The sequence below is a fragment of the Buchnera aphidicola (Chaitophorus viminalis) genome (assembly GCF_026122795.1).
GTDB lineage: Bacteria > Pseudomonadota > Gammaproteobacteria > Enterobacterales > Enterobacteriaceae > Buchnera_J > Buchnera_J aphidicola_BK.
Map to the genome: position 1 here is coordinate 1 of NZ_JAIWQV010000003.1, position 57,671 is coordinate 57,671.

Here is a 57,671-nt window from a genome sequence, read left to right on the forward strand (position 1 = left end):
ATAATTTTTACATAATTTAAATATTTTTTTTTATAACTATTTAAATATATTAATTATTTTTTATTTATCTAAAATAAAATTTAAATATATAAAATATATAAACTTATTTAAATAAAACAAATTTTATATAGAAAAATAAATACATATAATAAATTTATTTATAAATAATATTTATATTTATAAAAACTTTTATTTCAATAATAAATTATTTAATTACAATTAATTTAATTTATTATAAATAAATTTATTCATCGAGAGGTTTTCTTTTAAGAAAATTTATAATAATATGAAAATAAAAAAATTTTTTTTATTATTTTTATTAATTTTTAGTATAAATATAGGATATGCAAGTAATAAAATATCGTTTACAGAAATTTCTTTTGAAGGGTTAGAAAGAATATCTCAAAAATTAGCTTTAAGTTATATTACTTTTCATACAAATGAATTGATATCGAATAATGAAATAGAAAATAGTGTTAAAAAATTGTTATCAAGTCAAAAATTTCAAAGTGTAAAATTTTTTCAATTAAATAATAAAATTATTTTTAAAGTTAAAGAATTTCCTATTCTATCAAAAATTTCTATTCAAGGAAATTATAAAATTGATGAGAATATTATTAGAAATTTATTAAATAAATCTCATATTTTTAAAGAACAATTTTTTAATAAAAAAAATTTATTAATTTTAAAAAAAGAAATATTAAATTATTGTTCTCAAATTTTAAGAAATCATGTATTAGTAAATTTAGAGCTTTTAGATAAAGAAAAAAATACTAAAGAATTAAAGATATCTATATTAGATCAAGGGCTGACTTATATTAATAAATTAACTTTTTTAGATAATAAAAATTTTGATACAGATAAGTTATTAAATTTATTTAATTTTTATGAACAATCATTTTTTTTTAAAAAAAAAAGTTCAGATCATTTTAGTTATGAAAATTTTCAGACAGGATTAGAGAAATTATATCATTTTTATAATAGTCAAGGTTATTTAAATTTTCATATAGTAAATACAGAATTAAAATATTTTAATAACAAGAATAATGTTAATATTATATTAAAACTTCATGAAGGTAGTCGTTATGTTGTTTCTTCTATTTTAATTCATGAAATTAAACCTTATATTATTAAAAATTCTAATGTTTTATCATGTATAAAATTAAATAAATTATATAATATTGATGATTTTTTTCTTTTAAAAAATAAAATTCAAGATATTTTATTAAGAAATGGTTATCTTTATTCTAATATTTCTATTATTCCTACAATAAATAAATTTAAGAAAACAGTAATTTTTAATATTAACATTGATAAAAAAGATGCATGTAAATTAAATACTATTAGAATTAAAGGAAATGATTTTATTACAGAACAAGATTTAATTAATATAGTGTATCAAAAAAAAAATAGTATTTTAAATATAGATTTAATTAAAAGAGATTTAAAAGCATTACAAGATACAAATTTTTTTGATCAAATTTCTTTTGAATTTAAACCTGCATTGTTTCAAAAGTCATCTTGTTTGGATTTAATATATTTGGTACATGAAAAAAAATCGAATACCTTTAATTTTGGTTTTGGATATAATACTTTAAATCAGTTAAATTATAATTTTCAGTTTAAAAAGAATCATTTTTTTGGAATGGGTAAGTCGTTTTCGATTGATTTAGATAAATCTTTTAATAAAAGTAATATGGAGATATGTTATCAAGATCCATATTTCACTATTAATAAATTTTTTTTAGTGGAAAAAATTTTTGCTAATATTGATGAATCTAGTTCAATAAATAATTTATATAATAATGTTAACTTTTCAAATAAAAAATTAGAAAAAATATGCAATACTTTTATGGATTTAGTTAAAAATTATAAATTAAGTTTTAAAAATAAAATTTTAAATTATGGTATAGAGCAATCTTTGGGTATTTCAATTTTTTCAAAATTTATTATAAATACATCTATTGGTTATAAACATAATGAAGTAAGAAGTATATTTAACGATAAAATTATTAATACTAATATTGATTTAAATCAAAATACATTTAATATAATTAATACAAATCAAATTTTTCATATAAAAAAAAATTTTTATATAAATAATTCTATTTATTTCAATCAATTAAATGATTCATTTTTTCCAAATTTTGGTAATGAATTAGAATTTTCTATTAAATATTTTTTTCCTATAGTGGAAAAAAGTTCTATACAATTTATGTATAATAGTAAACAATATTTTCCTATTATAAAAAAAAATAATTTATTAACATTGTTTATTCATTCTTATTTTGGTTGTGAAATATCTTCAGTAGATAATTTATTATTTAGTAATTTTACTAATCTTTATAATAATAATAACAATTCTATTAGAGGATATATTTCAGATAAAATTGGTCCCAAAATTTTAAAAAAAGATACTATTTTTAATAATGAAATTGATGATTTTGATCTTAATCAAAGTTCTAAAGAATTGATATATAAAAAAAATGATTTTTTTAATCATACCGTAGGAGGAAATGTAATATCTATCAATAGTATAGAATTAATTTCTTCTATTCCAATAATTGAAAATAAATATTCTCGAGATTTCAGAATATCTTTATTTTTAGATTTTGGAAACATATATAAAAATAATTTTTTTGTAAAAAAAGATTTTAATAAAAATTTTATTTATTTTAATCCTAAAAGTATTTATTCTTCATATGGGTGTTCTTTAAGATGGAAATCTCCTTTTGGTTTAATATCTGTATCTTATGCTTTTCCTATAGGAAAACATAATTTTGAAGATTTAGAACGTTTTCAAATTCGTTTTGGTTCTTAATTTTAAACTTTAATTATTTATTTAAATATAAAATTTAATATTCATCTTATTTTTTACTATTTAGTTATTATAAGATGAATTTTTAATTTTATATAAATTATTCAAATTTTTTGGTTTATAATATGTCTTTTTTAAAAAAAAACACTTTTTTAAATTTTATTCCTCATAGATATCCTTTTTTATTTGTTGATCAAGTAATAGATTTTAAAAAAAAAAAATATTTAATTTCAAAAGTTAAATTAAATTCTAATAAATTTTTTTCTGGACATTTTCCTGACAATCCTATTTTTCCAGGAGTATATATATTAGAGTCTATGATGCAATCTGCTGGAATTTTAGTTGGAATCAGTAATATAAATTTTTATTTTAAAAAAAAAATATATTATTTAACATGTATTAAAGAAGCTAAATTTAAAAAAATTGTTTTTCCAAATGAAACACTTTGTATTAAAATATTTTTTCTTAATAGTTTGAATAATTTTATTAAATTTCAAGGATATGCTTTTGTAAAAAATTTTTTAGTGTGTGAAGCAATTTTTACCCTTTATATAAAAAAATAATTTTTAAGTATAATTTAAATTTATTATATTAATTTATACATTTTTATAGGATCAATTTTAAATTTATGTTCAATCCTTCTTTTATTCATTTACGTGTACATAGTGATTATTCTATTATAGATGGTTTATCTAAACCAGAAAAAATAGTTGATCGTGCTATATTATTTAATATGCCAGCTGTAGGAATTACTGATTTTACAAATTTATATGGAGTAATAAAATTTTATAAATATTCACATGCAAATGGAGTTAAACCAATTATTGGAGTAGATTTTAATATTTTATCTGATGATTTTAGTATAAAGGAAATAACTATTTTAGCATGTAACAATTTTGGTTATGAAAATTTAAAATTATTAATTTCAAAAGCATATAGAAGAAATTATTCTACTTTAAAAGATATTTATATTAAAAAGAAATGGTTAATAAAATATAGAGAGGGATTAATTATATTATCTAGTGGAATAGATGGAGAAATTGGTTCATTTCTTTTAAATAATAAAAAATATTTTTTAAATCAATCATTAGATTTTTATCAAAAATATTTTAAAGATCATTATTATTTAGAAATTTCTAGAATAGGGCGTATTGAAGAAACTAAATATATAAAAAAAATTTTGGAATTATCTATTTTAAAAAAAATTCCTATTGTAGCAACAAATAATGTGAGATTTTTAAAAAAAAAAGATTTTCTCTCTCATATTATTCGAGTATCTATTCATTATGGAATATCTATAAATCAAGCAAAAAAATTATTTTTTAAATATACTAAACATCAATTTTTTAAATCTGAAATTGAAATGAAAAAATTATTTTCAGATCTTTCTTCTTCTTTAATTAATTCTGTAGAAATTTCTAAAAGATGTAACGTTATTATAGAATTTAAAAAATATTTTTTACCGAAATTTTATACTGGATGCGTTAGTACAAAAGATTTTTTAATTAAAAAATCTTTTGTAGGATTGAAAAAAAAATTAAAAAAAATATATTCTCATAATTTAGAAAAATTTTCAATTAAAAAAATATATAAAAATAGATTAAAACATGAATTACAAGTTATTAATAAAATGAATTTTCCAGGATATTTTTTAGTAGTTATGGAGTTTATTAAATGGGCTAAAAAAAATAATATACCAGTAGGTCCTGGAAGAGGATCTGGAGCTGGTTCTTTAGTAGCGTATGCTTTAAATATTACAGATATTGATCCGATTAAATTTGATTTATTATTTGAAAGATTTTTAAATCCAGAAAGAATATCTATGCCTGATTTTGATATAGATTTTTGTATGAATAATCGTGATTTAGTTATAGATCATGTTTCTCAGGTTTATGGAAAAGATTCAGTATCTCAAATTATTACATTTGGTACTATGACTGCTAAAGCTGTTATACGTGATGTAGGTCGTTCTTTAGGATATCCTTATGGATTTTTAAATCGACTTTCTAAATTAATTCCTTTAGATCCAGGAATAACTTTAAAAAAAGCAATTTTATCTTCAAGTGATTTAAGTTCTTTATATAAATATGATTATGATGTTAGAGATTTAATTAATACTTCTAAAAAATTAGAAGGAGTGATACGAAATGTAGGAAAACATGCTGGTGGAATAGTAATTTCTCCAACTAAAATTACTGATTTTTCACCTTTATATTATGATAATTTAGAAAAAAAAAATTCAGTAACACAATTTGATAAAGATGATATTGAAGATATTGGTTTAGTTAAATTTGATTTTTTAGGTTTAAAAACTTTAACAATTATTCAATCTACTATTAATATGATTAATCAAAACAATATAAAAGAAAATAAAGATAAAATTGTGCTTAATAAAATTCCTTTAAATGATAAAAAAAGTTTTCAACTATTAAAGAATGTTCAAACTACTGCTATTTTTCAATTAGAATCTAATGGAATAAAAGATTTAATTTTTCGATTAAAACCTGATTCATTTAATGAAATTGTAGCTCTCGTAGCGTTATTTAGACCAGGTCCATTACAATCTGGAATGGTAGATAATTTCATTAATAGAAAACATGGAAGAGAGAAAATTTATTATCCTGATAAAACTTGGCAGCATAAATTATTAAAACCAATTTTAAAATCTACTTATGGAATTATTTTATATCAAGAACAAGTAATGAAAATTGTTCAAAAACTTTCTAATTATACTTTAGGTGAAGCAGATTTATTAAGAAGAGATATTAGTAAAAAAAGTTCTAAATATATGTCTGATCATCGTATAAAATTTATTTTAGGTGCAAAAAAAAATGGTATTAAAAAAAATCTTGCAAATAAAATTTTTGATTTATTAGAGAAATTTGCTGGATATGGATTCAATAAATCACATTCTGTTGCATATGCTTTAATTTCTTATCAAACACTTTGGTTAAAATCTAATTATTCATCTGAATTTCTTGCATCTGCTATGACAATGGATATGCGTTATTCTAATAAAATTATGATTTTAATAGATGAAGCAAAAAAAATGAATATAAGAGTTTTAGGTTTAAATATCAATTTAAGTAAAAAAAATTTTTTTGTTAACAAAAATAAAAATATTATTTTTGGATTAGGAGCTATTAAAGGAATTGGAGAGAATGCTATTAGTAAAATAGTTTTTGAAAGAGAAAAAAATGGTATATATAAAAATATATATGATTTATGTATAAGAGTTGGTTCTAAAATTATTACTAAAAAAATTTTAGAAAAACTTATATTTTCTGGATCTTGTGATTGTTTTAATACAAATAGATTATTTTTATATAAATCTATTTCTTATATAATTGAATCTTCTATTCAATATAATAATATTTTATTATCTAAACAGTTAGATTTTTTAAATAAAGATATTCTATATAAAGATTTTGAATATAAAAATAATTTTTTTATCGAAAAAAATTGGTCTAATAAAGTTGAATTAGATTATGAAAAATCTGTTTTAGGTTTTTATTTTTCTCGTCATCCATATGATTATTATTTAAAAGAAATTAATAAATATAAAAAAGTAATTTCATTAAAATCTATTTCTATTTTAAAAGATAAACAAAATGTTTTTATATCTGGAATAATATTAAATTTAAAAAATTTATTCACAAAAAGTAAAAAAAAAATGATGATATTACATTTAGATGATAATACAGCTAAAGTTGATATAGTAGTTTTTGAAGATTTATTATCAAAATCTTTGTCTTGTTTAAAAAAAGATAATATCTTAATTATACAAGGTTATATAAAAAAAAATAATTTTAGAAAATCTTCTTATATTATTGCAAGAAATATATATACTGTATATGACATTAGAAAAGAAAAATTATTAAAAATAAAAGTTTTTATACAAAATTTTAATTTTTCTAAAACATTTATTAAAAAAATTAATAATTATTTATGTAATTTTATTGGTGGTCAAACTGCTTTATATATTTTAATTACATCTCAAAAAAATTTAATAAAAAAAAATATTCTTTTAAAGAAAATTTATGTATACCCTAAAGATAATTTATTTTACTTTTTAAAATCTTTTCCTAATTTAATTAAAATTAAAAAATTTTATTATTAAAAATATTTTATTAAAATAAAATATTTTTAATAAATTATTTAAAAATATTTTTTTTTTGATTTTATTTTTTTTAATAAGATTGTTAAAATATTTTTTATTTTTATGTTTTTTTTAGAATATGTTTTTCTATTTTGTAATTCTATACATTTTTTTTTTATTGTATTATCACTAATTATAATTTTATATGGAAAACCAATTAAATCGGATTCAGAAAACATAATTCCAGGTTGTTCATTTGTATCATATAGAAACACTTTCATATATTTTTTTAATTTAAAATATATCTCTTCTGTAATCTTTTTTACCAAAATATTTTTAAAAAAATTAATTGGTATAATAGAAACTTGAAATGGAGCAATAGAAATTGGCCAAACAATTCCATTTTGATCATGATTTTTTTCAATAATAGCTCCAATTAATCTACTTACACCAATACCGTAACATCCCATTTCTAAGTTTTTTTTTTTTTTTTGATTAGTATAAATATATGCATTAAATATTTTAGAATACACTTGATTTAATTGAAATATATGACCTATTTCTATTTTATTTTTTTTTTCTTTTATTTTGTTAATATTTTTTTTAAAATTGATTGTATTAATGTAAAATTCATGAGAAATATTTCCTCCAATAACTCCATTTTGAGCTTTTGAAATTTTAACTTTTAAATTCATTTTTTTAAATATTTTTATATATGATTGATATATTTTTTTATAAGTTTGATTTAAACATTTTTTATTTGTATGAAAGGAATAAGCATCTTTCATAATAAATTCTCTAGAACGTAATATTCCTGATTTTGGTCTAATTTCATCTCTAAATTTTGTATTAATTTGATATAAAATCATAGGAAATGATTTATAAGAATTTATTTTTTTTTTGACTAATTGAGTAATAATTTCTTCATGTGTAGGTGATAATATTAAATTATTTTTATTTCTATCAATTATTTGAAATAATTCTTTTCCATATGTTTTCATTCTATTACTTTTTATCCATAATTTTGATGATTGTAAAATAGGCATGTTAATTTCTATTGCATTATTGATTTTCATTTCATGATGTATAATTTTTATAACTTTTTTTAATACTTTGATTCCATTAGGAAGCCATGTATATATTCCAGAAGAACTTTGAGAAATCATTCCAGATCTGATCATTAATTGATGACTTATGCTATGTGTATTACTTGGTTTTTCTTTTTTTGTTGAAAGAAAGTATTTTGTTTTTCTCATATATTCCTTAGTAAAACTTTTTAATATATATTAAAAAATTTAAGTAATTCGATAAATTTAATTATTTTAAAAAAAATTTTAATATATTTTTTTAATATTTATAATACATTATTTATTTTTTAAGAGTTTATTTAATATTAAAATTTAAAATTTTGAAAATTTAAATTTAATAAAATTTATAAATTTTAAATAAAAATAATGTATTTTTTATTAATTTTTTTATTTAATTAAAATTACATAGATTTTGTAACTTTAATACCTAAAATTTTTAATCCTATTTTTAAAATTTTAGAAATTATATAGGAAATTTTTAATCTAGTTATGCATTTTTTTTTATTTTTTGTATTAAGTATATTATATTTTTCATAAAAAGAAGAATATTGAGATGAAAGTTCATAAATATAATTACATATTAAATGAGGTTCTCCTTTTTTAACTGATTGAGATAAAATTTCTTTAAATTGTAATATTTTTATACATAATAATGTTTCAGAATTATTATAAATTTTAAAAGAATTATTTAATTTAATTAAATTTTTATGATCTTTTTTTAAAATAGACATAATTCTAGTATAAGTATACTGTATGTAAAGTGATGTATTACCTTCAAAAGACAGAATATTCTTCCAATTAAATACATAATTAGTAATTCTATTTTTAGATAAATCAAAATATTTTAATGCTCCTATACCGATTGTTTTAGATAATTGAAGCAATTTTTTTTTTTTAATTTGATTATTTTTTTTTAATATGATTTTTTTTGCTCGAATTATAGATTCTTGAATTAAATTAGATAATTTAATTGTGTTTCCAGAACGTGTTTGAAAAGGTTTATTTTGTTTATTAAGCATTATTCCAAATATATTATGTTTAATTTTGACTTTTTTGGATATATATCCAGCAATTTTTGAAATTTTATATACTTGTTTTAAATGTTGTTTTTGACGTGAATCAACATAATATAATATTATATTAGCTTTTAGTATTTGATATCTATATTTCATACATGCAATATCAATTGCTGAATATAAAAAAGATCCATTTTTTTTTAAAATAACTCCCATAGATTTTCCTTGTCTATTTTTTATATTTTTTAAAAGAACAATAATTTTTTGATCTTTTTCAACAGCAATTTTTTTTTTTATTAAATCTTTCATAATATTTGGTAACATTTTTTTATAAAAACTTTCTCCAATAATATGTTTATTTTTTAAAGTAATATTTAAGAGTTTATAAATTTTTTTATTTTCTTTGATATTTAATTTAATAATTTTTTTCCATATTTTATAACAATATTTATCATTTTGTTGTAATTTAGCAGTATATTTTTCAGTTTTTTTTAAAAATTTTTTATTTTTTAAAGAAATTTTTTTAGCTTGACAATATATTTTTTCTATTCTTTCAATAGATAATTTTTTAATATTAGATAATTTTTCTTTTTTAATAATTTTTAAATAAGCAATTATCATTCCAAATTGTGTACCCCAATCTCCAATATGATTACAACGTATAACATTATGTCCATAAAATTCCATAATACGTGCAGTAGAATCTCCTATAATTGTTGATCTTAAATGTCCTACATGCATTGATTTAGCCATATTTGGAGAAGAATAATCAATTACTACATTTTTTCTTTTTTTTGTACAATATTTAAAATTTTTTTTAATTTTATTAAAAAAAAATTTTTTTATAGTTGTTTCTATCCATAAAGAACTAAGAAAAATATTTACAAAGCATGGTTTAGAAAAATTTATTTTTTTAATCATATATTTAGAATTTATATTTTTGATAATTTTTTGAGATACAATTTTTGGATCAATTTTGTTTATATTAGAGATACTATATAAATTATTTAATTGATAATGCCCATTTTTATCATTCTTATTTTTTTGAATTATTATTTTTTGGTTTATTTTAATCTTGCTTTTTATAAGACTTTTTTTAATTTTTTTTTTTAATATTGATGATATTTTCATTTTTTATCCTTTTTTTTTAATATTATTATTTTTTTAAAAATTTATATATATTATATATTTTTATAAAAATTTTTAATAATTCAAAAATATATTTGACAAAAATATAAATATATTATATTATTAAAAAACTTTAGTTATTAACGTTCTTTAACAAGATATCAGAAAATCTGTGTGGGCACATAAAAATTTAAGTGCAAAAATTATTTATTACACAGTTATTGAATTTATTTAATTCAAATTTTTAAAAAATGAAGAGTTCGATCATGGCTCAGATTGAACGCTGGCGGCAAGCCTAACACATGCAAGTCGTGCGGCATCGAAAGAAAAAAATTTATTTTTTTCTTGTCGGCGAGCGGCAAACGGGTGAGTAATATCTGGGGATCTGCCTAAAAAAGGGGGATAACTACTGGAAACGGTAGCTAATACCGCATAATGTTGAAAAACCAAAGTAGGGGACTTTTTTTAAAGCCTTACGTTTTTAGATGAACCCAGACGAGATTAGCTTGATGGTAAGGTAAAGGCTTACCATGGCAACAATCTCTAGCTGGTCTGAGAGGACGATCAGCCACACTGGAACTGAGACACGGTCCAGACTCCTACGGGAGGCAGCAGTGGGGAATATTGCACAATGGGCGAAAGCCTGATGCAGCTATGCCGCGTGTATGAAGAAGGCCTTAGGGTTGTAAAGTACTTTCGTTAGGGAGGAAAGAAATATAAATAATACTTATATTTTGTGACGTTACCTAAAAAAGAAGCACCGGCTAACTCCGTGCCAGCAGCCGCGGTAAGACGGAGGGTGCTAGCGTTAATCGGAATTACTGGGCGTAAAGAGCACGTAGGCGGTTTTTTAAGTCAGATGTGAAATCCCTGAGCTTAACTTAGGAATTGCATTTGAAACTAAAAAACTAGAGTATCATAGAGGGAGGTAGAATTCTAGGTGTAGCGGTGAAATGCGTAGATATCTGGAGGAATACCTGTGGCGAAAGCGACCTCCTGGATGAATACTGACGCTGAGGTGCGAAAGCGTGGGGAGCAAACAGGATTAGATACCCTGGTAGTCCATGCTGTAAACGATGTCGACTTGGAGGTTGTTTCCTTAGAGGAATGACTTCCGAAGCTAACGCGTTAAGTCGACCGCCTGGGGAGTACGGCCGCAAGGCTAAAACTCAAATGAATTGACGGGGGCCCGCACAAGCGGTGGAGCATGTGGTTTAATTCGATGCAACGCGAAAAACCTTACCTGGTCTTGACATCCATAGAATTTTTTAGAGATAGAAAAGTGCCTTCACGGGAACTATGAGACAGGTGCTGCATGGCTGTCGTCAGCTCGTGTTGTGAAATGTTGGGTTAAGTCCCGCAACGAGCGCAACCCTTATCCTCTGTTGCCATCGGTTCGGCCGGGAACTCAGAGGAGACCGCCGGTTATAAACCGGAGGAAGGTGGGGACGACGTCAAGTCATCATGGCCCTTACGACCAGGGCTACACACGTGCTACAATGGTGAATACAAAGAGAAGCAAATCTGCGAAGACAAGCAAACCTCATAAAGTTCATCGTAGTTCGGATTGGAGTCTGCAACTCGACTCCATGAAGTCGGAATCGCTAGTAATCGTGGATCAGAATGCCACGGTGAATACGTTCCCGGGCCTTGTACACACCGCCCGTCACACCATGGGAGTGGGTTGCAAAAGAAGTAAGCATCTTAACCTGTAAAGGAGAGCTCTTACCACTTTGTGATTCATGACTGGGGTGAAGTCGTAACAAGGTAACCGTAGGGGAACCTGCGGTTGGATCACCTCCTTAAAAGTCACTTTAAAAATTTTAAAGTGCCCACACAAATTTTCTGATATTAATTATTAAAGGCTTGTAGCTCAGTTTGGTTAGAGCACACCCCTGATAAGGGTGAGGTCGGTGGTTCAAGTCCACTCAGGCCTATTAAACACCTTTATCTTCAGTAAAAAAATTTAATATTTTTAATATCTGTATAAAAGGGGCTATAGCTCAGCAGGGAGAGCGCCTGCTTTGCACGCAGGAGGTCAGCGGTTCGATCCCGCTTAGCTCCATTAAAATTCATCTTTTATTTTTCTTAAATTGCAAAAATATTCTATTTCATTTTCTGATTTATACCAATAATTAATAGCTTCTTTGATTTTTTTTTCTTTAATTCTTAAAAAAATATTTATTTTTTTTTCAAAATTTAAGTTATTATAATTTTTTTGAAATTTATAATTTTTATTAAAAAAAAATAAATAATCTTGAATTAAAATATCTTTTTTTAAAAATTTATGTGCAAAATTTAAATTAGATAATGTATATTCATGTGAATTAAAAAAAAATGTTTTATTTGGAAGATTTATAATTTTTTTTAAAGAATAATATAAATTTACTGTATTTCCTCCATTTAAAGTATTTCCACATCCTCCAGAAAATAAAATATCTCCACAAAAAAGATATGGATAAATAAAATAAGATATATCATTATTAGTATGTCCAGGTGTTGAAAAAATTGTAAATATTTTATTAAATATTATAATTTTTTTAATATGAGATATAATTATTTGATTTTTTTTATTTATTTTTTTAATTTTTTTAGGTGTAATAATTAAAATTTTTGAATAAAATTGAATAATTTTAAATAAACCATTTATATGATCATCATGTAAATGTGTAATAAAAATAAAAATAGGCTTTAAATTATATTTTTTTAATTTATATATTATTGGATCTGCTAATCCTGGATCAATGATAATACATTCATTTTTTTTATATAATATCCATACTATATTATTTTCTAAAATTTTAATACCTTTAATTTGAATCATTTTCTTTATACCATATTATTTAGTAAGTAAATATCCATAATCTTTTTTATTTGGGTATTTTGCGGATTTTTTAGCTTCTATATCACATTCTTCATTTTCTTTTTGTCCTGAATGACTTTTAATCCAAGACCATTTTACTTTGATATGTTTTTCTACCATTTTGTTTAATCTTTTCCATAAATCAATATTTTTAACTTTTTTTTTATTTTGTGTAATCCAATTATTTTTTTTCCAATTATTAATCCATTTTGTAATACCATTTTTTACATATTTGCTATCTGTATGAATGTGAATATAAGAAGAAATTTTTACTTTTTCTAATCCAATAATTACACTTATTAATTCCATTCTATTATTAGTAGTTAATATAAAACCTTTACTAAATTTTTTAATAATATTTTTATATTTTATAATAGTACAAAAACCTCCTGGACCTGGATTACCTAAACATGAACCATCAGTAAAAATTTTAATAATTTTTTTCATTTTTAAATTTTACTCTTTTTTTTATTTTAATATAAAATTATTTTTATGAATATATATAATCGTCAAATTGTTTTAGATACTGAAACTACTGGAATAAATTCTAATGGAAAAGTATACTTAAATCATCGTATTATTGAAATTGGAGCAATTGAAATTATTAATCGTCGTATTACCAAAAATTTTTTTCATGTGTATCTTAATCCGAATAGATTAATAGATAAAGAAGCTTATAAAATTCACGGAATATCAGATAAATTTTTATTAGATAAACCAACTTTTTCTGATATTTATAAAAATTTTATCCAGTATATAAAAAATTCTCAACTAATTATTCATAATTCTAAATTTGATTTAAGTTTTTTAAATTATGAATTAAAATTATTAAATAAGAATATACCAGAAATATTAAATTATTGTACTGTCTTAGATACTTTAAAGTTATCTAGGAAAATTTTTCCTGGAAAAAAAAATAGTTTAGAAGCTTTATGTAAACGTTATAAAATAAATTATCATAGAAAATTACATAGTGCTATTTTAGATGCAAAATTATTAGCTAAAGTATATTTATTAATGACTTCTCATCAAAAATCTTTTTTTTCTATTAATAATTCTAATGATTTAATTTCTAATGATAATATTAGTTCTATATCACATCAAAAAAATATTATATTATATGCCACTCAAGAAGAAAATTATATGCATTTAAAATATTTAAAAAATATGAAGAAAAATGGAAATTGTTTATGGATGAAAAATTTAAATAAATAAAATATTGTTTTTTTATAAAATTATAGTATAATTAATTAAATTATTTTATTTTTAATTGGTGCGGTAGTTCAGTTGGTTAGAATATCGGCCTGTCACGCCGGAGGTCACGGGTTCAAGTCCCGTCCGCACCGAAAAATATTTTAAAATACGATAAATATTATATATTTGATTAAAATTTTTGTTATGAATACTAAAATTTAAAAATATTTTGATAACATTAAATAATAAATTTTTTTTAAAAATATTTATATTGATATTTTATTTTTTTAAATAAATTTTATAAATAAATATTTTATTATTAAAAATATTTTAAAAATAAAAAAATTTTTTGTTAAATTATAGTTGTTTTTTCTTAAATTACATTAAATGTTTAATTATTTTTATATATTAATTTTTAACTAAATATAACATATAAACATAAATTTAATAAGATATTGTAACATTAAAAAATTTTTTGTAGTAGTTATTCCTAAAAAATGAACTTATAAAATATATTAAAATTTTTATATAAAATTATTTTTTATATAATTTAAAGTTATAAAAATATATTTTTTAATTAATTTTTTATTTAAAAAATTTTTATTAAAAAATTTCATATTTAATTTATTTTTATAAAAATAAGATTATAAAAAATTTTAAATATTGAAATTATTTTATACGATTTATAAAATATTTTATATCTTTTATTGTTAATATTTATAATAAGGAAATTGTATGAATTTAAAAAAAAAAAATAAAAATTTAGAAAACGTAAAAAAAAATAAAATTTCTATTATTAAATTAAAACTAAAAAAAAAAAAATTAAAAAAGAAATTATTAGATATTAAAAATAAAAATAAATTTTTACTAAAAAATTTTAATATAAGAATATATAAAAAATTAGAATCAGCATATAAATATTCTTTAGAAAAAATTATTATTTCTATATTACCTATATTAGATAGTTTGGAAATAGCATGTAAATCTATTCAAAATTTTGTAGAATATCGTGAAATATATAAAAAATTATTAAAAAATAATAATTTTTTTATAGATATATTGTTAAAAAATAATGTTAAAATTATTAAACAAAACAATGTCTTATTTGATCCTTCTGTTCATCAAGCAATGTTTTTAGTAAATTCTAAAAAAATAAAAGAAAATTATGTAGTAGAAGTACTTCAAAAAGGTTATATGCTACATGATCGTTTATTAAGAGCAGCTATGGTTTCTGTTTCTAAAAATTAAATATGAATGAATAAATTGTTTTTAAATATTAAATTTTTTTATTTAAATTTTATAATAAATACATATTTAAAGATTATTTTTTAATTATAATTTTAATATTTTATAACATAAAAAATTCTTTTTTCAAATGATTAAAAAAAAAAATAAATCCAATATATTATTTAATAAAAAAGTTAAATTTAATTTTTTTATTAAAAAAAAATTTATTGCTGGTATTGTATTACATGGATGGGAAGTAAAATCTATACGTCAAGGAAAAATTAATATTAATAATAGTTACGTAGTATTACGTTCAAATGAAATATTTTTATTAAATTGTGATATACAACCTTTACAGACATCGAATTTTTTTAAAAATAATTCTGTAAAAAATCATAGAAATATAAAATTATTGCTGTTAAAAAAAGAAATAAATTTTATATCCCAACAAATAAATAAATATAAATACACTATTGTTCCTATTTCTCTTTTTTGGAAAAAATCTTTTTGTAAATTAGAAATTGGTTTAGTTATAGGAAAAAGTCTTTATGATAAAAGACAATCTAAAAAAAATAAAATTTTAAAAAGAGAATTATCAAAGACTTTTAAACGTTTTCAATGTTAGTTTTAAAAAAAAATTATAAATTTACAGTGAATATAAAAAATTATAATATAAATACTTATTGGATGAATGTAGCTTTATTTTTAGCTAAAATTTCTTATAATAAAGGAGAAGTTCCTGTGGGAGCTGTATTAGTTAATTCAAATAAAGTGATAGGTATAGGATGGAATAATTCTATTAAAAAAAATGATCCTACAGCTCATGCAGAAATTATTGCGTTAAGAAATGGAGGAAATTATTTAAAGAATTATAGATTACTAAATACTACTTTATATGTTACATTAGAACCTTGTATCATGTGTTTAGGAGCTATTTTGCATAGTAGAATTAAAACATTAATCATAGGAGCTGTTAGAGAAAATCATTTTAAAAATATTCTTTATGATACCAATTTTATTTATAATTCTAATGGATTTAAAATTAAAATCATAAAAAATATTTTAAAAGATCAATGTTCTAATTTAATAAAACAATTTTTTATTAATCAAAGATAATAATATTATGATTCTAAAATAACAATTGCTTGAGCATATTTTTTTTCATCTGTGAAACTAATATGTGATTTATTAATACCTAGTTTATTTTTTTTATATAATGCATGTTTTAGATAATTTATTCTTAATTGTTTTTTTTGATTATAATAAATTTCAATATTTTTAAATGATATTTTATTTTGTATTCCTGTACCTAAAGCTTTACATGTAGCTTCTTTAATAACAAAACTTCTTGTTAAAAACTTTATTTTTCTGATGCTTTGATTATAAAAAAAAAATTCTTTTTTTGATAAAATTTTTTTTAAAAAATTTTCTTTATATAAATTAAATATTTTTTTTATTCTATTAATTCTTAATATATCAATTCCAATTCCTATAATTTTCATTTTATTTTTAAATATTTTATATTTTAATTATTATTAATTTTTATATAATTAGTTATTTTTTAATATTTTAATCCATATAAAAAGATGAATTTTAGTATTTAAAATTTTTTCTAATTTTACTTTAGATATCATACTAAATAATTTTATTTTTGTGCCATTTTTTCCAATAAAAATTTTTTTTTGTCTAACATTTAATACAAAAATTTCAGAATTAATAATCATTTCTTTTCGAATATTTTTTTGAATTGATTTAATTTTTATTTTAGATGAATATGGTAATTCATCTCCAAAATATCTCATTATTGTTTCTCTAATTATTTCATATATTTGAAATTTTAAAGAATAATTATTATTTATATTTTTATGAAACAAATGTTTTTGAATAGGTATTTTTTTTTTGATGATTTTTTCTAAAATTTTTATATTATCTCCTGTTTTTGATGATACAGGTATTATTTTTGTTTGAGAAAATTTTTTATGAATGTATTCAATAAATGGTAATATTTTGTTTTTTTTTTTTATTTTATCTATCTTATTTATAACAATTAAATTTGGAATATTTTTTTTATTAATTAAATTTAATAAAATATTATAATTTTTATTCCAAATAATTGTGTCAATCACTAAAATTATTAATTTTAAATTTTTTAAAGAGTAATGATTTAATTTTAAATCTTTAGTAAAATTTAAATTTTTTTGTTTTTTAAATCCTGGTGTATCAATATATATAAATTGATAATTTTTAATTGTTTTAATTCCTAAAATATTTCTTTGAGTAGTGTTTTTTTTTCTAGAAGTAATAGAAATTTTTTTTCCAATTAATTTATTCATTAAACTAGATTTTCCAGAATTTTGATTACCTATAATTGCTATTTTTCCACAATATTGATTTTTTATTTTTTTCACTCTATTCCTAATTTTATTAAAGCATATTGAGCAGAATTTTGTTCTGCTTTTCTTCTGCTAGATCCAATTCCAATTAAATTTTCAGAAATATTTAAGATTTTACATTTAACTGTAAATAATTGATTATGTGCTTCTCCATATACTTGTACTACAGTATAAGTAGGTAATGGTAAATGTTTAGATTGTAAATATTCTTGTAGTCTAGTTTTTGAATCTTTTTGAGCATCTCCTGGACTAATTTTTTCTAATCTTTTTTTATACCATTTTAATATTAATTTTTCTATAGTTTTAATATTACTATCTAAAAAAACACTTCCAATGATCGCTTCTACAGTATTTGCTAATATTGATTCTCTTCTAAAACCTCCACTTTTTAATTCTCCTTGTCCTAGTTTTAAATATTCTCCTAATTCAAATTCATGTGCAATTTTTGCTAAAGTATGCCCTCTAACTAAAGTTGCACGCATGCGACTCATATCTCCTTCATTTACATCAGGAAAAAATTTATATAATGCTGTAGCAATTACAAAACTAAGAATAGAATCACCTAAAAATTCTAATCTTTCATTATGATTAATTCCAGAACTTCTATGTGTTAATGCTTGAGTTAAAAGTTCTTTTTTAGTATATACATATCCTATTATTTTTTGTACTTTTTTTGTTTCAGAGTAATCCATGATATACCGATATTTTTTAAATTAAAATGTAATAATTAAAAATGTAAATTATTTTTTAAAATTAGAAAAGTTTTTATTTAATTATTTTTCCAATTCTATAAAATCTTATTCCAGTTGGCCACATATTTTCCTTTTGTTCTAAACTAAACCATACCATACTCACTTTTCCAAGAACATTTTCTTCAGGAACTAATCCCCAATATCTACTATCAGAACTATTATCTCTATTATCTCCCATAACAAAATAAAATCCTTTTGGAATCACCCAAGTTCCTAATTTTATTAATTTTTGTTTATAATAGAATTTTTTTTGATCTTTACAATTTTTAGATATAAGAATATTGTAATTATTTTTATTATTTGTTTCTTCTATAATTAAATTATTTTTTAAATCTAAAATATTTTTTTCTGGAAAATTATTATTTATAAATTTATCATATGTTACAAGATTCATTAGATATGAATATTTATTATATTTATTATAAATAGAAATTTTTTTAGTCAAAGGATTATATTTTACTGTATCTCCTGGGATTCCAATAACTCTTTTTACAAAATTTAAATTTGTATTATGAGGATATTTAAAAATTATAATATCACCTCTCAGAGGTTCTTGAATTCTAAATAATATTTTTTGATTAAATGGATTTATTATGTTATAAGCAAATTTTTTTACTAAAATATAATCTCCCACGAATAAAGAAGGTAACATTGAAGTTGAAGGAATTTGAAATGGTTCAAATATAAAAGTTCTAAAAATAAATGTAAATAATAAAATTGGAAAAATATCACTTATAGAACTTTCTTGTTCATTTTTATAATCATTATATTTTTTTTCTGTAAGATTATATTTGTAATATAAATTTTTTATTATTTTTAATGTCCATATAAAACCTGTAAAAGTCATAAAAAATATAAAACATGTAGAAATTATATTATACATTAATTTTTTCCTTACTAAGAGTCTTTATTTAAATTTAAAATAGAGAAAAAAGCTTCTTTTGGTAAATTAATATTTCCAATTCTTTTCATTTTTTTTTTACCTAATTTTTGTTTTTTTAATAATTTTTTTTTTCTTGAAATATCTCCTCCATAGCATTTAGATAAAACATTTTTTCTTAATTGTTTTATAGTGGTACGTGCTATAATTTTATTTTTTGCTGAAGCTTGTATTGAAATATCAAATTGTTGTCTTGGTATAATATTTTTCATTTTTTCAATAATTTCTTTTCCTTTTCTAAAGCATGTTTTTTCATGTACAATTGTAGATAATGCATCGATTTTTTCATTATTAATTAATATATTTAAACATATTAAATTAGATTTTTTAAATTTTTTAAATTTATATTCTAAAGATGCATATCCACTAGAAACAGATTTAATTTGATCAAAAAAATTTAAAACTATTTCAGACATTGGAATATCATAAGTTAAAGATATTTGATGTGTATGATAAACCATTTTTTTTTGAATTCCTCTTTTTTTTACACATAAAGAAATTATATTTCCAATATATTTTGAAGGCAACAAAATAATACATTCTGCAATAGGTTCTCGTATTTCTTTATATGTTCCTTTTTTAGGAAAATTAACTGGAGAATTTATTTTTAAAATTTTATTATTTTTTGAAAGTTTAATTTCATAAATTACTGTTGGAGGAGTCGAAATTAAATTTAAATTGTATTCTCGTTCTAATCTTTCTTGAATAATTTCCATATGTAAAATTCCAAGAAATCCGCATTTAAAACCAAAACCTAAAGCTGAAGAATTTTCTGGTTCATAAAATAGTGATGCATCATTTAAACTAAGTTTTCCTAAAGCATCTCTAAAATTTTCATATTGATTTGAATCAATAGTATACAGTCCAGCATATATTTGTGGTTGAACTTTTTTAAAACTAGATAAAGGGTATTTACAAGGATTATGAAAAGAAGTTAAGGTATCTCCAACTGGTGCAGCTGATATATTTTTAATACCGCAAATTACCCATCCTACTTCTCCACATTTTAATTTTTTTAAAGAAATTTGTTTAGGTGTAAATATTCCAAGTTTTTCAACTTTATAGTTTTTTTTTGAACTCATTACTTGAATTATAGATCCTTGTTCTAAAAATCCATTTTTAATTCTAATTAAAGATACTACACCTAAATAATTATCAAACCATGAATCAATTATAATTGCTTGTAATGGTTTTTTTTTATTTCCTATAGGAAAAGGAATTTTTTTAATAATTTTTTCTAATAATGATTTTACACCTAAACCAGTTTTTGCTGAACAAGATATAGCATTTTTAGAAGAAATTCCAATAATATCTTCTATATCTTTTAAGATACGATTAGGATCTGCATGAGGTAAATCAATTTTATTAATTACAGGAATTATTTTAATATTCATATTTAATGCTGTATAACAATTTTCTAATGTTTGAGCTTCTATTCCTTGGGTTGCATCAATTACTAATAATGCACCTTCACATGCTGATAAAGAACGTTTTACTTCATAAGAAAAATTTACATGTCCTGGAGTATCTATAAAATTTAAATAATATTTTTTATTATTTTGATTTATATACGTAGTAGTTACTGTTTGTGCTTTAATTGTAATTCCTCTTTCTTTTTCTAGATCCATAGTATCTAACATACGTGCAGATATTTCTCTTTTTTTTAAATTTCCACAAATTTGAATTAATCTATCAGCTAGAGTAGATTTACCGTGATCTATATGTGCAATAATAGAAAAATTTCTTATTCTTTTCATTAATTTTTGTATACCATAAATTATTATAAATTTATTATTATGTAATAATTTTAAAAATTAAAATCATTATAATTTTTTTCATTATATTATGATATTTACATTTTTTATTTAATTGTTTAAAAATTAATTATATAATAAAATTTTATTTTTCTTAATTTTTTTTAATAAAAATACTATATCATAGTTAATTATGAGAATAAAAATACAGTGATTTTTTATTTACAGAAAATTTTTTTAAGGTTTATATATGAAACATAAAAAAAAAAAAGTTATTATAGCGATGTCTGGAGGAGTAGATTCTTCTGTTTCTGCATGGTTATTAAAAAAAAAATATCATGTAGAAGGATTATTTATGAAAAATTGGGAAGAAGAAGATGATTTTAATTACTGTAGTTCAAAAAAAGATCTTCAAGATGTTGAAAGTGTATGTAAATCTTTAAAAATTTTTTTACATAAAGTAAATTTTTCTCTAGAATATTGGGAATATGTTTTTAAAAATTTTTTATTAGAGCATAAAAAAGGGAGAACTCCAAATCCAGATATATTATGTAATAAACACATTAAATTTAAATTTTTTTTTAAATTTGCAATAGAAAATTTAAATGCTGATTATATATCTACTGGGCATTATGCTATAAATTTTTTTAAAGATAAAAGTTATTTTTTATTAAAAGGAAAAGATAAAACTAAAGATCAAAGTTATTTTTTATATACATTAAAACAAACACACTTGAAAAAAATATTATTTCCATTAGGCAATTTAAAAAAAAAAAAAGTAAGGAAAATCGCAAAAAAAATAAATTTAAAAGTTTACAATAAAAAAGATTCTGTAGGTATTTGTTTTATTCAACCTCAATTTTATAATAAATTTTTAAATAAATATTTACCTTCTAAACCTGGATTAATTTTAACTGTTAAAAAAGAAATTATAGGAAAACATAACGGATTATTTCATTATACTTTAGGCCAAAGAAAAGGATTAAATATAGGAGGATTAAAAAAATATAATAGTGCTCCATGGTATGTTGTAGAAAAAGATGTTATCAATAATTTTTTAATTGTAGCTCAAGGTTTTCAAAATAAATATTTGTTATCTACAGGATTGATTCTTAAAAAAATACATTGGATTAATACAATAAATATTAATTTTCCTTTAACTTGTAAAGTTAAAACTCGATATTCTGAAATTGAAAATGATTGTATAATCATGCAAAGTCAAAAATATTTAAAAGTATCTTTTTTAAGTCCAATTTCTTCTGTAACTCCTGGACAATCTGCAGTTTTTTATTTAAAGAATATTTGTTTAGGTGGAGGAATAATTCAAAAAAGAATTCCATTAAGTAAAATTTTTTTAAATAGAAAATTTTAAATATCAATAAAATTTTTGTTATTAAAAAAGGAAAAAAATTTTGAAATATATTAATTTAAAAAATATTTCACCTTTAGATGGTAGGTATAAAAATTTCACTAAAATTTTAAGAAATATATTTAGTGAATATGGATTTATTAAATATAGATTAATAGTTGAAATTTCTTGGTTGAAGTATTTATCTAAAATACCAGAAATTAAAGAATTAAAATTATTTAATAAAAAAATTAATGAGTATTTAAATACAATTCAAAATCAGTTTAGTCTTAAAGATGCTTATGAAATAAAAAAAATTGAAAAACATACAAATCATGATTTAAAATCTATTATTGATTTTTTAACTAAAAAACTTTCTTTAATTAAAAATACAGATAATATTATTGAATTTATTCATTTTGGATGTACGTCTGAAGATATTAATAATATTGCTTATGCTTTAATGTTAAAAGATTCTAGAGAAAAATATATTTTAAAATATTGGAAAAAAATAATTTTTTATATGGATTTTATGTCAGTAAAATATAGAAAATCTGTAATTTTATCTAGAACTCATGGACAATCTGCTACTCCATCTACTATGGGAAAAGAAATTTCTAATTTTTCTTATAGATTAAAAAGACAATTTAATCAATTAAAAAAAATTAAAATTTTAGGAAAATTTAATGGTGCTGTAGGAAATTACAATGCTTTATTAATCGCATATCCACATTTAAATTGGGAAAAAATTAGTAAAAAATTTGTAAATTCTTTTGATATTTCTTGGAATCCTTATACTACTCAAATAGAACCACATGATTACTTATCTGAATTTTTTTCTTGTATTTTTAGATTTAATACTATTTTAATTGATTTTAATAGAGATATGTGGGGTTATATTTCTTTAAATTATTTTAAACAAAAAATTAAATTTCATGAAACAGGGTCTTCTACTATGCCTCATAAAATTAATCCTATATATTTTGAAAATTCTGAAGGAAATTTAGGAATTTCTAACGCTTTAATACAACATATTTCATTTAAGTTACCTATTTCTAGATGGCAAAGAGATTTAAGTGATTCTACTGTTTTAAGAAATTTAGGAAGTATTATAGCATATTCTATAATTAGTTATCGTTTTATTTTATTAGGAATGAAAAGAATAAAAATTAATAAAAAATATATTAAAAAGGATTTAAAAAAAAATTATTCAATATTATTAGAACCATTACAAATTGTGATGCGTAAAATGGGTATAAAAAATTCATATAAAAAAATTAAAGATTTATTTAGAGGAAGAGAAGTAAATGCTAAAATTATAAAAAAATTTATTGATAATTTAAATATTCCTAATTCTGAAAAACAAAAGTTATACAATTTAACTCCTTTTAATTATATAGGAAATTCTGCTATTCTTGCAAAAAAAATTTCTCTTTATAAATATTAATTTTTTATAGTATTTTTTTTTAAAGGTTTTATATATGAAATTTTTATTAAATAAAAAAATTTTAGTTATTGGTTTACATAATAAATATTCTATAGCATATGGTATTTCTAAAATTATTTATAAGCAAGGAGCTAATTTAGCGTTTACATATAAAAATAAAAAGTATAAAAATAAAATTAAAGATATAGCTAAAAAATTTAATTCAAACATTGTTTTAAAATGTAATATGAAAAAAGATTCTAATATTAAAAATCTTTTTGCAAAATTAAAAAAAATATGGTTAAATTTTGATGGATTTATACATTCTATAGCATATTTAAATAAATATAGTCTTAAAAAAAAATATATTGATTCAATTAATTTAAAAGATTTTAATAAATCTCATCATATCACTTCATATAGTTTTTCAGCAATTGCTAAATATTGTCAATTTATGCTAAATAAGAATTCTTCTTTATTAACTATATCTTATCTTGGTTCTAAAAAATTTATACCATATTATAATTTTATGGGATTAGCTAAAGCTTCTTTAGAATCAAATGTTAGATATTTAGCATGTTCTTTAGGTCCAAGAATTAGAGTTAATGCAATTTCTTCAGGTCCAATAAAAACAATTTCTTCATATGGTATTAAAAATTTTAAAAAAATTTATTCTATAAATAAAAATTTTTCTCCAATCAAAAGAAATGTATCTATTACAGAAATAGGGAATACAGCGGCTTTTTTAATTAGTAATTTATCTTCTGGAATTACAGGTCAAATTATATATGTAGATGGAGGATTTAATATAGTTGGACTGTTTTAATTTTTTTTAATTTATGTTTATTAATTTAGTTTGGTCTTTTATTAAAATCATAGTATATTAATTTAATGTATTTTATATTTAAAATATTAAAATTTATATAAATAATTTTTTATAAAAATTTTTTAAGTATTTTAATGTAATATTTTAGGTTAAATTATAATGTTTTATGATAACAGTATATTAATACAGTTAAAAAAAAAATTTAAAAAAAAAACACTTAGAATTGAAGGAATAGTAAAAAAATCTGAGAAAGGTTTTGGATTTTTAGAAACAGATTCAAAAAATAGTTATTTTATACCTCCAAAAAAAATAAAAAAAGTGATGCATGGAGATAAAATAATTGCTAAAATAGGATTTTCTAAAAATAGAGAAATAGTTATTCCAGAAAAACTTATAAAATCTTTTTTACAAGTTTTCATTGGTAGACTTCAAAAAATTAATCAACAATTTTTTATTGTACCAAATTATATTTTTTTAAAAGAATATATTCCATGTACATTTTTAATAGATCAAAATTCTGAATTTAAATCAGGAGATTGGTTTATAGCTAAATTAACTAAGCATAAATTAAATCATGATTCTTTTCATGCTAATTTAATTAAATTTATTGCAAAAAAAGAAGATCCATTTATATCATGGTGGATAACTTTATCTAAATATAATTTAAAAAAGAAAGAACCTAAAGTTGATGTAAAAAATATTTCGTTTTTTGATTCTGAAAAAAGATTAGATTTAACAAATTTATCTTTTATAACTATAGATAATAGCAGTACTAAAGATATTGATGATGCATTATTTATAAAAAAACTTGGTAATAATTTTAAATTAATAGTAGCTATATCTGATACTACATCTTTTATTCATTCTAAAAGTAAATTAGATATTATTGCAGCAAAAAGAGCTTTTACTAATTATTTACCTGGATTTAATATTCCCATGTTACCAAGAATATTGTCTGAAGATTTATGTTCATTAAAACCAAATCAAAAACGTCCAGTATTAGCATGTAAAATGATTATTTCTAAAACAGGAAAAATACAAAAAAATAGTGAATTTTTTTTAGCATGGATTAAATCTAAAGAAAAGTTATCATATCAAAATGTTTCAGATTGGTTAGAAAAAAAAAATAGTTGGATTCCATCTACGAAAAATATTCAAAAACAATTAAAACTTTTAAAAAAATTATGTATTTCTAGAATTGAATGGAGAAAGAAATATGCTCTAATTTTTCCAGAAAGATTAGAATATAAATTTCATTTATCTTCTAATGGTGAAGTTTTAAAAATTTCTAATGAAAAAAGAAGAATTGCTCATAAAATAGTAGAAGAATGTATGATATCTGCTAATATTACTGCAGCAAATTTTTTATCTAAAAAAATTGGTTTTGGATTATACAATAATCATTCTGGTTTTGATATATCTGATGCTAAACAAATTTCATTATTACTTAAAAAAAATAATATTTTTATTACTTCAAAAGAAATCTTGACTTTAAAGGGATTTCGTAGTTTATATAAAATTTTAAAAAAAAATAAATATAAATATTTAAATAACAGAATTAGAAAATTTCAATCTTTTAGTGAATTTAGTTTAATTCCTAATCCTCATTATGCTTTAGGATTGAAAAGATATGCTACATGGACTTCACCAATTAGAAAATATGGAGATATAATTAATCATAGATTTTTAAAATCAATTATTTTAGGTTGTCAACCTGAAATAATAAATCAAAATACTATAAAAAAGATTTCTGATCAAAAAAGAAAGCATAGATTATCAGAAAAAGAAATAGTAGAATTATTGTATATTCAATATTTTAGTAAAAATAATTTTAAAAATAAAATATTTCAATCTGAAATAATAGATGTTTTAAGAGGAGGTATTCGTGCAAAATTATTAGACACAGGAGCTAATGTTTTTATTCCTAATTCATTTATTCATAATATTCGTTCAGAATTAGAGTTAAATTTAGAAGATGGATTAATTTATGTGAAAAAGAAAATATTACATCAAATATCAGATATTATTCAAGTTAAAATAATAGATATTAAAAAAGATACAAAAAGTATTATAGCAAAAGTAATTCAAAATTAATTTAATAACGTTAATTATATAAGTTTTAATCAAAATATAAGGAAGATATGTGAATATATTGAATTTTGATTTTACCATTTATATAAAATTTTTTATTAGTTTAGTTATATTAATTAATCCTATAGGTATGATACCAATTTTTTTAAGTATGACAAATCATTTTTCTGATAAAGAAAAAAATAGAATTAATTTAGTAGCAAATTTTTCAGCGTTTTTAATTTTATTAATATCTTTGTTTTTTGGTCATTCAATTTTAAAATTTTTTGCAATTTCTATATCATCTGTTAAAATTTCTGGAGGTTTATTAATTTTAACTATAGCATTTTCTATGATTAATAATCATAATACTTCTTTATATTCAAAAAAAAAATATACTAAAAAAAATAATATACAAAGACATAATATTGCTATAATACCTTTAGCTATGCCTTTAATTGCTGGTCCTGGTGCTATTAGCACTACGATAATTTGGAGCATTCAAAATTCTAGTTTAACAAATATGATTTTTTTTAGTATAGTAATTTTTATATTTTTTATGCTTTGTTATTTTGTATTTCGTATTTCTCCATTTTTTATGTATTTTTTTGGTAAAACTGGTATGGAGATTATTACTAAAATTATGGGATTATTACTTATGTCTGTAGGAATAGAATTAATTACTTCTGGAATACGATTTATTCTTGATAAAAATGTTCATGATATTTAAAAATATTTGATCTTTTATGATACTATTTTAATTTATATGAAACCAAATAAAATTTATATTAGAAATTTAAAAAAAACTGATTGGAGTATTACTTCTAGTGCTATGCATATATTTACTAATTCTAGATCTCAGAAAACAATAGATGAATTATGGTTTACAGAACATAATTCAATTTTTACTACAGGTTTATTAGAAAAAAACAAAAATATTATTAAAAAAATACGTAATATTCCAATTGTTCAATGTAATAGAGGAGGTAAAATAACTTATCATGGTCCAGGACAGCAATTAGTTTATATGTTAATAAATTTAAAAGAAAAAAAAATTGGTATTAAAAAATTTCTTTTTTTGATTGAAAAAGTTGTAATTAAAACATTAAAAAAATTTCAGATTACTGCTTATACTATAAAAAATTCTCCAGGTATATATATTAATAAAAAAAAATTTTGTTTTATAGGTTTACGTGTTAAAAATCATTGTTCTTTATATGGAATATCTTATAATATACATACTGATTTAAGTTTATATAAATATATTAATCCTTGTGGAAATAAATTTATAAAAATTTTAAATTTAATAGATGTAATTCCTACAATTACAATGAATATTTTTAGAAAACAATTTATTAAAACATTTTTAAATATTTTTAAATATCAAGAAAAATATCAATCTTCATATAATGTTTTTAATAAAATATATCAAAATTAATTTCTTTAGATTTATTCTTTATATAAAAATATTTTTTTGTAAAATTTGAATTATTTTACCTTAAAAATAAAATTTTAATTGAGATTTATTAAATATGTTAATAAAACCAAATTGGATTAAAATTAAATTTCCTACTAATCTTAATAATATTCAGAATGTTAAAAAAGTTTTAAGAAATAAATCTTTAAAAACTGTATGTGAAGAAGCTAGATGTCCAAATTTACATGAATGTTTTAATAATGGAACTGCAACATTTATGATTTTAGGATCAATTTGTACACGTAAATGTCCTTTTTGTGCAGTAAAAAAAGGTCAACCGAAATATTTAGATAAAAATGAACCTAAAAATTTAGCAAAAGTAATAAAAAAAATGAATTTAAGTTATGTGGTCATTACTTCTGTAAATCGTGATGATTTAAAAGATGGTGGATCTTTACATTTTTCTAAATGTATTAAAGAAATTAGAAAAATTAAAAATATTAAAATTGAAATACTAGTTCCAGATTTTAGAAAAAAAGAAAATTTAGCATTGACTTTGATTGGAAAAAATTTACCTGATGTTTTTAATCATAATTTAGAAAATGTTCCTAGATTATATAAATATATTCGTCCAGGAGCTAATTATAAAAAATCTTTATATTTATTAAATAAATTTCATAAAAAATTTCCTCATATTCCAACTAAATCTGGATTAATGGTTGGATTAGGTGAAAAAAAAATTGAAATATTACAAGTTATTAAAGATCTTTATAATAATGGAGTATCTATGTTAACTATTGGACAATATTTACAACCAAGTAAATTTCATATTTCTGTAAAAAAATATTTTCATTTAGAAGAATTTGAAGAAATAAAAAATCAAGCTTTATTAATTGGTTTTAAGTATGTTTTTTGTGGTCCTTTAGTTCGATCATCATATCATGCTTTTGCACAATATAACGTAATTAAATAATAATTATTTATAATAGAATATAATTTTTAATTAGAGGATTAAAAGTGTTATATACTAACTTAAAAAAAACCTATAAAACAAAAATAATTATTGCATTAGATTATTCTAGTAAAAAAAAAGCATTAATGTTAATAAAAAATTTAAATCCAAAATTTTATAGATTAAAAATTGGAAAAGAAATGTTTTTTTTATTTGGTATAAATTTTTTAAAAAAAATTATACATTTAGGATTTAAAGTTTTTTTAGATTTAAAATTAAATGATATTCCTAATACTGTTTTTCGAGCTATTAAATCTTTTTCTAAATTAAATTTATGGATGATTAGTATTCATGCATCTGGAGGAAAAGATATGATGAAATCTGCTAAATCAGCAATAAAATTTTTTAAAAAACCTCCTTTATTAATTTCTGTAACAGTTTTAAGTAGTTTTTCAAATAAAAATTTAAATGAAATAGGAATATATTCCTCTATTAATAAACAAATTTTATTATTAGCAAAGTTATCTAAAAAAATTGGTTTAGATGGTGTTGTATGTCCTGGAAGCGCTGTTAAAGATATAAAAAAAATTTTAGGAGCAGATTTTAAAATTATCACTCCAGGAGTTAGAATGTTAAATAGTTCTTTGCATGATCAAAAAAATGTAATTACTCCAGAAAAAGCAGTAAATTTAAAAATAGATTACATTGTTTTAGGTAGAATTATTACTTTTTCACAGAATCCAATTAATGATTTAAAAAAAATTTTTTTATTAATTAATAATAAAAAAAAAAATTTTAATATTTTAAATATTAATAAAATATCAAACTAACATTTTGAAAATTATAGAGATTTCATGAGATTAAAAAAAATTGCACAATCTATATTACCTACACGTTGGGGTAAGTTTTCGATTATTGCTTTTGAAGAAAGTAATAAAAAAAAAAATAATAATCATATAGCTTTAATTTATGGAAATATATATCGTCAAAAAAAAACTATATTAGCTCGTATTCATTCAGAATGCTTAACTGGAGATTCATTATTTAGCTTACGTTGTGATTGCGGAATACAATTAAAAACTTCATTAAATATAATATCTCAAGAAGGTGCTGGAATTTTAATATATCATCGACAAGAAGGAAGAAATATAGGATTAATTAATAAAATTAAAGCGTATGCTTTACAAGATATGGGATTAGATACTGTAGAAGCAAATCATAAATTAGGTTTTTTATCCGATGAAAGAGATTTTAAAATTTGTTCAGATATTTTTAAATTATTAAAAATAAAAAAAATACGTTTATTAACCAATAATCCTAAAAAAGTTAAAATTTTAAGTAAACATGGTATTCAGATTCAAGAAAGAGTATCTTTAATTGTTGGTTTAAATAAAATAAATAAATTTTATGTTCATACAAAAAAAAATAAAATGGGTCATTTTTTTTAAAGATAATAGGAATATTCAAACAAATAATAATTTTTTGTGATATTTTTTTTAATTTTTAAAATTTTTTATAGTATTTTAATTTTTATATTATTTTATTTTTAATTTACTATTTAAAAAAAAATTTATAATTTATAATTTTTTATATAATATAAATTTTTATATAAATATAAAAATATTTTAAAAATATTTAATATAATTAAAATATTTTTTTATGAGTATATTTAATATCTAAAAAATAAATTAATTTTCTCTGTTTTTTATAAATTATTTTTATAAAAAATTTTTCTCGGTTTTCCTTTTTTATCTATAGCAACATAAATAAATTTTCCATATGTAGCTAGATATTCTTCTTGAATAGGCTTAGAATATAATCTTTTTACCCAAATTTCTATTTTTATTTTCATAGAACTAGTTCCAATTTTAATACATTTTCCATAGCAATTAATAATATCTCCGATAGAGATCGGATAAATAAAAGAAACTTTTTTTGCTTGCGCTGTTACTACTCTACCTAAAGATATTTGTTTTGCTAAGATTGCTCCTCCCATATCCATTTGTGACATTATCCATCCTCCAAAAATATTTCCATTAGCATTGGTATGATTAGGCATAGCTAAAGTTTTTAAAAGCATATTCTTTTTATTTTTAATATTTTCATTCATTTTTTTTTTTTTTGTTCCTGTTTTAAAATTTTTAATTTTTATAAAATAATAAAAATATTTAAATATTAACTTAAATTTTTTAAATTGATAATTTTCTTTAAAATTTAAATTTTGAATTTGTTTATTTAAATAACAAAAATATTTTATTTTAAATAAGTAGATTTTTTAAAAAAAATACATAATTTTTTAATTTTTTTAAGCATTTTATTTTCATTTAATAAATATTTTTCTATTAAAGAAATAATTTTTGAACCACATATAATGCCTGAAATTCCAGATTTAAATATTAATTTTATATTAGTACATTTATTTATTCCAAAACCATTTAAAATAGGTGCAGATTTATTTTTTATTAACATATTAATTATTTTAATATTAATTTTTGTATTTTTTTTATGAATTCCTGTGACTCCAGTTCTAGATACTAAATATACATAATCTTGACTATATTTAGATATTTTTTTAATTAATATATTATTAGCATTTGGAGGACATATATAAATTGAAGATATTTTATTTAATAAAGAATATTTACGAAATTCATATGATTCTTGTATAGGAACATCAGGAATAAGTACTGAATCTATTCCAGATTTATAACAATAATAATAAAATTTTTTGATACCAAAATTGAAAATTAAATTTGCATATATTAATAGTCCTATAGGTAATTTTTTATTTTCTTTACGTATTTTTTTTATCGTTTTAAAGATTTTTTTTATAGAAATTTTATTTTTTAAAGCACGTTTATTAGATTTTTGTATGATCGGTCCGTCTGCTAATGGATCTGAAAATGGTATACCAAGTTCTATAGCATCTGCTCCAGAAGAAATCACAGTTTTAATAATTTTTATAGATTGTTTTAAATTAGGATCACCTAAAATTAAAAATGGAACAAAAATTTTTTCTGTATTTTTTTTATTATTAAACATAACTTTATATCGATTCATTAAATTTCCTTAATATTTAGATCATTTTTTTTTAAAAATTTATTTACTGTTTCAATATCTTTATCTCCTCTTCCAGATAAATTTACAATAAATATTTGTTTTTTATTTTTATTTTTATTCATTAATTGTAATGCATATGATAAAGCATGAGATGATTCTAATGCTGGAATAATACCTTCTTTTTTTGATAATAACAAAAAAGCTTTAATAGCATCTATATCTAATACAGAAACATATTTTACTACTTTATTTTTTTTTAACCATGCATGTTCTGGACCTACTGAAGGAAAATTTAATCCAGAAGAAATTGACCATGATTTTTTAATTTGTCCTTCTTTCGATTGTAAAATTAAAGATTTCATTCCAAAATAAATACCTGTAGTACCTTTAGTTAATGAAGCGCTATGTTTTTTTGTTTGAAGACCTTTTCCAGCAGCTTCTACTCCAATTAAAGATATAGATTTATTATTCAAAAAAGATTCAAATATTCCAATAGAATTAGATCCTCCTCCTACGCAAGCTATTATTGAATTTGGAAGTTTATTTTCTTTTAATAAAATTTGTTTAATGGTTTCTTGACCAATTATTTTTTGAAAATATTTTACTATTTTCGGGTAAGGATGAGGTCCTGCTACTGTTCCTAACATATAATATGCTGTATTATAGTTTTCTGACCAATCTCGCATAGCTTCATTACATGCATCTTTTAATGTCGAGTTTCCAGAATTTACCGGAATTATTTTTGCTCCCATTAATTTCATTCGTAAAACATTTGAATATTGACGTTGAATATCTTTTTCTCCCATATAAATTCTACATTTTAAATTTAATCTAGCACATACAAGAGCTGATGCAACTCCATGTTGTCCTGCTCCTGTTTCTGCAATAATTTCTTTTTTATTCATTTTTTTAGCTAATAATGCTTGTCCTAGAACTTGATTAGTTTTATGTGCTCCTCCATGTAATAAATCTTCTCTTTTTAAATAAATTTTAGTTTTTGTTCCTTGTGTAATATTTTTACATAATGTTAATGGAGTAGGTCGTCCTGCAAAATTTTTTAATAATTCATTAAATTTTTTTTTAAACTTAATATTTTTTTTTTCTTGAAGAAAACATTTTTCTAATTCATTTAATGCAGGAATTAATATTTCTGGAACGAATTGTCCTCCAAATTTTCCAAAATATGAATTATTTTTTTTCATTTTTTTTTCCTTATAATATAATTTCTTATAATTTTAAATATTTTTTTTATTTTATGTTTATCTTTAATTCCTATACTTTTTTCTAATCCAGAATTAAAATCTAAACCAAAGAAATTAGATTGTAATGCTTTTTGAACATTTGTTAAATTTAGTCCACCTGATAATATAATTTCTTTTAAATTTTCATTTTTTAATATTTTCCAATTAAAACTTTTTCCACTTCCTGGATTAATATTATCAAATAAATATTTATTAACATTTAAAAATTTTTGATAAAAATATATATTTTTATTTACTCCTATAGATTTCCAAATTTTTATTTTATATCCTAAATGTTTTATAAGAGTTTGTATATATTCTTCATTTTCTGTTCCGTGTAATTGTATAGTTTTTAGATTTAATAATGAAACTTTTTTAATAATTTCACTAATATTTTGATTTTGAAATACTCCTACAAATTTTAAATTTTTAATAGAAGTAATTTTTTCTGCTTTTTTAAAATTTATTTTTCTTGGAGAATTTTTACAAAAAATTAATCCACCATAAATTGCTCCATATTTTTCTGATATTTTTGCATCTTTTATTCGTGTTAAACCACAAATTTTATTATTCCCAAAAATAATTTTTTTAACTGCTATACTTAAGTTTTTTTTTTTCATTAAACTAGAACCAATTAAGAATCCATTTACTATAGAAGATAATTTTCTAAGTTGAAAATTTTTATAGAATCCAGATTCGCTAATAATGATTGCTTTTTTATGAATTAAAGGAGCTAGATTATAGGTATTATTGATATCGATTGAAAGATTTTTTAAGTTACGATTATTAATTCCAATTACTTGAGCTTTTAAATATATTGCTCTTTTTAATTCTTGTATATTATGTACTTCTGTTAAAATACCTAAATTCATATTTTTACATAAATTTGATAAAAAAATATATTCATTATCATTTAAAACAGATAACATTAATAAAACAGCATCTGCTTGATAATATCTAGCTAAATATATTTGATATGGATCAAAAATAAAATCTTTACATAAAATAGGTTGTGATACTTGATTTCTTACGATAGATATGTTTTCTATATTTCCATGAAAATAATGATTTTCTGTGATTACTGAAATTACATCAGCGTATTTTTTATATACAGAGGAAATTTCATTTAAATTAAAATTTTTATTAATTATTCCTAATGAAGGTGAAGATTTTTTACATTCTAAAATAAAAGAAATTTTATTTTTATTTAAAGATTTAATAAAACTTCTAGTTTTTATAGAAATTTTTTTTTGTAAATATTGAATTGGTTTTTTAATTTTTTGATTTTCAATCCATTTTTTTTTTTTAATTAAGATTTTTTTTAATGTTGTTTGAATCATATTTCTCCTACTCTAGAAATATTTTTTATAAAATTATAAATTTTACCGCTATGAAGAATTTTTAAACTATCTATAGTATTTTTTTTTAAATTTTTATTTCCGAAAATTTTTAATAAAATAGATGTGTTTATTGCTATTAATTCGTTATCTTCATCTGATCCTTTACCTTTAAAAATTTTTTTTAAAATTTTAAAGTTGTCTTGTAAAGATCTTTTTTCAATATTTTTTTTTATTCTCCATGATAAACCAAAATCTGAAGGAGTGTATACTTTAGAAGTAATTTTTTTATTTTTAATTTTCACTAAATAAGTGGGTTTATATAAAGTTGCTTCATCTGTTTTATCACTATTAATTAAAAATATTTTTTTATATTTCATTTTTTGTATTATTTTTGCCATAAAAAACATAATATCCTTACTATACGTTCCAATTACTCCTAATTTTGGTTGAGAAGGATTAAGAAGAGGTCCTGCAATATTAAAAAAAGTTCTTATTTTTAATTCTGATCGAACTTGATGAACATGTTTAAATATAGGATTATATTTTTGTGCATTTAAAAAACAAATATTAAATTTGTTAAACATTTGTTTTGATGATTCTATAGACATTTGTGTATTAATATTGAAACATTGTAGTATATTAGAAGATCCAGAACTACTAGTAATACTTTCATTGCAATGTTTAATAATTTTAAATCCTAATAATGCTGCAATTAAAGCACTAGATGTAGAAATATTAATTCCATTACTTGAATCTCCACCTGTACCTGCTATATCAGAATATTTACATTTTTGTTTAGGAAATTTTTTCATTAACTTCCAGGATGCTTGTATTAATCCTAATATTTCTCTTTTTTTAATTCCTTTTATTTTAATAGCAGTTATAATACTAGAAATTTGTGATAAATTAATTTTTTTTTTTCCAATTAAAAGCATTAATTTATACATTTCTGTTTTTTGAAGATTTTTAGAACATAACAACTTATTTAAAATTTTTTTCATTTTTTTTTTATTCGTATAATAAATTAATATTTTTGAAATAATACTTAATTTTTAATTTTTATTTTTTAAATTTTAAAAATATTTAAATAATATTTTTTAATTTTTAATTATTAGAGATTTAATATAAATTATTTTTAATATAATGATTTTATTTTTTTTAAAATTAATGAAAGAACTTTAGCATTATTTGCGATAATAACAGTTTTATTATTGTAATCAAATCCTCCTTGATAATCACTAATTATTCCTCCTGTTTCTTTAACATGTAAAATTCCTGAATAATAATTCTTTATTTTAAAATTATATTCAATAATACAATCAATTCTTCCATTAGCCAAGTAAGCTAAATCTAAAGGTACTAAATTAGTACTTCTAAAAATAATTCCTTTTTTAAAAATTTTTTTTAAAATTTTATAAAAAATATGATTTTTTTGAAAGATCATATAATTAATTTTAGCAGAAACAAAAATTTTTTTTAACAAATATGTTTTTGAAGATCGCATTCTATGTCCATTAATTTGTGCTCCATGACCATTTACTGCTGTAAATAATTCATTTTTTAATGGATCATATATTACTGAAGAGTTAATTTTTTTTTGTACAAAAATGGTTATTGAAACGCAAAAATTTGGAAATCTTTTCTTAAAATTTTTTTTTCCATGAATAAGATTAATTATCCATGTTGGATTTTTAAATTTTTTTAATTTAGAACTGTTATAATTAAATAATATATGATGTTTAAAATATGATTTTTTTATTAGATTTATAATCATATTTTTTGTTTTATAAATTTCTTTTTGAAGAATTTCTTTATTTTTTAGATAGTTAAATGTATTTTTATCATATGCTTGAATAATATTATTACCTCCTTTTATGGCTGCCTGAATTGCTATATTTAATATAGGATGCATTTTTTTTTTCCTGTGTGTAATAAAATTAAAAAATATTATTTTATAAAATAAAAGTCGTTATATAATAGTACAATTACTAGATTAAAAATATTTAAATTATTTATTTATTTTTTATTTTATATAAATATTTTTATACAATTTAATTGTATCAAGTTTTTTAGATGATTTATTTTTTTTCTGAAATATATTAAAAAATATATTTTGATATTAATTTTATACCAGAGATAATATTTATTATGATTAAAAAAATAAAATCCATAAGAGGAATGCATGATTACCTTCCTGAAGAGTTATATTTTTGGGAATATACTGAAAAAATTTTAAAAATAATATTTAAGAATTATGGATATAAAGAAATTAGATTACCAATATTAGAACATACTCAATTATTTAAAAAATCTATTGGAAAGGTTACTGATATTATAGAAAAAGAAATGTATACATTTTTTGATAATAAAAAAAAAAGTATTACATTACGTCCAGAAGCTACAGCAAGTTGTGCAAGAGCTGTTTTAGAGAATAATCTATTAAAAAATATTAATCAAAGATTTTGGTATTTTGGTCCAATGTTTAGATATGAAAGACCTCAAAAATGTCGTTATAGACAATTTTATCAATTTGGTTGTGAAGTTTATGGTTTAAGTGATCCTTGTATAGATTTAGAATTAATTATACTTTTATATCGTTGTTGGAAAAATTTAAAAATAGATAAAAAAATTTTTTTAGAAATAAATTCTATTGGAAGTATTCAATCTCGTGAAAAGTATAAATCTGATTTAAAATTTTTCTTAAATTCTAATATAGATTCTTTAGATATAGAATCTAGAAAAAGATTATATACTAATCCTCTAAGAATATTGGACAGCAAAAATTTAAATGTTCAAAATTTATTAAGACATGGTCCAGTTTTACTAGATTATATTGATAAAAATTCTAAAAATCATTTTAAAAATTTATGTTCTTTAATTAAAAAAATGAATATTCCTTTTATAATAAATAAAAATTTAGTACGTGGATTAGATTATTATAATAGCGTTGTATTTGAATGGAAATATAAAAGTAAAAAATTAGGTTCTCAAAATACTATCTGTGCTGGTGGACGTTATGATAATTTAATTAATATTTTAGGAGGACCGTCTACTCCTGCGTTAGGATTTGCAATTGGTATGGAACGTTTAATATATATTCTGCGAAAAAATAAAAAAAAAATAAATCAAAATTTAACAAATGATATTTATATAATTTCTGATTTACGTGAAAATAAGATATTATGTATAAAATATTCAGAAAAAATTAGAAATTATTTTAGTAAATTAAAAATTATTCAGGATTTTAATCTTGGCTCAATAAAAAAAAAAATTATTCGAGCAAAAAAATTTCAATCAAAAATAATTATTATTATAAATAAATATACATTAATTAATAATATAATTGAAATTCGATATTGTAATACTAATAAAATCAAATTAATAAATATAAAAAAAGTTATTACAACATTAAAAAAATTTTTTTTAAAATAATATATTTACATTTAAATATAATATTTTCAATATTACAGTAAGGATTTTAAAAAGATGTACTTTGATCAAAGTAAAAATTTTAAAAATGATACAAAATTATGGAATTTATTATATAAAGAAACTCAAAGACAAAATAAAAATATTACTCTTATAGCTTCAGAAAATTATGCTACTAAAGAAGTAATGTTAGCTCAAGGATCTATTTTAACAAACAAATATGCTGAAGGATATCCAAATCATCGTTATTATGGAGGATGTAAATATATAGATAAAATAGAAAATTTAGCAATTTCAAGAGCTAAAAAATTATTTCAAGCAGATTATGCTAATGTTCAACCTCATTCTGGTTCTCAAGCAAATTTTTCTGTTTATAACGCTCTTTTAAAACCTGGAGATTTAATTTTAGGAATGAATTTAATTGATGGAGGTCATTTAACACATGGATCTTTAGTAAATTTTTCTGGAAAAATATATAAATCTATATCTTATAAATTAAATAAATTTGAAAAAATTGATTATTCAAATATTAGATTTTTAGCAAAAAAATATCAACCTAAAATTATTATTGGTGGTTTTTCTTCTTATTCAGGTCAATGTAATTGGAAAAAAATGAGAGAAATAGCTGATGAAATTAAAGCTTATTTGGTTGTAGATATTGCTCATATTGCTGGATTAATAGCTTCTAATTTATATCCAAGTCCTATAAATTATGCTCATGTAGTAACTACCACTACACATAAAACACTTTCTGGACCAAGAGGAGGTTTAATATTATCTAACGCAAAAGATAAATTATTATATGAAAAATTAGATAAATCTATTTTTCCTGGATCTCAAGGAGGACCATTAATGCATGTTATAGCAGCTAAAGCTATTTCATTTAAACATGCTATGAGTACGTCATTTAAAAAATATCAAAAACAAATTTTAAAAAATTCTCAAGTAATGTCAAAATATTTTTTAAAAAAGAAATTTAAAATAGTTTCTAATGGTACAAAAAATCATTTATTTGTTCTAAATCTTGTTCAAAATAATATTACAGGAAAAGATGCAGAAGATTTTTTAAGTTGTTCGAATATTATAGTTAATAAAAATACAATACCGAATGATTTAAAAAGTCCTTTTATAACTTCTGGAATTCGTATTGGAACTCCAGCGATTACAAATCGTGGAATAAAAGAATCAGAATCAGAAGAAATTGCTTATTTAATTACTGTTTTATTAAATAATTTTAAAAACTATAACATAAGTTCTAAAATTAAAAAAAATATACTAAGTATTTGTAAAAAATATCCAATTTATTCATAATTTTTTAATTTTAAATTAATGATATATTTAATTTAATTTTTTTGATATTTATCTTTTTATTTTTTAAAAAATTAACTTCTCCAATAAATGGTATATTTAATTCTGTTTTTAAATATTTAATATATTCTTGATAATATATTTCTTTTTTTTTATAAATATTATTTGCAATCCATCCTAAACATTTTAATTTAGAATTTATAATAGAGTTTTTTGTTAAAATAGCATGATTTATACAACCTATTTTAATTGCAACAACAATTAATACTGGTAATTTTTCTGAAATTACCCAATCTGAAAATTTTTTTTTATTAGATAAAGGAGTATGCCATCCTCCTGCTCCTTCTATTAAAATCCAATTTGATTTTTTAGAAATTTTGTTTAACCCATGAGACATTTTTTTTAAACTAATTTTTTTTTTATTAATTTTACTAGCAATATGTGGAGGAATAGATTTTTTAAAATTTATAGGATTAATATCTTTTAATGAAAATTTTTTAAAACTATATTTATTTAATAAATATGCATCTTCATTAATTTTTTTATAATATTTTTTAGTTGTTAACCCAGATGATATAGGTTTATATCCTACAGATTTAAATCCAAATTTCTGTGCTTTTTTTAATAAAATACAACTAATTAAAGTTTTTCCAACATTTGTATCTGTTCCTGTAATAAAAAATTTTTTTTTCATATTTTAATTAATATTTTTATAAAATGTATAATATACAATTAAATTTAGTAATTTTATGCTAAACTTAACAAAATATTTTATATTTAAGTTTAACATAAGTATTTTTTAATAATAAAAAATTTCTTATATAAAAATTTTGTTACTCTTTTTCTAAAGCATTATAAAAAAAATTTTTATTATAATGTTGATTATTAAATTTAGATTCAAATTTTTCTGGTTTTAAATCTAATTTCTGAAATAATTTTATATCTTTTTTTTCACTTTGATTTTTTGTAGTTAGTAATTTACAACCATAAAAAATAGAATTCGCTCCAACCATAAAACACATAGCTTGTGTTTGAAAATTCATTTTTTCTCTTCCAGCAGAAAGTCTAATATATGATTTAGGCATCATAATTCTAGCAATTGCTATAATTCTAATAAAATCAAATTCATTTACTTTTTTATTATTTTCTAATGGAGTTCCAGGAATTTTTACTAGCATATTTATAGGTATACTTTCAGGAGGTTTAGGAAGATTAGATAATTCCATTAAAAATTCTATTCTATCTTGAACTTTTTCTCCTAATCCTATAATACCTCCAGAACAAATTTTTATTCCAGAATTTCTAATATTTTTTAAAGTTTTTAATCTACTTTTATATGTTCGCGTAGAAATTATTTTAGAATAAAAATTTTTAGAAGTATCTATATTATGATTATAAAAATCTAAACCAGCATTATGTAATTTTTGAGCTTGTGTTAAAGTTAATTCTCCTAATGTCATACAAGTTTCTAATCCTAATTTTTTTACTTTTTTAACAATTTTTTCTAGATATGGAATATCTTTTTCTTTAGGATTTTTCCAAGCTGCACCCATACAAAATCTACTAGCTCCTATTTTTTTTGCTTTTTTTGCAGCTTTTAAAATTTTATTTTTATTAAGTAAAGGTTCATATTTTAAATTAGTAGGATGTCTAGCGCTTTGAGGACAATATTTACAATCTTCAGGACATAAACCTGTTTTTATAGATAACAACGTACTAACTTGTATTCTATTTGGGTCAAAATATTTACGATGTATTTTTTGAGCTTGATATATTAAATCAAAAAATGGTTTTTTAAATAATTTTTGAGTTTTTTTGAAAGTCCAACGTAAGTTCATATATTCTCCAAAATAAATGTATTTTTTAAAAAAAAAGATTATAATTATTAATATTTAAATTTGAAAAAATAAAAAAAAAGAAAATAAAACTAATATGAATAAAATAGATTTATTATTTGATAAAAAACATATTTGGCATCCTTATGAATCAATTACAGGTGAAAGTAATTGCTTTTTAGTAACTTCTGCAAAAGGCATTTTTTTAAAATTATCTAATGGAAAAAAAATTATTGATGGTATGTCTTCTTGGTGGTCTGCTATACATGGTTATAATAATAAAAAATTAAATAACGCTTTATATACACAAATCAAGAAAATGTCTCATGTGATGTTTGGAGGAATTACACATAAACCTGCAATTTTATTATGCCGTCAATTATTAAAAATTACACCTAAAAATTTAGATTGTATTTTTTTAGCTGATTCTGGATCTGTTGCTATAGAAATAGCTATTAAAATGATTTTACAATATTGGAGTTCTTTAAAGATTAATAAAAAAAAATTTTTAACAATTAAGAATAGTTATCATGGAGATACATTTTTTGCTACTTCAGTTTCAGATCCTATAAATTCTTGTCACAAAATATATAATAATATTATACCAAAAAATATTTTTGCAGAATCTCCTACTTTATCTTTTAATGATATTTGGAATGATATTGATTTTAAATCTTTTAAAGATTTAATATATAAAAATCAAAATAAAATTGCTGGTGTAATTTTAGAACCTATTGTACAAGGTGCTGGTGGAATGAAATTTTATCATCCTAATTATTTAAAAAATGTAAGAAAATTATGTAATTTATATAAAATTCCTTTAATTATAGATGAAATTGCCACTGGTTTTGGAAGAACTGGAAAATTATTTGCATCAGAACATGCTAATATTTCTGGAGATATATTATGTATTGGAAAAGCATTGACCGCAGGTACTTTAACATTATCAGCTGTATTAACTACACGACATATTGCAGATGTAATAAGTAACGGTAAGTCAAAATGTTTTATGCATGGTCCAACTTATATGGGTAATCCATTAGCTTGTGCAGTGGCAAATGAAAATATTAAAATATTAAAAAAAAATAAATGGAAAAACAAAGTAAAAAAAATAGAAAGAGAATTAAAAAAAAATTTAAAAAATTTATCTAATCATCCTAAAGTATCTAATATAAGAGTTTTAGGAGCAATTGGAGTTGTAGAATGCATTTATCCAATTAAAATAAAAGAAATGCAAAATTTTTTTGTTAAAAATAATATTTGGTTAAAACCATTTAGAAATTTAATTTATACTACTCCTGCATATATTATTGATAAAGATAGTTTAAAAAAAATTACTCAAGTAATAGCTTTATCTTTAGATACAGAAAATTTTATATATAATAATAAAAATTTAACTTTTTAATAACAATGTTTCAACCCATAAAGGTTCTTGCATAGTTATAAAACTTAATTTTTTATTTAAAAAACCATTTTTTTTATTTATAGAATATATAGATGCTGAATTTGATTTTTGACCTACAACAATTATATATTTTCCTGTTTTATCAATAGTAAAACTACGAGGTTGTTTTTCTGTTTTATAAATTTTTAAAAATTTTATTTTTCCTGTATTTGGGTTTATTTGAAATAAAGAAATTGTATGCGTAGCTCTTTCAGAAGCATATAAAAATAAACCACAAGGAGAAATATGTATATCTGCTGCCCATTTTTTTTTAAAAAATATAGGTGTAATATTTATTTTTTGTATATATTTATTTTTATTTTGATAAATTATGTTTTTTATATTCCATACAGTAATTGTACTATTAAGTTCATTTAGAATATATAAATATTTGTTATTTGGATGAATAGATAAATGTCTTGGTCCATAATTTTTTTTATGATATATTTTATTTACATTTATTTTAAATAATTTTTTAATATTTTCAATATTGTAAATAAATATTTTATTTAATTTTAAAGCAGTAAAAAATAAAAATTTATTAGATTTATCTATAATAGAAGCATGACAACCTAATATTTTATTTTTTAATTTATATATTTTTTTTGGTATACCATTTTTATCTAATAAATGACAACTAATAGAATTATTTCCATAAGAACTGTTAAATAAATATTTTTCATTTTTATCAATATAAATATGGTTTGGATTTCCATATGTTTTTATTTGACTATTTTTTTTTAATAATCCTTGATTATTGATATCATATGTGATGATTTTTGCATTATTTCTAATTCCTGCATATAATTTTTTTTTTTTTATAGATACTTTAATAGGTTGAATTTCTTTATTTGTAGATATTTCTTGAATTTTTTTAACTTTTTTTAATAAATTAAATTCAAAGACTTCAATAATATTTTTTTTTGGAATAGAAACGTAAATTATATATTTTTTTTTCATATTATGTATTTTTTTTTAGTTTTAATATAAATTTAATTATCCAACACATTTTTTTTTCTGGAGTTAGAAAGTTTTTTTTGAAAACAATGGTATTTTTTTTTTTAAATTTCCAATATTTAAATTTTTTTTTAATATAATTTACTAGAGATATTATATTTATATTATTTGAAGATGAAAATGTAATTTCACCACCTTTATGATTAAAATTAATTTTTTTAATTTGATACAATTCTGCAATAATTTGTATTTTTTTTATATTTAATAAATTTTTTAATAATTTTGGTATTTTACCAAATATTTTTTTTAAATTAAATTTAATTTTATTTAATTGATTTAAATTACTTAAAGTAGAAATTTTTAAATAATAAGATAATCTTTCGTTAATATCAGAAATATAGTTTTCAGGAATTAAAGCTGGAATATTTAATTTAATTTTTGCTTTTCTATGAAATAAATTTTTAGTAACATTTTTATTTCCTTTTTTTAAGGTTTGAATAGCTTTTTTTAATAGTTTTAAATACAATTCAAGTCCTATATTTTCTATATATCCACTTTGTTTAGCTCCTAAAATTTCTCCTACTCCTCTAATTTCTAAATCATGAGTAGCCAAAGAAAATCCAGCGCTAAAATCTTGTATAGAAGATATAGATTTAAATCTTTTTTTGGCATTTTCTGTAATTTTATTTAAATTTGATACTAATAACCATGCATATGCTTGATGATAAGATCTTCCAACTCTACCACGTAATTGATGTAATTGTGATAAACCAAAATAATCAGCGTTTTCAATAATTATTGTATTTGCTAAAGGAATATCTAATCCGTTTTCAATAATTGTTGTACATAATAATATGTTAAACTTATTTTGATAAAAATCATGGATTATTTTTTTTAAACATTTTTTGTTCATTTTACCATGTCCAACATTAAATTTTCCTTCTGGAACTAATTTAGATAAATAATCTAATTTTTTTTGAATTTTATTCACTTTATTATAAATATAATATACTTGACCACCTCGATTTAATTCTTTTAAAATTGCATTTCGAATAATTTTTGAATCTTTATTTCGAATAAATGTTTTTACTAATAATTTTTTATCTGGAGGAGTTTGAATGATAGATAAGTCTCGAATTCCTAAAAGAGACATATTTAAAGTTCTAGGAATTGGAGTAGCAGTTAAAGTTAATATATCAATGTTATAAAATTTTTTTTTCATGAATTCTTTATGATGAACTCCAAATCGATGTTCTTCATCAATAATTAACAATCCTAAATTATTCCATTTAAGTTTTTTTAATAAAATTTTATGTGTACCTATTAAAATATTTATTTCTCCATTTTTTATTTTTTTTAAAATATATTTTTGTTCTTTTTTAGTTTTAAAATTAGAAAACATTTCTATAGAGATAGAATATTTAGAGAATCTTTCTATGAAATTATTATAATGTTGTTGAGCAAGTAATGTAGTGGGAACTAAAATAGCTACTTGTTTATTATTATAACTAGCTATAAATGCTGCCCGCATAGCTACTTCTGTTTTTCCAAATCCAACATCTCCACATACTAAACGGTCCATAGGTTTTGAAGAATACATATCATGTAAAACAGAATCTATAACTTTAGATTGATCAGGTGTAGTTTTAAATGGAAAAAGACTACAAAATTCTATATATTTTTTTTTATTTTTTTTAAAAGAAAAACCTTTATGAGAGCTTCTTTTTGCATAAATTTTTAATAATGTTGCAGCAGTATCAAAGATTTTTTTTGATATTTTTTTTTTTTCTTTTTTCCAATTATCACTTCCTAATTTATGTAAAGGAATAATTTTTTTAGTATTGCTAGAATATACATTAATTAAATTTAATGAAGAAACTGGAACATATAGTTTATCTTTATCTGCATATAAAATAACAACATATTCAGATTTTATTCCAGATGTTTCAATTGTTTGCAACCCTTGATATCTTCCAATTCCATGTTTAATATGTACAATTGGTTGATTAATTTTTATATCAAAATTTCTTTTTTTGAGTAATTTAAAATAATTTTTTTTCATAAATTTTTCAAGCAATTATATTAAAATAAATATTTTATTTTATTAAAAATATATTAATTTTTTTAAAAAAACAGTTTAATAATATTTTAAATTAAAGTTTTATAAATTTTAATATTTAAAAATTTTTATTTATTATTAGAATAATATGTTAAAATTAAAAAAAATAAAAATATATTATAATATATTTTTTTTTAAAACAGAATAAAATTCTATTTTGATTATTAAAATAAATAAATTTATAAAAAAAATTTTTTGGTTTTTGATTTTTTAATTATGAGAATAATATGAAAATTAGAGTCGGAATTAATGGTTTTGGTAGAATTGGTAGAGTAGTATTTAGACTTGCGCAAGAAAGAAATGATATTGAAATAGTAGCTATAAATGATTTATTAGATGTAGAATATATTGCTTATATGTTGAAATATGATTCAACACATGGATTTTTTTCAAAATCTATTAAAGTTCAAAAAAATTGTATTATTGTAGATAATCAAGTTATTCAAATTACTTCTGAAAGAAATCCAGAAAAATTAATGTGGGGAAAATTATCTGTAGATACAGTTGTAGAATCAACTGGATTTTTTTTAACTCATGATACTGCTTATAAACATCTTGTATCTGGAGCAAAAAAAGTAGTTATTACAGGTCCTTCTAAAGATAATATTCCAATGTTTGTAAAAGGAGTAAATTTTAATTCTTATAGAGGAGAAAAAATAGTTTCTAATGCATCTTGTACGACTAATTGTTTAGCTCCTTTGGCTAAGATTATTAATACAGAGTTTTCTATTAAAGAAGGATTAATGACTACTATTCACGCAACAACATCTACTCAAAAAACTGTAGATGGAGTATCATTAAAAGATTGGAGAGGTGGAAGAGGAGCTTTACAAAATATTATTCCTTCTTCTACAGGAGCTGCAGCTGCAGTTGGAAAAGTTTTACCTGAATTAAATAATAAACTTACAGGAATAGCATTTCGTGTTCCTACTCCAAATGTATCAGTTGTAGATTTAACATGTAGATATAAAAAATCTGCTAGTTATGAGGAAATTTGTTCAGTAATTAAAAAATATTCTATGAATGAAATGAAAGGAATTGTAGGATATACAGAAGATAGCGTAGTTTCTACAGATTTTAATGGTTCAGAACTAACATCAATTTTTGATGCTACAGCTGGTTTATCTTTAAATAAAAATTTTGTTAAATTGATCTCTTGGTATGATAATGAAATGGGATATTCTAGTAAGGTATTAGATCTTGTAAAATTAATTTCTATATAAAATTTTTAAAAAAATTTTGAATAGGTATATATTAAATTTATATATACCTAATTTAATTTATATAATATTTTTTTAAATTATTTTACATTTATAATTTTTTTTAACCATTTTTTAATTCTTTTTTTAGTTAGTTTAGGTTGTCTATCTTCATCAAGCACTAATCCTAAAAAATATTCTTTATTTAGTAATGCTTTAGAAGATTCAAAAGAATAACCTTTAGAAGACCATTTTCCTATAACTTTAGCTCCTCTAGATATAATAATATCATATATTTCTCTCATTCCATCGCAGAAATATTCTCCATAATCTTCTTGATCTCCACATCCAAATATTGCAATTTTTTTATTTTTAAAATTAATTTTTTTTAAAATTGGAAGAAAATCATCCCAATCACATTGTAATTCTCCATAATACCAAGTTGGAACACCAAAAATTAAGAAATCATATTTTAAAAAATCTTTCATATCAGTTTTAGATATATCATGTAAAATAGTTTTTTCTTTACCAATATATTTACGAATAATTTTAGAGATTTTTTCTGTATTTCCAGTATCAGTTCCAAAAAAAATTCCAATTTTTTTCATTTTTAAAATCCTTATATTTTTATTTCTTTATTACATGAAAAATATTTAATTTAATTTTACTAGAAATTATAAAAAAATATAAATACTATTTTAATTTATTAACTTAACCATCAAGTTTTAAAGATTTTAATGTTTTTATTTCACAGAAATTTTATAAATTATATAAAATTTAAATTTTAAATAAAATAGGTTATTTTATGACAAATTTAGTTTGGATAAAAAACGATTTAAGAATTAATGATAATTATGCTTTATATTCTGCATGTAAAGATAAAAAAAAAAAAGTGATTGTATTATTTATATTAGTATTAAATAAATGGAAGAAAAGAAAAAAATATATACAGTATAGTTTTTTACATAAAAGATTATTTTTTTTACAAAAAAAATTTTTAAATTTAAATATTTCTTTTGTTTATAAAAAAATAAAAAATTTTAAAAAATCTATACAATATCTTTTATTAATATGTAAAAAATATAAAATTAATACTATTTTTTATAATTATCAATATCAATTTTCTGATAAAGCCAAAAATATTTATATTAAAAGTTTTTTTAAAAAATATAAAATTAAAATAAAAGTTTTTCATGATAATATTTTAATTAATCCAGATTTAATAAAAAATAATTTAGGAAAAACATATCGAATCTTTAGTTTTTTTAAAAAAAAAATTTTAAAAATTTTAAAAAATAAGACACAATTTTCTATATTAAGAGTACAAAATTTTCATAAATCTAATATTTTTTTTAAAAAAAATAAATTATATTTAAGTAATAAGTTAAAAAAATTTAATACTAAAAAATTTCCTTATAAAGATAATGATATTTTTAAAAAAATTGTTTTTTTTTTAAAAAAAAATTTTTATATTACAATCAAAATAAAGATTTTCCATATTTAAATAATACTAGTCAATTTTCAGTTTATTTTTCTTTAGGAATTATTTCTATTAGAGAATTTTTTAATTACATAACATTATATAGTCAAAAAAAAAAAATAAATATTTGTGTTTTTTTAGATAAAATATTATGGAGAGAATTTTTTAAACATTTATTTTTTCAATTTTCCATTAAACATAAAAATACATTTTTGAAAAGTTGGGAAAAAAAAATTCAATGGAGTGATAATTATTCTTATTTTAAAGCTTGGAAAAAAGGATTAACTGGGTTTCCTATAATTGATGCAGGAATGAGACAGTTAAATAAATTAGGTTGGATGCATAATAGATTAAGAATGATTACCTCAAATTTTTTAGTAAAAAATTTATTAATTAATTGGAGATATGGAGAAAAATATTTTATGATCCGTTTAATTGATTTTGATTATTCTTTAAATAATGGAAATTGGACTTGGATAGCATCTATAGGAACAGATTCTGTACCTTATATACGTACTTTTAATCCTTATTTACAATCAAAAAAATTTGATTTTAATGGATTCTTTATTAAAAAATATATTCCAGAATTAAAACATGTTCCAAAAAAATATATACATGAACCTCATATTTGGTTAAAAAAAAATAAACTTTCTAAAATATATCCAAATCCTATTATAAATTATCATAAAAACAAAAATATTTTTATTAAACAAATAAAAAAAATTTTACAAAGATAAATATATGAATAATAAACTTCTAGAAAAAATAATTAATAAAAAGTTAAATTCTAAATCTTTTCATGATTCTACTTACAATGGATTACAAATTGAAGGTTGTAAAAAAATCAAAAAAATTATTACTGGAGTTACAGCTTGTCAAATTTTATTAGATATATCTGTTAAATATAGAGCTGAAGCTATTATTGTACATCATGGATATTTTTGGAAAAATGATCCAAAATGTATTCATAATTTTACAAGAAAACGTTTACAAACAATTTTATCAAATAATATTAATTTATATAGTTGGCACTTACCTTTAGATGCTCATTTAAAATTAGGAAATAATGCTTATATAGAAAAATCTTTAAAAATTGATAAAAAAAAAATAATTACACCATATTTATGGTCTGGTCAATTTAAAAATAAAATTAGTGGAAAAAAATTATATAAAAAAATTTTTTCTATTTTTAAAAGAAAACCTATATATATTCCTGAAAATACAAATAAAAAAATTTCAAGTATAGCTTGGTGTAGTGGAAAAGGACAAAATTTAATTTTAAAAGTCATTCAACATAAAATTGATTGTTTTCTTACTGGTGAAATTTCTGAAGAAACAACGCATTATGCAAGAGAATCTAATATACATTTTTTTTCTATTGGACATCATGCTAGTGAAACTGGAGGTATACAATTATTAAGTAATTGGTTATCTAAAAAATATCAAAATCTAAATATAAAATTTATTAATGTTGATAATCCAGCTTAAAATTTCAAATAAGTTTTATATTTAATACAATTTAATGAGAAAAATGAAATGAGTACAAAACAAATAAAAAAAAATAATGAATTATGGATAAATTCTATAAATCAAGAATATTTAGATAATCTTTATAAAAAATATCTAAAAGATGAAAATTCTTTAGATATGTTATGGAGAAAAAAATTTAAAAAACTAAATTTATATTTTTTAAATAAAAATAATGATTATAATATTCAAAATAATAAAATAAATTTTAAAAATAATTATATGAAATCAAAATTTCATATATTAAATCAAAAAAAAATTTTTAAAATATTAAATTTTTTTAGAAAAAAAGGTTATAAATATTCTAATATAAATCCTTTAGAAAATTTAAAATATCAAAAAGAAATTACTAAAATTAATCATGATTTTTTTAAAATATCTGATAAAAAATTATATGAAGAAATAATTTTAAATATAAATAAAAATAAAATTAAAAATTTTTCTAATTTTTTTTCTTTTTTATCTTGGTTAAAAAAGAAATATTGCCATACTATAGGTTTTGAATTTAATCATTTAAGTATTAAAAAAGAAAAATTGTGGTGTATAGATTATATTGAAAGAAAATGGAATAAAAATATTTATACAAAAAATAAAAAATTAAATATATTAAATGCAATTATTTATTCTGAAACATTTGAAAATTATATTAATTCTAAATATCCAGGATATAAAAGATTTTCTTTAGAAGGAAATGATTCTTTAATTCCTATGTTATATGAAGCTATTATTTGTTCTATTAAAAATAAAATTAAAAATTTATATATAGGTATGGCGCATCGTGGTAGATTAAATGTATTAACTAATATTTTAGGAAAACCTACAAAAAAATTATTTCAAGAATTTTCTAAAAATTTTACAAATTCTATAAATACAGGAGATGTTAAATATCATTTTGGATTTTATTCAAAAGCTATCACAAAACATGGATCAGCGTATTTAAATTTAGAATATAATCCTTCTCACTTAGAAATTATTAATCCTGTAATTATGGGAATTTCTCGATCTTGTATAGATTCTTTACAATCTTCTAAGAAAAATAAAGTATTATCAATTATGATTCATGGTGATGCTGCTCTTATTGGTCAAGGTGTTATACAAGAAACTTTAAATATGTCTCAAACTCCAGGTTATACTGTAGGTGGTTCTGTACATATTGTTATTAATAATCAAATTGGTTTTACTACATCTAATATTAATCATATGAGATCTAGTAATTATTGTACTGATATTGCTAAAATGATTGAATCACCTATTTTTCATGTTAATGCAGATGATCCAGAAGCTGCTGTTTTTGCTATTCAAATGGCAATAAAATATAAAAAAAAATTTAAAAAAGATGTTTTTATAGATTTAATTGGTTATAGACGTTATGGGCATAATGAATCAGATGAACCATCTGTTACTCAACCATTAATGTATCAAAAAATTAAAAATCATCCTACCGTAAAAAATATATATTTTAAAAAATTACTTAAAAAAAAAATCATTACAAAAAATAAAATATTAAAAATTATATTAAATTATCAAAAACAATTAGATAATAAATTAAGTATTTCTCCAAATTATAGTTCTTTAAATTTTGAATTAAAATCAAATTATAATAAAATTCAAGATTTATCTTTAAATTTAAAGAAAATAAAATTCTCAAAAAATAAATTGTTAAAATTATTTAAAGATATTAATACATTACCAAAAAAATTAAATATACATCCTTTAGTAAAAAAGATTTATATAAATAGAATGTATATGGTTAAAAAAGAAAAATATATTGATTGGGGAGCTGCTGAAAATTTAGCTTATGCATATTTATTAAATATTGGAATTTCTTGTCGAATTTCTGGAGAAGATGTAATTCGTGGAACATTTTTTCATCGTCATGCAAAAATATATGATCAAAAAAATAATAATTCTTATACTCCTTTAAAAAATGTTTCTAATGGAAAATTTTTTATTTGGAATTCTGTATTATCTGAAGAATCTGTTTTAGCTTTTGAATATGGATACAGTTTAAGAAATTGTAATACTTTAAATGTTTGGGAAGCTCAATTTGGAGATTTTTCAAATGTTGCTCAAGTAGTTATCGATCAATTTATTACTTCTAGTAAGGAAAAATGGAATCAAAGTTCTGGAATAGTGATGTTTTTACCTCATGGATATGAAGGTCAAGGTCCAGAGCATTCTTCTGCAAGAATTGAAAGATATTTACAACTATGTGCTAAAAAAAATATACAAGTTTGTATACCTACTACTTCATCTCAAATATTTCATTTATTGTGTTTACATGCTTTAACAGGAATGAAAAAACCTTTAATCATTTTTTCTCCTAAATCATTATTAAGAAATCCATTATCTCAATCTTCATTTAAAGAATTATATTTAGGAAAATTTAAACAAGTTATATATAAAAATAGTTCTTTTAATTCAGAAAAAATTAATAAAATTATTTTATGCTGTGGAAAAATATATTATGAATTACTAGAAATACATAATAAAAATAAAATGTCAAGTATTCTTTTTATTAAAATAGAACAATTATATCCATTTCCAACAAAACAAATATTAAAAATTTTTAAAAATTATTCTTATGTAAAAAATATTTTTTGGTATCAAGAAGAACCTAAAAATCAAGGTGCTTGGAATTATATTAAAAATATTTTTAGTAAGATTTTTTCTAATAACATTAAAATTACATATGTTGGAAGATATTCTTCAGCTTCTCCTGCTACTGGAAATATTTATATACATAAAAAAGAACAATTTAAAATTATTAATTCTATATTTAAAAAATATTAATATAAAAGGTAAATATGAAAGAAAAAATAAAAATTTTAGTACCTGAATTACCTGAATCTGTACATACTGCTACAATTATTAAATGGCATAAAAATATTGGTGATAAAATTTATAGAGATGATATTTTAGTAGATCTTGAAACAGATAAAATTATGATTGAAGTACCTTCTCCAGAAACAGGAATATTGACTTCTATTGTAAAAAATTCTGGAAATTTAGTTAGTTCGCATGAAATATTATGTTATATAAATAAAAAAAATAATATTAATATGCAATCAAATTTTAAAAATATACAAGAAAATTTATCTCCATCTTTAAGAAGAAAAAATAAACTTTTAAATCAAAAAAAATTATTAGATATTAAAGAAACAAAAATTTTTCCAAAAAAAGAAACATTAAAAAATAATAATTGTGTTTCAAAAAATTTTAATGATATGTTAAATAATAATGTTAAAATTAAAAAAATTATTTCAATGTCTTCATTACGTAAAAAAATTTCTGAAAAGTTGATAGAAACTCAAAATAATACAGCAATGTTAACTACTTTTAATGAAGTCAATATGTCTTCAATTATTAAAATTAGAAAAAAATTTGGAGAAATTTTTAAAAAAAAAAATCGTACTAAACTAGGTTTTATGTCTTTTTTTATAAAATCTGTAGTATCAGCATTAAAAAAATATCCTATAATAAATGCTATTATAAATAAAGATAAAATAATTTTTTATGATGAATATAATATAAATATAGCAGTGTCTACTGATCGTGGTTTAATTGCGCCTGTAATTTTTCAAGCAGATCAAATGAGTATTGCAGATATAGAAAAAAAAATAAAATATTATTCAAATCAAGGAAAACATAATAGAATTACTATACAAGAATTAAACGGAGGAACATTTACAATAACAAATGGAGGAGTGTTTGGATCTTTATTTTCTACTCCAATTATTAACTCACCTCAATCTGCTATATTAGGAATGCATAATATTCAAGATAGAGTTATTGTAACCAAGCAACAAAAAATTAAAATTGCTCCTATGATGTATATTTCTTTGTCTTATGATCATAGACTTATAGATGGCAAAGATGCTATTGGATTTTTAAATCAAATTAAAAATATTTTAGAAAATTTTATTCAAGTTATTTTAGATATTTAATTTTGTTAAATTCTTTCATAGAAATTCATATTTAAATATAGTAAAATATTAATAGTTTAATTATTAAATTTATTAAATTTAATTAAATATATTTTATTTAATATAATTCTTTATTATTTATTTTAAAAAGAATTATATTATTAAATATATAATAAAATTTTTTAATGTAATAAATTTTTAAAATATATTTTTATAATAAAATTATATAAAATTTAATTTTTTTTTTAAAAGGAAAATTTAATGACATTTCAAGTAATTTTTTTAAGACATGGTGAGAGTGAATGGAATCAATCTAATAGATTTACTGGATGGTATGATGCTTCTTTAACAAAAAATGGAATTAAAGAAGCAAAACAAGCAGGAATTCTTTTAAAAAAACACAATTTTTCTTTTGATATTGCTTACACATCTGTTTTAAAAAGAGCAATTTATACTTTATGGAGTGTATTAAAAAAAATAAATCAACCATGGTTGAAAGTTCATAAAACTTGGAGATTTAATGAAAGACATTATGGAGAATTACAAGGTTTTAACAAAGAAAATGTAATTCAAACATATGGTAAAAAAAAAATTATAGATTGGAGACGAAGTTTTAGAGTTGTTCCTCCTAAAATGAAAACTTTAAAAAATAAATTTTCTGGATATGATAAAAGATATTTTAATATGAAAGAAAAAGATATTCCTTATACAGAAAGTTTAGAATTAACTTTAAAAAGAGTATTACCATATTGGAATAATGTCATTCTTCCAGAAATGAAAAATAATAAAAAAATAATTGTTGTTGCTCATGGTAATTCTTTACGAGCTTTAATAACTTTTTTAGATAATATACGTGATGAAGATGTTCCAGATTTAAATATTCCGACAGGAAAACCATTTATATATGAATTTAATAAAAATTGCGAACCTATAAAATATTATTATTTATAAAAAAAATAATAAATATAATGTTTGTAAATTTATAAAAACTCTATAATATATTTTAAAAAATCATAAAATTAAAGGAATCATATGATTAAAAAAATAGCAGTTCTAACTAGTGGAGGTGATTCTCCAGGAATGAATTCTGCTATTCAAAGCATAGTTCGAATTGCTTATAATAAAAACATTAAAGTTGTAGGAATTTTAAATGGTTATTTAGGATTATGTCAAAATAATATGATTACATTAAATAAAAATAATACATCTAATATTTTAAATAGAGGAGGAACAATTCTTGGTACAGCGCGTTATTTAAAATTTTATAAAAAAGAAAACAGAGAAATTGCAATTAAAAATATGAAAAAAAAAGGAATTAACGCATTAATTGTAATTGGGGGCAATGGAACATATACTGGAGCTTATAAATTATATAAAATGAATTTTCCATGTATTGGAATTCCAGGAACTATCGATAATGATATTTATGGAACAGATTATACGATTGGTTATAGTACAGCATTAGAAACAGTAGTACAAGCAATGGATAAAATTCGTGATACATCTTGTTCACATCAAAGAATTTCTATTATAGAAATTATGGGAAGAAATTGTGGAGATTTAACTCTTTTTGCTGCTATTGCTAGTGGTTGTGAATTTATAATTATTCCAGAAATTCCATATAATGAAGAAAAATTAATTTTTAATATTAAAAAAAATATAAAATTAGGAAATAAAAATGCTATTATTGCTATAACTGAAAAAATTTGTAATGTAAAAAAATTAGCAAAAAAAATTGAAAAAAAAATTAATAAAGAAACTCGATCTACTATTCTTGGTCATATACAAAGAGGAGGTTCTCCTGTTTCTTTTGATAGAATTTTAGCTTTTAAAATGAGTTTATTAGCAATTAAATTATTGTTAAAAAAGCAATTTGGACAATGTATAGGAATTAAAAATAATAAAATAATTCATTATGATTTAAAACATTTTTCTAAATCTAAACATAAAAAACTAAAAAAAAAATTAATACAATTAGTATCTAACTTATATTAATTTAAATTTTTAGTTTTATGAAATATTAATAATAATTAATTTTTAGAAGAAATTTGAATCATTTTTAAAAAATTTTTATAATTTAAAGATCCTGATCCAATTAATACTCCATCTACATATTTTTGACATATAATATCTTTTATATTTTCAGTAGATACAGAACCACCATATTGCATATAAAATTTTATATTAGTATTGTCGCTTTTATAAATTATATATTTTTTTATAAATTTTAAAATTTTATTTATTAAAATTGGAGATGCATTTGTTCCAGTTCCAATAGCCCATATAGGTTCATAAGCAATTAAAGTATTATTAAAAGCATTTTTTCCACATATTAAAAATATTTCATCAATTTGTTTTTTTAAAATACTTTTTGTTAATCCTGATTTTTTTTCATTTTTAGTTTCTCCAATACATAATATTGGAATTAAATTATTTATTTTTGTACAATAAAATTTTTTAGCTACTAATAAATTATTTTCAAAATGATTTTTTCTTCTTTCAGAATGACCTAAAATAACATATTTTGCTCCAATTTCTTGCACCATATAAGTAGATATTTCTCCAGTGAAAGCTCCTTGATAATTATAATCAACATTTTGAACAGCAAAAGATAATTTTAAATTTTTCATACATTTTTTCATATATTCTATATATATAATTGGAGGAGATAGAATAATTGTATTTTTTTTAAAGTACTTTTTATAATCAAAACTTATTTTTTTAATAAATTTTTGTACTAAAATTTTATCTCCATTTAACTTCCAATTAGCAATAATTATGGGTTTAAGCATATATCTCTCTTTATAAAATAAGAATTATATTTTTTTTTTTTTTTTAAATTTTTATTTAATTTATAGTATTTCAAAGTATTAAAATAGAGATTAATTCTTTGTAGTACTATAAATTTAAAAAATTTTAAATAAATTTTTTTTTTTGTGGTTTTAAACTATATACGATTATTCTTTATATTATGAATATAATTTTTATAGATTTTTTTTTAGTAAATCATATTTTAAAAAAGATAAATAAATTAATTTATTTTTATGATCAATATCATAAATTAAAAATTCTAAAATTTTATTCTTTTTTAAAATAGAGATTTGTTGATTAATATCAATTTTTTCAAGATTTGAAAAAATTATTATACCATTAATATTCTTTTCTAAAGAAATAACTATTTTTTCTTTTGAAGAAATAGATTGTAATTGTCCTTTTACAATAGAATATTTTTTATTTTTTTTAATATATTTATTAAATGGATCTTTTTTAAGATGTTTAATACCTAAAGATATTCTTTCTCTATCAGCATCAACTTGTAACACTATAGCAGAAATTTTGTCTCCTTTTTTATATTTTTTTACAGCTTCTTCTCCTGGAACAATCCAATCTATGTCAGATAAATGAACTAATCCATCAATTCCATCTTTTAATCCTACAAAAATTCCAAAATCTGTAATAGATTTTATAATTCCATCTACTTTTGTTCCTTTTTTA

46 protein-coding genes, 3 tRNA genes, 1 rRNA gene and 3 pseudogenes (1 of these 53 running past the window's edge) are annotated in these 57,671 nt (G+C 20.0%); 31 read left to right on the forward strand and 22 right to left on the reverse strand.

The features are described 5' to 3' along the window. Positions 1-286 precede the first annotated feature (286 nt). The 3 genes from bamA (at position 287) to dnaE (ending at position 6,938) form a co-directional block, all read left to right on the forward strand. The gene (bamA, locus tag LDP12_RS01590; protein WP_265226633.1) at positions 287-2,821 is read left to right on the forward strand and encodes an outer membrane protein assembly factor BamA; all 2,535 of its coding nucleotides are present in this window, start codon (positions 287-289) and stop codon (positions 2,819-2,821) included. A 122-nt stretch (positions 2,822-2,943) separates the two neighbouring features. After that, complete coding sequence (fabZ, locus tag LDP12_RS01595; RefSeq protein WP_265226634.1) at positions 2,944-3,381, forward strand: 3-hydroxyacyl-ACP dehydratase FabZ; 438 nt, start codon at positions 2,944-2,946, stop codon at positions 3,379-3,381. Positions 3,382-3,446: 65 nt separating this feature from the next. Further along, positions 3,447-6,938: a DNA polymerase III subunit alpha gene (dnaE, locus tag LDP12_RS01600; protein ID WP_265226635.1), complete on the forward strand. Its 3,492-nt coding sequence runs from the start codon at positions 3,447-3,449 to the stop codon at positions 6,936-6,938. Between the two features lie 38 nt (positions 6,939-6,976). On the opposite strand, the gene LDP12_RS01605 is transcribed toward dnaE, so the two are convergent. Next, entirely contained in the window at positions 6,977-8,173 is a 1,197-nt protein-coding gene (locus LDP12_RS01605; RefSeq protein ID WP_265226636.1) for an aminoacyl--tRNA ligase-related protein, read from the reverse strand. A 233-nt stretch (positions 8,174-8,406) separates the two neighbouring features. Continuing rightward, entirely contained in the window at positions 8,407-10,152 is a 1,746-nt protein-coding gene (gene argS, locus LDP12_RS01610; RefSeq protein WP_265226637.1) for an arginine--tRNA ligase, read from the reverse strand. Positions 10,153-10,397: 245 nt separating this feature from the next. On the opposite strand from argS, the gene LDP12_RS01615 reads away from it, so the two are divergent. The 3 genes from LDP12_RS01615 to LDP12_RS01625 all read left to right on the forward strand — a co-directional run bounded on the left by LDP12_RS01615 (position 10,398) and on the right by LDP12_RS01625 (position 12,214). Beyond that, positions 10,398-11,954 (forward strand): 16S ribosomal RNA (locus LDP12_RS01615). 57 nt (positions 11,955-12,011) lie between these two features. Further along, positions 12,012-12,086 (forward strand) — tRNA-Ile (locus LDP12_RS01620). A gap of 55 nt (positions 12,087-12,141) precedes the next feature. After that, positions 12,142-12,214: transfer RNA gene (locus tag LDP12_RS01625), tRNA-Ala, on the forward strand. On the opposite strand, the gene LDP12_RS01630 is transcribed toward LDP12_RS01625, so the two are convergent. Together LDP12_RS01630 and rnhA are read right to left on the reverse strand one after the other, a co-directional pair. Further along, entirely contained in the window at positions 12,215-12,973 is a 759-nt protein-coding gene (locus tag LDP12_RS01630) for an MBL fold metallo-hydrolase (RefSeq protein ID WP_265226638.1), read from the reverse strand. It abuts the tRNA gene before it with no gap. A gap of 15 nt (positions 12,974-12,988) precedes the next feature. After that, positions 12,989-13,459, reverse strand: coding sequence for a ribonuclease HI (rnhA, locus tag LDP12_RS01635; protein WP_265226639.1), 471 nt, complete (start codon positions 13,457-13,459; stop codon positions 12,989-12,991). 45 nt (positions 13,460-13,504) lie between these two features. Here rnhA and dnaQ point away from each other — a divergent pair, with 45 nt between their 5' ends. The 5 genes from dnaQ to tadA all read left to right on the forward strand — a co-directional run bounded on the left by dnaQ (position 13,505) and on the right by tadA (position 16,549). Next, on the forward strand, positions 13,505-14,227 hold the full coding sequence (gene dnaQ, locus LDP12_RS01640; protein ID WP_265226640.1) for a DNA polymerase III subunit epsilon: 723 nt from the start codon (positions 13,505-13,507) through the stop codon (positions 14,225-14,227). 57 nt (positions 14,228-14,284) lie between these two features. Further along, a tRNA-Asp gene (locus tag LDP12_RS01645) sits at positions 14,285-14,358 on the forward strand. A 583-nt stretch (positions 14,359-14,941) separates the two neighbouring features. Then, complete coding sequence (locus tag LDP12_RS01650; protein ID WP_265226641.1) at positions 14,942-15,454, forward strand: nucleotide exchange factor GrpE; 513 nt, start codon at positions 14,942-14,944, stop codon at positions 15,452-15,454. Between the two features lie 127 nt (positions 15,455-15,581). After that, positions 15,582-16,058 (forward strand): SsrA-binding protein SmpB, encoded by a 477-nt coding sequence (gene smpB / locus LDP12_RS01655; protein ID WP_265226642.1) that lies wholly within the window; start codon positions 15,582-15,584, stop codon positions 16,056-16,058. Continuing rightward, positions 16,052-16,549, forward strand: a complete 498-nt coding sequence (tadA, locus tag LDP12_RS01660) for a tRNA adenosine(34) deaminase TadA (protein WP_265226643.1) — start codon at positions 16,052-16,054, stop codon at positions 16,547-16,549. The genes smpB and tadA overlap by 7 nt, the downstream gene beginning before the upstream one ends. Positions 16,550-16,554: 5 nt before the next feature. On the opposite strand, the gene acpS is transcribed toward tadA, so the two are convergent. From acpS to lepA, 5 genes are all read right to left on the reverse strand, one after another. Then, positions 16,555-16,935, reverse strand: coding sequence for a holo-ACP synthase (gene acpS / locus LDP12_RS01665; protein ID WP_265226644.1), 381 nt, complete (start codon positions 16,933-16,935; stop codon positions 16,555-16,557). 48 nt (positions 16,936-16,983) lie between these two features. After that, a complete protein-coding gene (era, locus tag LDP12_RS01670; RefSeq protein WP_265226645.1) occupies positions 16,984-17,841 on the reverse strand; it encodes a GTPase Era in 858 nt (285 codons plus the stop codon). Then, positions 17,838-18,518 carry a ribonuclease III gene (gene rnc, locus LDP12_RS01675; protein ID WP_265226646.1) on the reverse strand — a complete coding sequence of 227 codons (681 nt, stop codon included), beginning with the start codon at positions 18,516-18,518 and terminating at the stop codon, positions 17,838-17,840. The genes era and rnc overlap by 4 nt, the downstream gene beginning before the upstream one ends. Positions 18,519-18,591: 73 nt before the next feature. Further along, complete coding sequence (gene lepB, locus LDP12_RS01680) at positions 18,592-19,461, reverse strand: signal peptidase I (protein WP_265226647.1); 870 nt, start codon at positions 19,459-19,461, stop codon at positions 18,592-18,594. A gap of 14 nt (positions 19,462-19,475) precedes the next feature. Next, entirely contained in the window at positions 19,476-21,275 is a 1,800-nt protein-coding gene (lepA, locus tag LDP12_RS01685; protein WP_265226648.1) for a translation elongation factor 4, read from the reverse strand. Positions 21,276-21,522: 247 nt separating this feature from the next. Between lepA and mnmA the strand changes: the two genes are divergently transcribed. The 9 genes and pseudogenes from mnmA to ribA all read left to right on the forward strand — a co-directional run bounded on the left by mnmA (position 21,523) and on the right by ribA (position 30,759). Then, positions 21,523-22,644, forward strand: coding sequence for a tRNA 2-thiouridine(34) synthase MnmA (mnmA, locus tag LDP12_RS01690; RefSeq protein WP_265226649.1), 1,122 nt, complete (start codon positions 21,523-21,525; stop codon positions 22,642-22,644). A 40-nt stretch (positions 22,645-22,684) separates the two neighbouring features. Continuing rightward, on the forward strand, positions 22,685-24,067 hold the full coding sequence (gene purB, locus LDP12_RS01695) for an adenylosuccinate lyase (RefSeq protein ID WP_265226650.1): 1,383 nt from the start codon (positions 22,685-22,687) through the stop codon (positions 24,065-24,067). A 34-nt stretch (positions 24,068-24,101) separates the two neighbouring features. Further along, complete coding sequence (locus LDP12_RS01700; RefSeq protein ID WP_265226651.1) at positions 24,102-24,872, forward strand: enoyl-ACP reductase; 771 nt, start codon at positions 24,102-24,104, stop codon at positions 24,870-24,872. A 159-nt stretch (positions 24,873-25,031) separates the two neighbouring features. After that, positions 25,032-26,966: an exoribonuclease II gene (locus LDP12_RS01705; RefSeq protein ID WP_265226652.1), complete on the forward strand. Its 1,935-nt coding sequence runs from the start codon at positions 25,032-25,034 to the stop codon at positions 26,964-26,966. A 49-nt stretch (positions 26,967-27,015) separates the two neighbouring features. Continuing rightward, positions 27,016-27,672, forward strand: coding sequence for a YchE family NAAT transporter (locus tag LDP12_RS01710; RefSeq protein ID WP_265226653.1), 657 nt, complete (start codon positions 27,016-27,018; stop codon positions 27,670-27,672). A 36-nt stretch (positions 27,673-27,708) separates the two neighbouring features. Next, positions 27,709-28,380 carry a lipoyl(octanoyl) transferase LipB gene (gene lipB, locus LDP12_RS01715; protein WP_265226654.1) on the forward strand — a complete coding sequence of 224 codons (672 nt, stop codon included), beginning with the start codon at positions 27,709-27,711 and terminating at the stop codon, positions 28,378-28,380. Positions 28,381-28,477: 97 nt separating this feature from the next. Continuing rightward, positions 28,478-29,332 (forward strand): annotated as a pseudogene (gene lipA, locus LDP12_RS01720) (lipoyl synthase); the annotation flags it as partial. 44 nt (positions 29,333-29,376) lie between these two features. Continuing rightward, positions 29,377-30,141 carry an orotidine-5'-phosphate decarboxylase gene (pyrF, locus tag LDP12_RS01725; protein ID WP_265226656.1) on the forward strand — a complete coding sequence of 255 codons (765 nt, stop codon included), beginning with the start codon at positions 29,377-29,379 and terminating at the stop codon, positions 30,139-30,141. Positions 30,142-30,165: 24 nt separating this feature from the next. Next, positions 30,166-30,759 carry a GTP cyclohydrolase II gene (gene ribA, locus LDP12_RS01730; RefSeq protein WP_265226657.1) on the forward strand — a complete coding sequence of 198 codons (594 nt, stop codon included), beginning with the start codon at positions 30,166-30,168 and terminating at the stop codon, positions 30,757-30,759. A gap of 257 nt (positions 30,760-31,016) precedes the next feature. Here ribA and yciA read toward each other — a convergent pair whose 3' ends face one another. From yciA to LDP12_RS01760, 6 genes are all read right to left on the reverse strand, one after another. Next, complete coding sequence (gene yciA / locus LDP12_RS01735; protein ID WP_265226658.1) at positions 31,017-31,421, reverse strand: acyl-CoA thioester hydrolase YciA; 405 nt, start codon at positions 31,419-31,421, stop codon at positions 31,017-31,019. Between the two features lie 143 nt (positions 31,422-31,564). Next, positions 31,565-32,371, reverse strand: coding sequence for a tryptophan synthase subunit alpha (trpA, locus tag LDP12_RS01740; protein ID WP_265226659.1), 807 nt, complete (start codon positions 32,369-32,371; stop codon positions 31,565-31,567). Beyond that, complete coding sequence (trpB, locus tag LDP12_RS01745; protein WP_265226660.1) at positions 32,371-33,573, reverse strand: tryptophan synthase subunit beta; 1,203 nt, start codon at positions 33,571-33,573, stop codon at positions 32,371-32,373. The genes trpA and trpB overlap by 1 nt, the downstream gene beginning before the upstream one ends. Further along, positions 33,570-34,952: a bifunctional indole-3-glycerol-phosphate synthase TrpC/phosphoribosylanthranilate isomerase TrpF gene (gene trpCF, locus LDP12_RS01750; RefSeq protein WP_265226661.1), complete on the reverse strand. Its 1,383-nt coding sequence runs from the start codon at positions 34,950-34,952 to the stop codon at positions 33,570-33,572. The genes trpB and trpCF overlap by 4 nt, the downstream gene beginning before the upstream one ends. Next, on the reverse strand, positions 34,949-35,953 hold the full coding sequence (gene trpD / locus LDP12_RS01755; protein WP_265226662.1) for an anthranilate phosphoribosyltransferase: 1,005 nt from the start codon (positions 35,951-35,953) through the stop codon (positions 34,949-34,951). The genes trpCF and trpD overlap by 4 nt, the downstream gene beginning before the upstream one ends. Positions 35,954-36,087: 134 nt before the next feature. After that, positions 36,088-36,864: an inositol monophosphatase family protein gene (locus LDP12_RS01760; RefSeq protein WP_265226663.1), complete on the reverse strand. Its 777-nt coding sequence runs from the start codon at positions 36,862-36,864 to the stop codon at positions 36,088-36,090. 236 nt (positions 36,865-37,100) lie between these two features. Between LDP12_RS01760 and hisS the strand changes: the two genes are divergently transcribed. Further along, positions 37,101-38,384: a histidine--tRNA ligase gene (hisS, locus tag LDP12_RS01765; protein WP_265226664.1), complete on the forward strand. Its 1,284-nt coding sequence runs from the start codon at positions 37,101-37,103 to the stop codon at positions 38,382-38,384. Between the two features lie 54 nt (positions 38,385-38,438). Next, positions 38,439-39,692 carry a serine hydroxymethyltransferase gene (gene glyA, locus LDP12_RS01770; protein ID WP_265226665.1) on the forward strand — a complete coding sequence of 418 codons (1,254 nt, stop codon included), beginning with the start codon at positions 38,439-38,441 and terminating at the stop codon, positions 39,690-39,692. 10 nt (positions 39,693-39,702) lie between these two features. Here glyA and bioD read toward each other — a convergent pair whose 3' ends face one another. Together bioD and bioB are read right to left on the reverse strand one after the other, a co-directional pair. Further along, complete coding sequence (gene bioD, locus LDP12_RS01775; RefSeq protein ID WP_265226666.1) at positions 39,703-40,383, reverse strand: dethiobiotin synthase; 681 nt, start codon at positions 40,381-40,383, stop codon at positions 39,703-39,705. 139 nt (positions 40,384-40,522) lie between these two features. Further along, positions 40,523-41,527, reverse strand: coding sequence for a biotin synthase BioB (gene bioB, locus LDP12_RS01780; protein ID WP_265226667.1), 1,005 nt, complete (start codon positions 41,525-41,527; stop codon positions 40,523-40,525). A 94-nt stretch (positions 41,528-41,621) separates the two neighbouring features. On the opposite strand from bioB, the gene bioA reads away from it, so the two are divergent. Then, entirely contained in the window at positions 41,622-42,929 is a 1,308-nt protein-coding gene (gene bioA / locus LDP12_RS01785; protein WP_265226668.1) for an adenosylmethionine--8-amino-7-oxononanoate transaminase, read from the forward strand. On the opposite strand, the gene LDP12_RS01790 is transcribed toward bioA, so the two are convergent. Both LDP12_RS01790 and mfd read right to left on the reverse strand, forming a co-directional pair. After that, positions 42,918-43,928: a beta-propeller fold lactonase family protein gene (locus LDP12_RS01790; RefSeq protein WP_265226669.1), complete on the reverse strand. Its 1,011-nt coding sequence runs from the start codon at positions 43,926-43,928 to the stop codon at positions 42,918-42,920. The two genes, bioA and LDP12_RS01790, sit on opposite strands and share 12 nt — an antisense overlap. Position 43,929: 1 nt before the next feature. Continuing rightward, complete coding sequence (gene mfd / locus LDP12_RS01795) at positions 43,930-45,987, reverse strand: transcription-repair coupling factor (protein ID WP_265226670.1); 2,058 nt, start codon at positions 45,985-45,987, stop codon at positions 43,930-43,932. A gap of 284 nt (positions 45,988-46,271) precedes the next feature. Here mfd and gap point away from each other — a divergent pair, with 284 nt between their 5' ends. Further along, a complete protein-coding gene (gene gap / locus LDP12_RS01800; protein ID WP_265226671.1) occupies positions 46,272-47,267 on the forward strand; it encodes a type I glyceraldehyde-3-phosphate dehydrogenase in 996 nt (331 codons plus the stop codon). A gap of 77 nt (positions 47,268-47,344) precedes the next feature. Here gap and fldA read toward each other — a convergent pair whose 3' ends face one another. Next, positions 47,345-47,851, reverse strand: coding sequence for a flavodoxin FldA (gene fldA / locus LDP12_RS01805; RefSeq protein WP_265226672.1), 507 nt, complete (start codon positions 47,849-47,851; stop codon positions 47,345-47,347). Between the two features lie 197 nt (positions 47,852-48,048). Here fldA and LDP12_RS01810 point away from each other — a divergent pair, with 197 nt between their 5' ends. The 7 genes and pseudogenes from LDP12_RS01810 (at position 48,049) to pfkA (ending at position 56,171) form a co-directional block, all read left to right on the forward strand. Further along, positions 48,049-48,747, forward strand: a complete 699-nt coding sequence (locus LDP12_RS01810; RefSeq protein ID WP_265226673.1) for a deoxyribodipyrimidine photo-lyase — start codon at positions 48,049-48,051, stop codon at positions 48,745-48,747. A 110-nt stretch (positions 48,748-48,857) separates the two neighbouring features. Beyond that, a pseudogene (locus tag LDP12_RS01815) lies at positions 48,858-49,460 on the forward strand (FAD-binding domain-containing protein); the annotation flags it as partial. A gap of 4 nt (positions 49,461-49,464) precedes the next feature. Continuing rightward, positions 49,465-50,211 (forward strand): Nif3-like dinuclear metal center hexameric protein, encoded by a 747-nt coding sequence (locus LDP12_RS01820; protein ID WP_265226674.1) that lies wholly within the window; start codon positions 49,465-49,467, stop codon positions 50,209-50,211. A 48-nt stretch (positions 50,212-50,259) separates the two neighbouring features. Then, entirely contained in the window at positions 50,260-53,043 is a 2,784-nt protein-coding gene (locus LDP12_RS01825; protein WP_265226675.1) for a 2-oxoglutarate dehydrogenase E1 component, read from the forward strand. 14 nt (positions 53,044-53,057) lie between these two features. After that, entirely contained in the window at positions 53,058-54,197 is a 1,140-nt protein-coding gene (locus LDP12_RS01830) for a 2-oxo acid dehydrogenase subunit E2 (protein ID WP_265226676.1), read from the forward strand. Positions 54,198-54,437: 240 nt separating this feature from the next. Continuing rightward, entirely contained in the window at positions 54,438-55,127 is a 690-nt protein-coding gene (gene gpmA / locus LDP12_RS01835) for a 2,3-diphosphoglycerate-dependent phosphoglycerate mutase (RefSeq protein WP_265226677.1), read from the forward strand. 81 nt (positions 55,128-55,208) lie between these two features. Continuing rightward, positions 55,209-56,171 (forward strand): 6-phosphofructokinase, encoded by a 963-nt coding sequence (pfkA, locus tag LDP12_RS01840; RefSeq protein WP_265226678.1) that lies wholly within the window; start codon positions 55,209-55,211, stop codon positions 56,169-56,171. A gap of 35 nt (positions 56,172-56,206) precedes the next feature. On the opposite strand, the gene tpiA is transcribed toward pfkA, so the two are convergent. Both tpiA and rpsA read right to left on the reverse strand, forming a co-directional pair. Next, positions 56,207-56,968 carry a triose-phosphate isomerase gene (tpiA, locus tag LDP12_RS01845; RefSeq protein WP_265226679.1) on the reverse strand — a complete coding sequence of 254 codons (762 nt, stop codon included), beginning with the start codon at positions 56,966-56,968 and terminating at the stop codon, positions 56,207-56,209. Positions 56,969-57,241: 273 nt separating this feature from the next. Beyond that, positions 57,242-57,671, reverse strand: a pseudogene (gene rpsA, locus LDP12_RS01850) (30S ribosomal protein S1); its annotated part runs 1,082 nt beyond the window's last position; the annotation flags it as partial.

Excerpts from the sequence above, each read along its gene's own strand:
- bamA (WP_265226633.1), top strand. The coding sequence starts at position 287 with ATGAAAATAAAAAAATTTTTTTTATTATTTTTATTAATTTTTAGTATA.
- fabZ (WP_265226634.1), top strand. The coding sequence starts at position 2,944 with ATGTCTTTTTTAAAAAAAAACACTTTTTTAAATTTTATTCCTCATAGA.
- dnaE (WP_265226635.1), top strand. The coding sequence starts at position 3,447 with ATGTTCAATCCTTCTTTTATTCATTTACGTGTACATAGTGATTATTCT.
- LDP12_RS01605 (WP_265226636.1), bottom strand. The coding sequence starts at position 8,173 with ATGAGAAAAACAAAATACTTTCTTTCAACAAAAAAAGAAAAACCAAGT.
- argS (WP_265226637.1), bottom strand. The coding sequence starts at position 10,152 with ATGAAAATATCATCAATATTAAAAAAAAAAATTAAAAAAAGTCTTATA.
- LDP12_RS01630 (WP_265226638.1), bottom strand. The coding sequence starts at position 12,973 with ATGATTCAAATTAAAGGTATTAAAATTTTAGAAAATAATATAGTATGG.
- rnhA (WP_265226639.1), bottom strand. The coding sequence starts at position 13,459 with ATGAAAAAAATTATTAAAATTTTTACTGATGGTTCATGTTTAGGTAAT.
- dnaQ (WP_265226640.1), top strand. The coding sequence starts at position 13,505 with ATGAATATATATAATCGTCAAATTGTTTTAGATACTGAAACTACTGGA.
- LDP12_RS01650 (WP_265226641.1), top strand. The coding sequence starts at position 14,942 with ATGAATTTAAAAAAAAAAAATAAAAATTTAGAAAACGTAAAAAAAAAT.
- smpB (WP_265226642.1), top strand. The coding sequence starts at position 15,582 with ATGATTAAAAAAAAAAATAAATCCAATATATTATTTAATAAAAAAGTT.
- tadA (WP_265226643.1), top strand. The coding sequence starts at position 16,052 with ATGTTAGTTTTAAAAAAAAATTATAAATTTACAGTGAATATAAAAAAT.
- acpS (WP_265226644.1), bottom strand. The coding sequence starts at position 16,935 with ATGAAAATTATAGGAATTGGAATTGATATATTAAGAATTAATAGAATA.
- rnc (WP_265226646.1), bottom strand. The coding sequence starts at position 18,518 with ATGGATTACTCTGAAACAAAAAAAGTACAAAAAATAATAGGATATGTA.
- lepB (WP_265226647.1), bottom strand. The coding sequence starts at position 19,461 with ATGTATAATATAATTTCTACATGTTTTATATTTTTTATGACTTTTACA.
- lepA (WP_265226648.1), bottom strand. The coding sequence starts at position 21,275 with ATGAAAAGAATAAGAAATTTTTCTATTATTGCACATATAGATCACGGT.
- mnmA (WP_265226649.1), top strand. The coding sequence starts at position 21,523 with ATGAAACATAAAAAAAAAAAAGTTATTATAGCGATGTCTGGAGGAGTA.
- LDP12_RS01700 (WP_265226651.1), top strand. The coding sequence starts at position 24,102 with ATGAAATTTTTATTAAATAAAAAAATTTTAGTTATTGGTTTACATAAT.
- LDP12_RS01705 (WP_265226652.1), top strand. The coding sequence starts at position 25,032 with ATGTTTTATGATAACAGTATATTAATACAGTTAAAAAAAAAATTTAAA.
- lipB (WP_265226654.1), top strand. The coding sequence starts at position 27,709 with ATGAAACCAAATAAAATTTATATTAGAAATTTAAAAAAAACTGATTGG.
- ribA (WP_265226657.1), top strand. The coding sequence starts at position 30,166 with ATGAGATTAAAAAAAATTGCACAATCTATATTACCTACACGTTGGGGT.
- yciA (WP_265226658.1), bottom strand. The coding sequence starts at position 31,421 with ATGAATGAAAATATTAAAAATAAAAAGAATATGCTTTTAAAAACTTTA.
- trpA (WP_265226659.1), bottom strand. The coding sequence starts at position 32,371 with ATGAATCGATATAAAGTTATGTTTAATAATAAAAAAAATACAGAAAAA.
- trpB (WP_265226660.1), bottom strand. The coding sequence starts at position 33,573 with ATGAAAAAAAATAATTCATATTTTGGAAAATTTGGAGGACAATTCGTT.
- trpCF (WP_265226661.1), bottom strand. The coding sequence starts at position 34,952 with ATGATTCAAACAACATTAAAAAAAATCTTAATTAAAAAAAAAAAATGG.
- trpD (WP_265226662.1), bottom strand. The coding sequence starts at position 35,953 with ATGAAAAAAATTTTAAATAAGTTGTTATGTTCTAAAAATCTTCAAAAA.
- LDP12_RS01760 (WP_265226663.1), bottom strand. The coding sequence starts at position 36,864 with ATGCATCCTATATTAAATATAGCAATTCAGGCAGCCATAAAAGGAGGT.
- hisS (WP_265226664.1), top strand. The coding sequence starts at position 37,101 with ATGATTAAAAAAATAAAATCCATAAGAGGAATGCATGATTACCTTCCT.
- glyA (WP_265226665.1), top strand. The coding sequence starts at position 38,439 with ATGTACTTTGATCAAAGTAAAAATTTTAAAAATGATACAAAATTATGG.
- bioD (WP_265226666.1), bottom strand. The coding sequence starts at position 40,383 with ATGAAAAAAAAATTTTTTATTACAGGAACAGATACAAATGTTGGAAAA.
- bioB (WP_265226667.1), bottom strand. The coding sequence starts at position 41,527 with ATGAACTTACGTTGGACTTTCAAAAAAACTCAAAAATTATTTAAAAAA.
- bioA (WP_265226668.1), top strand. The coding sequence starts at position 41,622 with ATGAATAAAATAGATTTATTATTTGATAAAAAACATATTTGGCATCCT.
- LDP12_RS01790 (WP_265226669.1), bottom strand. The coding sequence starts at position 43,928 with ATGAAAAAAAAATATATAATTTACGTTTCTATTCCAAAAAAAAATATT.
- mfd (WP_265226670.1), bottom strand. The coding sequence starts at position 45,987 with ATGAAAAAAAATTATTTTAAATTACTCAAAAAAAGAAATTTTGATATA.
- gap (WP_265226671.1), top strand. The coding sequence starts at position 46,272 with ATGAAAATTAGAGTCGGAATTAATGGTTTTGGTAGAATTGGTAGAGTA.
- fldA (WP_265226672.1), bottom strand. The coding sequence starts at position 47,851 with ATGAAAAAAATTGGAATTTTTTTTGGAACTGATACTGGAAATACAGAA.
- LDP12_RS01810 (WP_265226673.1), top strand. The coding sequence starts at position 48,049 with ATGACAAATTTAGTTTGGATAAAAAACGATTTAAGAATTAATGATAAT.
- LDP12_RS01820 (WP_265226674.1), top strand. The coding sequence starts at position 49,465 with ATGAATAATAAACTTCTAGAAAAAATAATTAATAAAAAGTTAAATTCT.
- LDP12_RS01825 (WP_265226675.1), top strand. The coding sequence starts at position 50,260 with ATGAGTACAAAACAAATAAAAAAAAATAATGAATTATGGATAAATTCT.
- LDP12_RS01830 (WP_265226676.1), top strand. The coding sequence starts at position 53,058 with ATGAAAGAAAAAATAAAAATTTTAGTACCTGAATTACCTGAATCTGTA.
- gpmA (WP_265226677.1), top strand. The coding sequence starts at position 54,438 with ATGACATTTCAAGTAATTTTTTTAAGACATGGTGAGAGTGAATGGAAT.
- pfkA (WP_265226678.1), top strand. The coding sequence starts at position 55,209 with ATGATTAAAAAAATAGCAGTTCTAACTAGTGGAGGTGATTCTCCAGGA.
- tpiA (WP_265226679.1), bottom strand. The coding sequence starts at position 56,968 with ATGCTTAAACCCATAATTATTGCTAATTGGAAGTTAAATGGAGATAAA.